This is a genomic window from Bifidobacterium samirii (assembly GCF_003952945.1).
GTDB classification, from domain to species: domain Bacteria; phylum Actinomycetota; class Actinomycetes; order Actinomycetales; family Bifidobacteriaceae; genus Bifidobacterium; species Bifidobacterium samirii.
On record NZ_QXGK01000002.1, the window covers coordinates 173,015 to 230,685 of the forward strand.

General features: G+C 68.8%; 34 protein-coding genes (2 of these 34 running past the window's edge). 8 read left to right on the top strand and 26 right to left on the bottom strand.

Features of this window, described 5'->3' with window-relative positions; translation table 11 throughout:
* A protein-coding gene (locus D2E24_RS01945; RefSeq protein WP_125967627.1) for a Fic family protein crosses the window boundary here: on the top strand, positions 1-1,072 show its 3' portion. 14 nt of this gene lie to the left of the window's left edge; the window shows 1,072 of its 1,086 coding nt (coding positions 15-1,086); its start codon lies beyond the left edge, outside the window; its stop codon occupies positions 1,070-1,072.
* Positions 1,073-1,372: 300 nt separating this feature from the next.
* Here D2E24_RS01945 and D2E24_RS01950 read toward each other — a convergent pair whose 3' ends face one another.
* Both D2E24_RS01950 and D2E24_RS01955 read right to left on the bottom strand, forming a co-directional pair.
* Positions 1,373-2,518: a glycerate kinase gene (locus tag D2E24_RS01950; RefSeq protein WP_125967686.1), complete on the bottom strand. Its 1,146-nt coding sequence runs from the start codon at positions 2,516-2,518 to the stop codon at positions 1,373-1,375.
* Positions 2,519-2,565: 47 nt separating this feature from the next.
* Positions 2,566-3,861, bottom strand: coding sequence for a GntP family permease (locus D2E24_RS01955; RefSeq protein ID WP_125967628.1), 1,296 nt, complete (start codon positions 3,859-3,861; stop codon positions 2,566-2,568).
* 388 nt (positions 3,862-4,249) lie between these two features.
* Between D2E24_RS01955 and D2E24_RS01960 the strand changes: the two genes are divergently transcribed.
* Together D2E24_RS01960 and D2E24_RS01965 are read left to right on the top strand one after the other, a co-directional pair.
* Positions 4,250-5,443 carry a CdaR family transcriptional regulator gene (locus tag D2E24_RS01960; protein ID WP_164520955.1) on the top strand — a complete coding sequence of 398 codons (1,194 nt, stop codon included), beginning with the start codon at positions 4,250-4,252 and terminating at the stop codon, positions 5,441-5,443.
* A gap of 280 nt (positions 5,444-5,723) precedes the next feature.
* Positions 5,724-6,938 carry an ATP-binding protein gene (locus D2E24_RS01965; RefSeq protein ID WP_125967630.1) on the top strand — a complete coding sequence of 405 codons (1,215 nt, stop codon included), beginning with the start codon at positions 5,724-5,726 and terminating at the stop codon, positions 6,936-6,938.
* 543 nt (positions 6,939-7,481) lie between these two features.
* Here the strand turns inward: D2E24_RS01965 and D2E24_RS01970 are convergent.
* From D2E24_RS01970 to D2E24_RS01980, 3 genes are all read right to left on the bottom strand, one after another.
* Positions 7,482-8,507, bottom strand: a complete 1,026-nt coding sequence (locus D2E24_RS01970) for a hypothetical protein (protein ID WP_125967631.1) — start codon at positions 8,505-8,507, stop codon at positions 7,482-7,484.
* Positions 8,508-8,973: 466 nt separating this feature from the next.
* Positions 8,974-10,029: a ketol-acid reductoisomerase gene (gene ilvC, locus D2E24_RS01975; protein WP_125967632.1), complete on the bottom strand. Its 1,056-nt coding sequence runs from the start codon at positions 10,027-10,029 to the stop codon at positions 8,974-8,976.
* Between the two features lie 377 nt (positions 10,030-10,406).
* Complete coding sequence (locus D2E24_RS01980; protein ID WP_125967634.1) at positions 10,407-11,840, bottom strand: LCP family protein; 1,434 nt, start codon at positions 11,838-11,840, stop codon at positions 10,407-10,409.
* Between the two features lie 433 nt (positions 11,841-12,273).
* Here D2E24_RS01980 and D2E24_RS01985 point away from each other — a divergent pair, with 433 nt between their 5' ends.
* The gene (locus D2E24_RS01985) at positions 12,274-13,716 is read left to right on the top strand and encodes an ABC transporter permease (RefSeq protein WP_125967636.1); all 1,443 of its coding nucleotides are present in this window, start codon (positions 12,274-12,276) and stop codon (positions 13,714-13,716) included.
* On the top strand, positions 13,713-15,035 hold the full coding sequence (locus tag D2E24_RS01990) for an ATP-binding cassette domain-containing protein (protein ID WP_241222802.1): 1,323 nt from the start codon (positions 13,713-13,715) through the stop codon (positions 15,033-15,035). The genes D2E24_RS01985 and D2E24_RS01990 overlap by 4 nt, the downstream gene beginning before the upstream one ends.
* A 788-nt stretch (positions 15,036-15,823) precedes the next feature.
* Here the strand turns inward: D2E24_RS01990 and D2E24_RS01995 are convergent.
* From D2E24_RS01995 to D2E24_RS02020, 6 genes are all read right to left on the bottom strand, one after another.
* Positions 15,824-16,537, bottom strand: a complete 714-nt coding sequence (locus tag D2E24_RS01995; RefSeq protein WP_125967637.1) for an HD domain-containing protein — start codon at positions 16,535-16,537, stop codon at positions 15,824-15,826.
* A gap of 53 nt (positions 16,538-16,590) precedes the next feature.
* Positions 16,591-18,867 carry a KUP/HAK/KT family potassium transporter gene (locus D2E24_RS02000; RefSeq protein ID WP_125967639.1) on the bottom strand — a complete coding sequence of 759 codons (2,277 nt, stop codon included), beginning with the start codon at positions 18,865-18,867 and terminating at the stop codon, positions 16,591-16,593.
* A gap of 208 nt (positions 18,868-19,075) precedes the next feature.
* Positions 19,076-20,032, bottom strand: a complete 957-nt coding sequence (locus D2E24_RS02005; RefSeq protein WP_125967640.1) for a TatD family hydrolase — start codon at positions 20,030-20,032, stop codon at positions 19,076-19,078.
* Between the two features lie 47 nt (positions 20,033-20,079).
* Entirely contained in the window at positions 20,080-21,759 is a 1,680-nt protein-coding gene (locus D2E24_RS02010) for an MFS transporter (protein ID WP_164520956.1), read from the bottom strand.
* A 70-nt stretch (positions 21,760-21,829) separates the two neighbouring features.
* Positions 21,830-24,247 (bottom strand): alpha-L-arabinofuranosidase C-terminal domain-containing protein, encoded by a 2,418-nt coding sequence (locus D2E24_RS02015; RefSeq protein WP_125967641.1) that lies wholly within the window; start codon positions 24,245-24,247, stop codon positions 21,830-21,832.
* 69 nt (positions 24,248-24,316) lie between these two features.
* Positions 24,317-25,681 carry an alpha-amylase family protein gene (locus tag D2E24_RS02020; protein WP_125967688.1) on the bottom strand — a complete coding sequence of 455 codons (1,365 nt, stop codon included), beginning with the start codon at positions 25,679-25,681 and terminating at the stop codon, positions 24,317-24,319.
* Between the two features lie 270 nt (positions 25,682-25,951).
* Here D2E24_RS02020 and D2E24_RS02025 point away from each other — a divergent pair, with 270 nt between their 5' ends.
* The 3 genes from D2E24_RS02025 to D2E24_RS02035 all read left to right on the top strand — a co-directional run bounded on the left by D2E24_RS02025 (position 25,952) and on the right by D2E24_RS02035 (position 30,022).
* Complete coding sequence (locus tag D2E24_RS02025) at positions 25,952-27,022, top strand: LacI family DNA-binding transcriptional regulator (RefSeq protein ID WP_125967643.1); 1,071 nt, start codon at positions 25,952-25,954, stop codon at positions 27,020-27,022.
* Between the two features lie 200 nt (positions 27,023-27,222).
* Entirely contained in the window at positions 27,223-28,266 is a 1,044-nt protein-coding gene (locus D2E24_RS02030) for an alpha-arabinofuranosidase (protein WP_125967644.1), read from the top strand.
* 151 nt (positions 28,267-28,417) lie between these two features.
* Complete coding sequence (locus D2E24_RS02035) at positions 28,418-30,022, top strand: alpha-N-arabinofuranosidase (RefSeq protein ID WP_125967645.1); 1,605 nt, start codon at positions 28,418-28,420, stop codon at positions 30,020-30,022.
* A gap of 508 nt (positions 30,023-30,530) precedes the next feature.
* Here the strand turns inward: D2E24_RS02035 and D2E24_RS02040 are convergent.
* The 15 genes from D2E24_RS02040 to D2E24_RS02110 form a co-directional block, all read right to left on the bottom strand.
* A complete protein-coding gene (locus D2E24_RS02040; protein ID WP_125967646.1) occupies positions 30,531-33,074 on the bottom strand; it encodes a beta-L-arabinopyranosidase in 2,544 nt (847 codons plus the stop codon).
* A gap of 125 nt (positions 33,075-33,199) precedes the next feature.
* Positions 33,200-35,440: a right-handed parallel beta-helix repeat-containing protein gene (locus tag D2E24_RS02045; protein WP_241222804.1), complete on the bottom strand. Its 2,241-nt coding sequence runs from the start codon at positions 35,438-35,440 to the stop codon at positions 33,200-33,202.
* A gap of 139 nt (positions 35,441-35,579) precedes the next feature.
* Complete coding sequence (locus D2E24_RS02050; RefSeq protein ID WP_164520957.1) at positions 35,580-36,275, bottom strand: YesL family protein; 696 nt, start codon at positions 36,273-36,275, stop codon at positions 35,580-35,582.
* A gap of 92 nt (positions 36,276-36,367) precedes the next feature.
* On the bottom strand, positions 36,368-37,423 hold the full coding sequence (locus D2E24_RS02055) for a LacI family DNA-binding transcriptional regulator (RefSeq protein WP_125967649.1): 1,056 nt from the start codon (positions 37,421-37,423) through the stop codon (positions 36,368-36,370).
* Positions 37,424-37,576: 153 nt separating this feature from the next.
* Positions 37,577-39,661 carry a glycoside hydrolase family 31 protein gene (locus D2E24_RS02060; protein ID WP_125967651.1) on the bottom strand — a complete coding sequence of 695 codons (2,085 nt, stop codon included), beginning with the start codon at positions 39,659-39,661 and terminating at the stop codon, positions 37,577-37,579.
* A 331-nt stretch (positions 39,662-39,992) separates the two neighbouring features.
* A complete protein-coding gene (locus tag D2E24_RS02065; RefSeq protein WP_125967652.1) occupies positions 39,993-41,153 on the bottom strand; it encodes a LacI family DNA-binding transcriptional regulator in 1,161 nt (386 codons plus the stop codon).
* Positions 41,154-41,253: 100 nt separating this feature from the next.
* Positions 41,254-45,513, bottom strand: coding sequence for a fibronectin type III domain-containing protein (locus D2E24_RS02070; RefSeq protein ID WP_164520958.1), 4,260 nt, complete (start codon positions 45,511-45,513; stop codon positions 41,254-41,256).
* Positions 45,514-45,878: 365 nt separating this feature from the next.
* Positions 45,879-46,532, bottom strand: coding sequence for a YesL family protein (locus D2E24_RS02075; protein ID WP_125967655.1), 654 nt, complete (start codon positions 46,530-46,532; stop codon positions 45,879-45,881).
* A 50-nt stretch (positions 46,533-46,582) separates the two neighbouring features.
* Complete coding sequence (locus tag D2E24_RS02080) at positions 46,583-47,356, bottom strand: hypothetical protein (RefSeq protein ID WP_125967657.1); 774 nt, start codon at positions 47,354-47,356, stop codon at positions 46,583-46,585.
* Between the two features lie 64 nt (positions 47,357-47,420).
* Complete coding sequence (locus D2E24_RS02085; RefSeq protein ID WP_125967659.1) at positions 47,421-50,132, bottom strand: sugar-binding protein; 2,712 nt, start codon at positions 50,130-50,132, stop codon at positions 47,421-47,423.
* Between the two features lie 189 nt (positions 50,133-50,321).
* The gene (locus D2E24_RS02090) at positions 50,322-51,863 is read right to left on the bottom strand and encodes a glycoside hydrolase family 30 protein (RefSeq protein WP_125967660.1); all 1,542 of its coding nucleotides are present in this window, start codon (positions 51,861-51,863) and stop codon (positions 50,322-50,324) included.
* A gap of 675 nt (positions 51,864-52,538) precedes the next feature.
* A complete protein-coding gene (locus D2E24_RS02095; protein WP_125967662.1) occupies positions 52,539-54,845 on the bottom strand; it encodes a beta-galactosidase in 2,307 nt (768 codons plus the stop codon).
* A gap of 70 nt (positions 54,846-54,915) precedes the next feature.
* Positions 54,916-55,749, bottom strand: a complete 834-nt coding sequence (locus D2E24_RS02100; RefSeq protein WP_125967689.1) for a carbohydrate ABC transporter permease — start codon at positions 55,747-55,749, stop codon at positions 54,916-54,918.
* A gap of 68 nt (positions 55,750-55,817) precedes the next feature.
* Entirely contained in the window at positions 55,818-56,834 is a 1,017-nt protein-coding gene (locus tag D2E24_RS02105) for a carbohydrate ABC transporter permease (RefSeq protein WP_206430905.1), read from the bottom strand.
* Between the two features lie 13 nt (positions 56,835-56,847).
* Positions 56,848-57,671: the 3' portion of an ABC transporter substrate-binding protein gene (locus tag D2E24_RS02110; RefSeq protein WP_125967664.1), read on the bottom strand. 436 nt of this gene lie beyond the right edge of the window; only the last 824 of its 1,260 coding nucleotides appear in the window; the start codon falls outside the window, past its right edge; it ends in the stop codon at positions 56,848-56,850.

Below are 57,671 nucleotides of genomic sequence, written 5' to 3' on the forward strand. Positions count from 1 at the left end.
CTACAGAACCGCAGCCGACACCCTGATCACGCCGCAGACCACCCGGCTCCTCACTGCGATCCACGAGGCGAAGGGACGACAATCCACCCGGATCGCGCTCCAACCCGACATCGTGAAGACGCTGGTTTCGGTGGCGCGCATCCAGAGCACCGACGCATCCAACCGCATCGAGGGCATCGCCACCAGCGACCGTCGACTCGGCGAACTGGTCATGGAGAAGACCACGCCGCGCAACCGCGACGAGGAGGAGATCGCCGGCTATCGTGACGTGCTGGCGCTCATCCACGAGAGCCACGACTACATCCCGCTCACGCCGAACGTGATCCTGCAGCTGCACCGCGACCTGTTCAGGCACACGCCGCTGGTGTTCGGAGGACGGTTCAAGGACACCGACAACGTCATCGTGGAGCGGATGGGTGACGGCACGCAATCGGTTCGGTTCACGCCGCCGTCCGCACTGGCCACGCCGGAGCTCGTGGAACAGGCATGCACCGCCTACCGTGACGCGACCACCGGCGGCGATCCGACCGACCCGCTGCTGGCGACCGCCATGTTCGTCTTCGACTTCACCTGCATCCACCCATTCAACGACGGCAACGGGCGCATGAGCCGATTGCTCACGCTGCTGCTCATGTACCGGTCCGGCTTCGACGTCGGCAAATACGTGAGCATCGAGCACATCATCGAGCACACGAAGGACACGTATTACGACGCGCTCGCGGCGAGTACGCGCGGCTGGAACGAGGACGCCAACGACTACGGGCCGTTCGTGCGGTATCTGCTCGGCACGGTGCTGTCGGCGTACCGTGATTTCGACGAACGGGTGGGCGCGATCACCTCGTCCGCCGGTCCCGCCGGAAACGCCCCGTCCGCCGGCGCGGCGACCAAGGAGGGGCGCATCATCGCGCTGTTCGACCGCACGCTGGCACCGATCGCAAAAAGCGACATCCTGCGCGAACTGCCCGACATCAGCGAGACGACCGTCGAACGCACGCTCAGGAAGCTGTTGGCGGTCGACGACATCATCAAGGTCGGTGCCGGCCGGTCCACACGCTACATCCGGAGGCGGTGAGATGCGCCTGGCCGGTCACGACTCGGAAACCGTCGCAACGCCGGAAGGGGACACGCCCGGAGTGGTTGTACGGAACCGCGGGTACATCCGGATTCATGGTCTTTGAGACCCGTATCCGTCGTTCCGTATGACCACTCCGGGCGTGTCGCCAACTGGTGTGTGGGTATGGGCGGGACGGGACGAATAACAATGGGGCGGAATCTCCTCCTGGGAAGCCCCGCCCCGTCCGGATCCGGCCGTCAGCACTGGCCGCCAGGGCGACCTACGGTGACGGCCTCTGTCCCCGTCCTGATCCGGCCGTCAGCCGCGATGCGACAGGCGGATCAGGCGGGCCGTGTTCTCGGCGGCGCGCTCGAGGTTCGCCTCGCCGTCGGCCAGCGCGCGCTCCAGCGTCGTCGCGCCCGGCACGATGCCGAACACCGCGTCGATGCCCAGATCGTATAGCTGGTCGATGCCCTCGCCCACGTAGCCGGCGAACGCCACGACGACCGCATCCGGCGCGCCTTCGCGCACGGCGCGCGCCACGCCCATCGGCGTCTTGCCGTACTGCGTCTGGAAGTCGATGCCGCCCTCGCCGGTGAAGCAGTAGTCGGTGCCGGCGGAGCGTTCGGCCAGCCGCACCGTGTCGGCGACGATCGTCACGCCCGAACGCATCGTGGAATGGGTGAACGCGAGCAGGCCCGCGCCCAGTCCGCCCGCGCCGCCGGCTCCCGGCGTGTGCGCGACGGCGATGCCCAGCTGCGCTTCGATCACGTCCGCATAGTGCGCGAGGTTGCGGTCGAGGACCTCCACCATCTCGGGGGTGGCGCCCTTCTGCGGGCCGAACACGGCGGACGCGCCGGTGGGGCCGACGAGCGGGTTCGTCACGTCGCAGGCGATGAGGATGCGCGTTTCGGCGATGCGCGGGTCGATGCCGCCCATGTCGATCGTGGCGAGCCGGTCGAGCGCGCCGCCGCCGCGGGCGATCGGCTCGCCGTCGGCGTCGAGGAAGCGTACGCCGAGCGCTTCGGCCATGCCGGCGCCGCCGTCGTTGGTCGCCGATCCGCCGACGCCGAGGATGATGGTGCGGGCACCGTCGTCGAGCGCGCGCACGATCAGCTGGCCGGTGCCGTACGTCGTGGTGACGAGCGGATTGCGGGTCGTCTCGTCGACGAAATGGATGCCGCTGGCCGCCGCCATCTCGATGACCGCGGTCGCGCCGTCGCCCAGCATGCCGTATTCGGCGACGGCGGGCCGGCCCAGCGGGTCGATGACGTCGGCGGCGCGCAGCTCGCCGCCGGTCGCGTCGACCAGCGAGCGCACGGTGCCTTCGCCGCCGTCGGCCATCGGCACCATCACGAATTCGGCGTCGGGGAACACGCGTTCCACGCCGCGGCGGATCGCGCCGGCGGCCTGCGCGGCGGTCATGCAGTTCTTGAAGGAATCGGGGGCGATCACGAACTTCATCATTGTCTCCTGTCCATTGCCTCGTTGTGTGGTCGGTTGCGGCGCCGTCAGAACACCATCGTCATCAGCGTGGCCGCGACCGTCATGGTCAGGCCGACGAGCGTCTCGAACGGCACGCTGCGCATGCGCTCGCCCACGGTCATCTTCATCGACTGGGCGGTGACGTGGAAGTAGTTGCCGTGCGGCAGGTGGTCGATCACGGTGGCGCCGGCCTGCATGGTCACGGCGGCCGCGACCGGCGAGACGCCGAAGTCGAGGATGGACGCGCCGAACGAGCTGGAGCCGAGGATCACGCCGGTGGACGTGGACGCGGTGGCGGCCGCCATCAGAATGCCGGCGATCGGCGCGAGCAGCGAGCCGGACACGCCCCACGCCTTGATCAGGTCGACGATCTGCGACGACAGGTCGGAGTTGGTGATCAGGCCGCCGAGCGCGCCGGCGCCGATGAGGATGAGCACCACGTCGGTCATGCGGCCGATGCCGGCCTTGGTGAAGGCGAGCAGGTTGCGGCCCTGGCCCATCGCGAACAGGCCGATGACCGCGGCGAGCGGCAGGATGTACATCGCGTCGACCTGGAAGCAGGTCAGCAGTTCGATGTTCAGCACGCTGCCGACCGGGTTGACGAGCAGCAGCACCACGGCGATGACCGGGGCGACCAGCGCGCGGCCGATGCTCGGCAGGGACGCCTCGTCGCCGCCGTCCGCGTCGACCTCGTCGATCGTCGGGGCCGGGCCGCGGCCGCGCAGCAGCGTCGCCAGCAGGACGGCCATCGCCAGACCGCACAGGGCGGGCACGAAGCTGCCGACCATCACGGCGGACGGCTGCACGTCGAAGCCGGACGCCACGGCGATCGTGTTCGGGTTCGGGGACATGATGTTACCGGCCTTGCCGCCGCCGGACAGCGCGACGATGAGCGCCAGCTTCGAGATGTGCAGTCGGTTGCCGACCTCGATCGCGATCGGCGCGACGATGAGCACGGCGACGGGGATGAACACGCCGACCGCGCAGATGATCATCGTGGCGAACGCGAGCGAGAAGATCGCGAGGCTTTCGCCGAACTTCGTCACGATCGTCTTCGCGATGCGGTTCGCCGCGCCGGATTCCATCATCACGCCGGCGAGCACGCCGGCCGCGAGCACGCGCACGATCGTGCCCATCACGCTCTGGCCGCCGGCGACGACGACGTTCACCGTCTGCGACAGCGATGCGCCGCCCACCAGACAGCCGACGATCGCACCGAGCATCAGCGCGTACGTCGCGTTCAGCTTCCTCAGAATCAGCACGATGGCCAGCGCCAGACCGAGCAGCGCCGCCCACCAGGCGATGGAAACGCCTTCTACCATGTCATCTCCTTCGATTGTCCTATGGACGCGATTGCCGGAGTAGGACGGACGGGACGGGATATTGCGGGACGGGATGCCGAGCGCGGACTGCGACGTCCGCACGCGCACGCCGGTCAGAAGCGGCCGGCCGATGGTATAGGTACCATCACCCTCCACACGGTCCGTTCCGTCCACTCCGGCGATGCGACCGTTGATATGGGCCATTATGCCGGTGCCGCATGGTCCGGCTCAATATTCCGCAGCACCGTGTCAAGGCGACGGATTCCGGCATGACATGGTACACAGACCATCGTCACCGGTATACTGCGATCATCGCGGGGCGAACCGGACCGGCATCGCCGGATCCGACGCCCCCGACGGAACCGACGAACCGGCGCAGGGAGGCACCGTGCACATCGACCAACGCATCGCCCAGACCATCGTGGAGAGCATCAAGGGCATCATCAGCCACGACATCAACTTCTTCGACACGGACGGCGTGATGACCGCCAGCACCGACCTCACCCGCATCGGATCGTTCCACGACGCGGCGCGGCTGGCGGCACGCACCAAACGCACCGTCGCCGTCGACCACAACGCGCAGTTCGCCGGCGCGCGCAGCGGCGTCAACGCGCCGGTCATGCTGGGCGACCAGGTCGTCGCCGTCATCGGCATCACCGGGGAACGGCACGACGTGGAGCCGTTCGGCAACGTCATCCGCAGGATGACCGAGATCCTCGTCCGCGAGAACCTCGACCAGATGACCCGCTTCGACCAGCGGATGATGCAGACCAACCTCGTCAACCTGCTGACCGCCGAACAGCACGACCCGAGCCTGGTCGAATACCTCGCCTCGTCGCTGCACGTCGACCTGCACCGGCCGCGGCGGGTCGCCGTCGGGAGGTGCACGTCCAAGGACGCGTCGTCGTCCGGCCGCGACGGACTGTACACCGTGCTGGGCGAGGCGCTGGAACCGTCGGAGCACACGCTGCACTCCGTCTCGACGCAGGGATTCTGCATCCTGCTGGACGCCGCCCCGGACGAGCCGGAACCGGAGCCGCTGCTGGAATCGCTGCGCGGACTGCTGGAACGCGAGCTGGGCCGCGGCATCAGCATCGGCATCGGCGGTGTCCGGCATGATGCGGACCGCTACTGGACCAGCCATCGGCAGGCGACCACCGCCGTCGACTGGCTGCGCTTCACCGAACGCTCCGGCGTGCTCGACTACGACGATCTGGGCTACGGGCTGCTCGTCTCCTCGATGCCCGCCGACGAGGCCGACCGGTTCATCGCATCCGTGTTCGCCGGCGTCGCCGACGCCGACATCGACGCATACCGCGCCGTCTTCGACGCGTACACGCGCAACAACGGCGCCATCGGACGCGCGGCCGACGAACTGTTCCTGCACAAGAACACGCTGCAGAACCGGCTCAACACGATCGCGCGGCGCACCGGATACAATCCGCGCGACCTCGAGGACCATGCCGTGCTCGCGGCCGCGTTCCTGCTGCGCGACTACCTGCGGTTCCAGCGTGCCTCCCGCGGCGGCACCCGCAGCTATGCCGACGACACGCCCGGGGTGGATGTACAGAGCGCACGATAGGCACCGAAACCGGCCTGATTCGGGACACAACCGGTGTTATGTATGACCAATTCGGGCGTGTCGCCCGATGGGCGGCCCACATGAAGCCGTCCCGAACCCATCACATCCGCATATGGCGAAGCCGTCATTGCGGTCATTGACGAACACATGCCGACCGTTCACACCTGCATACGGCTGCATTATTGTGCATTTATCTGCATTATCGTGCATTCGACTGTAGTATGTTGCATACGCATACGATTCATGGCGATGACCTCGCTTTCACGATAAGGAGGCGCCGATGGGCGACGATCAGCCGAAGCTGACCCAGGCGCACATGCATGCGTTCAACCCGTTCGTCCCCGGCGCGGGACGACAGCCCCGAGAACTGGTGGGACGCGAAGCCGAGCTGGTGGCTATGGACCGCATCATCGCCCGCACCAAGGCCGGGTATTCGAACCGCGGCCTTGTGTACAGTGGGCTGCGGGGCATGGGCAAGACCGTGCTGCTGCTGAAGATGCAGGATATGGCCGCATCCCAAGGACTGCTGACAGTCCGCATGGAAGCCACCTCCGACATCCGTCATGACTACGCGAAACTGTTCGACGGCATGACCAAGGCAATCACCCGGGTCAGACGGGATGGACTGCGGACGCGTCTTATCGAAGCACTGAACCGGGTCAACGAGGTGTCGGTCGGCGTCGGCGTACTCAAGGCATCCTTCTCGACGTCCGACGATGATGCATCGGCCATGTCCGACGCCCTGCGTCTGGAAACGATGGTCGAGGAGCTGTGCGTCGAACTCAAGCAGGAACGATCGGGACTGTTTCTCTTCATCGACGAATTCCAAGAAATGCCCAAGGAACTCATGGGCACCATCATCGGACTGCAGCACGCCATGGGCCAGGATGACCTGCCGTTCTATGTGATCGCGGCCGGACTGCCGAATCTGCCGGGCGTACTGACCAAGGCCCGTTCCTATGCGGAGCGCCTGTTCGAATACCGGACGATCAGCGAACTGCCCGAGGCAGAGGCGAGGGACTGCTTCACCCGGACCGTGGGAACCGTGAGCAGTTTCGAGGACGACGCGCTGAACCGTCTGACGGAGCTGGCCCAAGGATACCCGTACTTCATTCAGGCATACGGTTCGGCGGCATTCGATGCTTCGGAATCGTCGCCTATTCCACTGTCGGCGGTGAATCGAGGAGAGCCCGTCGCAAGGGCGAATCTCGACCGTGGTCTCTACGAGGCGCGATGGCAGCGCGGCCGCGCCTCGGAACGCGAATACATGCGCGCAATGGCTTCGCTCGGCAAGGAGGCGTGCTCCTCCTCTGAAATCGCACACGCGCTCGGACGGCCCATCGGCAGCGTTGCCAGGCAACGCAAGGGCATCATCGAGGCGGGACTGGCGTATGTCCCCGAACGCGGACTGCTCGCCTTCACCGTTCCGGGCATGGCCGATTTCATCCGACGGGTTGCACCGGCCGAGGAGCAGACATACGATTCGGAAGAGTGACGGCCCCCGTGCCGCACGACCACCATGCGACGGGAACCGATGATCATCACCATTGTTCGCACGGAACGTGAAACCGCAGGATTTGAGCGTTCCGTGCCACGTTCCGGTGCCACGGAACACGGATGAGGGCGGTTTGCGGATTGCGTGACAAGCGAATTCCGGCAGACTAAAAGGCCGATACCCGACAATCCTTGTGATTGCAACGATTTTCGCAAGCGCGGACTTGTCACGGAACTGCAGAACCCGCCTCTTACGATGCTCAGTGACAAGAATCCTGTCAGGGAATACGCCACGGGGCGATTTCGCCGTTCCGTGGCGGAAAATCGTCTCACGGAACGCTTGGCAGGCCGAATCGGAGATTCCGTGACGGAACAGGCCGCATATCGCGTGGCCGGGGCGACGCATCCGACCTCGGTGACGTCATGACCATCGCACCGACGCACCTGCCAACGGCCGTCTTCGAAGGTTTTGATTATGCATTCGCATCATTTCCACGATGGCGGGCATGAGACCGACGCCGGAACGGATGCGGACATGCCCCGGTCAGGGGAAACTGAGGATAAGCAGCAGCCCCAGGATCAGGGCGGACCATAGCACGACGAGCACCGTCGCCGCGCAGGTGACGATGACGACGGCCGCACGGTCGAACGTCATCGGATGACGCGCCCGGTAGGCTCGCCAGACGCCATCATCCACGTCATCATCCGCACCGAACCACATCGCCACCCGTATGCACGCCACGGCGAGCCAGCATACGAAACCGCAGCCCAGAACCAGCGCGAGACGCCGGGCGGCAGCGGTCGTGCCATCGGCGCCGACGGGCAACGGCACCGCCGCCGCGAATGCGAACGTCGCATCCTCATCAACCGGCCCCCACAACCATGCCGGGGACAGCAGCAGCAGCATCCCGCCCCACCACAACGCGCGGCGAATGCGACGCAGGCGTTCCAATCGCGACGACAGGTACGGAGCTCCGTTTCCGCCATGCCGCATATCGGATACGTCCCGTCGATGATCCATACGAAGCCGCGAATGCAACGCGACGCCGATTACCCTGACACCCAACCCGATTGCGAACAACGCAACGGAAACCAACGACGGGACCGTCAACGCCGTCACCGTACCGGCCAGATAATCCCACACTTCGCCCCATCCGGATTCGCCCCACATCCGCAGGTAACACCCTACGTCGAACCGCACCGACCGCAGCACGCGGAACAGCACGACAGCCACATACGTCACCGACACCGTCGCCGACCACCACGCCACGCTCCGAAACACCCGCACCCAGCATCCGAACGCCAACGCCACGAACGGAACGGCAAGGAACGCCGTCGCCGCCGTCAGGAAATCGTTCGTTCCGTCTCCGCTGCAACGGACCGCGACCGTCGCCGCACCACCACACACGAAGTCGGCCAACAGCATGCTGCAGACATGCGCCAGCGAACATCGCATGCGACCGGCGGACAGCCACGCACGAACCTTGTGGAACGCCGATCGCATCGCGTGCCAGCATGACTTCGGTTCGCCGACCATCCGGCCGCCCCCTTCCCGGATCGATGGATCCATGAGCCCTCCGCCAATCACATCGTAGAGGCCGTGCGACGGACGGACACGACGGAGCAGAGCATCATCACGGGAACCGCTTACTCGACGATGGGCGACGGAATCAGACCGGCGACACCCGCGATCAGGGATGGGACACACCCGGAATGGGCGTACAGAACGCGCGATAGACGCCAAAACCGGCCCGATTCGGGACATAACCGGCGTTATGTATGACCAATCCGGGAGTGTCGCCCGGGAGACGTCGAGTGGAAGCAGGCCGAGCGGGTCGTCTCGGAACACACCGGGCAAGGCGCTGTGCCCCTTGCCGGCGCTTTTGTCGGTCGTCTCGGAACGCAACCGGGCAAGGCCGATCCCGATGGGACGCCGGAACACGACGGAGGCCGCCGTCCCCGGGGATGGGAACGGCGGCCTCATGTCTCAGCCAGTTAGATGGTCACCCGGCCGATCGGTCACGACCGGGGAGGAATCACTCCTGGACCTGGGCGCGGGCGATCTTGCCGGTGAAGGAGTTGGCCTCGTCGGCGTCCTTCGCGGCCTCGTTGTTCCAAGAGAACATGGCGCGCAGCTTCGGGCCGACGGTCTCGATGCGGACGTTGGAGTACTCCTCCTGCAGGGCCTTGAACTTCGGGGCGCCGGCGTCCTGGTCGTCGATGAACTCCTTGGCGAAGGAGCCGTCCTGAATGCGCTTGAGGTGGTACTCCATGCGCTCGCGGCAGTCCTCGGAGATGACGGTGTTGACGTAGTCGCCGTACTGGGCGGTGTCGGAGCAGGACCAGCGGTCCTTGTTCAGGCCGCCCTCGTTCATGAGGTCGACGATCATCTTCAGCTCGTGGCACACCTCGAAGTAGGCGATCTCCGGCTGGTAGCCGGCGTCGGTGAGGACCTCGAAGCCCATCTCGACGAGCTTGTTGACGCCGCCGAGCAGCACGTTCTGCTCGCCAAACAGATCGGTCTCGGTCTCCTCCTTGAAGGTGGTCTTGATGGCGCCGGCGCGCAGGGCGCCGATGGCCTTCGCGTAGGCCAGGGTCAGCGCCCAGCCGTCGCCGCGCGGATCCTGCTCGACGGCGACCACGACCGGCACGCCACGGCCGGCGGCGTACTCGCGGCGCACGATGTGGCCCGGGCCCTTCGGGGCGACCATGAAGACCGGGTGGTCCTCGGACGGCTTGATGTAGCCGTAGTGGATGTTGAAGCCGTGGGCGAACGCGACGGCCGCGCCCGGCTTGATGTTCGGCTCGATGTCGTTCTTCCAGATGTTGCGCTGGTGCTGGTCGGGGGCCAGGATCATGACGATGTCGGCGTCGGCCGCGGCCTCGGCGACGGACTTGACCTCGAGGCCCTGCTCCTGGGCGAAGGCGACGGACTTGGAGGTCGGGCGCAGGCCGACGACTACGTCGACGCCGGAGTCGCGCAGGTTCAGCGCGTGGGCGTGGCCCTGGGAGCCGTAGCCGATGATCGCGACCTTCTTGCCCGCGAGCACCGAAAGATCGCCGTCGTTCTCGTACCAGATCTGTGCAGCCATGTAAGCACTCCTTTAACTTGCGCGCCCTTGCACGAACGGGCGCACGGTGTCGTTGTGGTTGCGCGTTCCGCCTCCCCGGCCGGTCCCCCGGTCGATGGCCTCCTGCGCGTTTGGGGTCCGGGCAGCCAAGCCCGGGTGGTCTCAAGCGTGAGGATTTTGTCCTCAAAACTGATGCCCATCCTATGCGCCGGTCCGTTTGGCGCGCGCCCGCCGTCCACAACTCGGACGGGCGTCCACGACCGCCGCGGATCGGCCGACGGCTGCACCCATTCCGTCATCGGCGCACGGTCGGCCGCGCCCGCCCGGCCAGCCGCATATACGACGGCGGGCCGCGGACTCACGGTCCGCGGCCCGCCGGGGCGCATGGGGATGCGACGTCACGCCATGCCGCACACGTCGATCTCGAGGTAGCGGTTGGCGAGGCCGATGAACTGGCCGGTCACCGCGTCGCGGATCGCGCCGGTCTCCGGATCGATCGTGCCGCCGGTCTCGGCGTCGATCAGCGTGCCGTCGGCCATCGTGATCACGCCGGTGCGCTCGTTGTAGGTCGACCCGTCGCCGGTAGCGCCGCCGTCCGTAGACCCGCCGTCGGCGGTCGTGCCGTCGGTCGCGCCGCCATCCGTCGTCGCGCCGTCGCCGGTCGTCGTACCGTCCGTCGCGCCGCCGTCGGTCGTCGTGTCGGTCGACTGCTCCTCGACCAGCGGCTGATGGTTGCGCAGCTTCTCCCACACGGCCTCCGCGCCGTCGGCGAGCATGCTGCGGTTCGCGTCGTACGTCCACGGCACGATCGGGATGGTCTGCGAGTACAGGTGCGAGACGTTGAAGTCCTTCATGCTCATCGCCAGGCCCGCGAGCGTCATCACGTCGGCCAGGCCGGAGCTCATCTGCACGGATTCGAGCGCGGACTTCGCCAGCTGGTAGAGCTGCGCGGTCTGCGTGATCAGGTTCTTCTGCAACGCGGTCGTGATGAGGCGTTTGATCAGGTACTGCTGGCGCGTGGTGCGCATCGTGTCGGAGCCGTCGGTGCCGGTGCCGTGGCGCATGCGCGCGTACTGGGTGGCGGTCAGGCCGTCGAGGTGCTGCACGCCCTTGGCGAGGTTGAGGCCGGTGTACGAGTCGACCGTGTCGACCGGGATGCAGATGTCGACGCCGCCGATCGCGTTGATCATGTTCACCAGGCCGCCGAAGTCGACGACCATGAAGTTCTGGATGTTCATGCCGCTGAGCGAGTTGACCATGCTCATCGTGCAGCTGGCCGCCGACGCGAGGTCGCCGCCCTGCGCGTACGCGTTCGGGAAGATCGTGTTGAGCATGACGCTGTACTGGGCGGGGATCGTGCCGGTCGTCGTCTGGCAGGCGGGCACGTCGACGATCAGGTCGCGCGGCAGCGACACCAGATTCGCGCTCTTGCGGTCGGCCGCGAGCTGCAGGATCATCACCGTGTCGGAGTTGTGCAGGCCGCCTTCAGTCTCGCCGCCGCCGATCGCCGCGTTCGTGTCGCCGTCGCGCGTGTCCTGTCCGATCAGCAGGATGTCGATCGGCTCGTTCGCGTACGGGTCGACCAGCTGGTTCTCGTCGTCGTCCTTGTCGTCCTGCGCGATGACCTGGATCTTGTTGTCGTCGACGACGCGGCTGATGTCGGCGAGCGTGGCCGCCGCGAACGTGCCGGAGAACGCGAGCGCCGCGATGACGGCCATGACGATGCCGGAGAGCAGTCGGTGCGAGATCCGGTAGCCGAGTGCGTGCTGCGGTCCGGTGCGGCGCCATCCGAGATTGGGCTGTTTGCCGCCCTGCGCGTGCCGACTTGCCATGAATACGCCTCCTGTCCGTCCTGGTCGCGGACTTCGCCGTCCGGAAAGACGGCATGCTCCGCCGTTCGTCAGTGTAACAGAGGGCGTTGAGCCGCCCCAAGGTCCGCCCGGAACGCCGGCGTCCTCGTCGCAACCGCGGGAGTTTCCCCGTTCTCAGGGTTCTTTCAGCGAAAGTACAGGGCTAGAGTAGATTCCGGCAAGAAAACATACACGGGACGCGGCCATAGTGGTGCGCCGGGATGCCTCCGCCGTCCGACGGGCCGCCCGCGTGCACCGGCCGCCGTCGGACGCCGTGCGGGCCGGATCGGACGGCGACGTCCCGGCCAACGTATACCACCGAACGCGTAGCACCAACGCATAGCATGAGGGCAGCGCCGCCGCACGGCACGCACCGTACGGCCCGAGCCGCCTTGCAGAGAACTGGAGAAGCCGTATGTTCGTTCTCAGGAACGCCTGGATTCAGTTGACGCGCCACCACTGGCGCACGCTGTCGAGCGCACTGATCGCACTGATCGTCGCGTTCGGCATGCTGTTCGGCCTGGCCGTCGGTCAGGCCCGAGACACCGCCGTCTCCAACCGCAGCCTGCTGGGGCCCGATTCGGTCGTGCGCATGAGCGCCGACAAGCTCGCCGAACGCGACGGCGCCGACCCGGATTGGACGAAGAACTATCTCACGCTCGACGACTACAACGACTTCTACCGCGTCGTCCTGTCCGACAGCATCACGTTGGGCGGCCTGAGCGCCTCGGCCTCCGTGCCGGTGCGCCAGACCGACGGCTCCGCCAAGGCCATCGCCGGCAGCGATGACCAGAATGCGGACAAGACCGGCGGCGAATTCACGCTCAAGGCGTTCACGTCCGTCGACACGGCGCGCAAGAACGAGCTGGGCCGCTACAAGGTCGTCAAGGGCAAGCATCTGAGCTACTCCGGCTCCGCCCCCAAGGGCGCGCTCATCTCGCAGGCGCTCGCCGACGAGAACGGTCTCAAGGTCGGCGACGAGATCACCGTCGCCGCCCCGTCCGACAAGTCCAAGACCGTCACGTTCGTCGTGCGCGGCATCTACGAGTACGTCGACGACGACGCGCCGGCCGGCTACGGCTCCGACGCCAAGCTCGCCAAGGACAACCGCGACAACGCGATCTACGTCGCCTATGCCACGTTCGACGAATCCGGCATGTCCGACTCGTCCGGCAGCGGCTGGTCCATCCCCGACCTGAGCTACGAGTTCGACTTCTCCTCGATGGACGACTACAAGACCTACAAGAAGGACGTCGCCGAGAAAATCCCCGACGGCTATGAGATGACCTCCCCCGCGATCGAGGACTACGAGCAGGGCATCGTGCCGATCAAGGCGCTCGCCTCCCGCACCGACGTCGCCACGCCGATCCTGCTCGCGGTCGGCGCGGTCGCGCTGCTCGCGCTCGCCCTGGCCGGCGTGGCCCGCCGCCGCGGCGAGATCGGCTTCGCGCTCGCCTCGGGCGTCACCCGCGGCCGCATCGGCTGGCAGTTCGCGCTCGAGGGCATGATCCCCGTCGCCGCCGGCGGCGTGGTCGGCCTGCTCGCCGCCATCGTCGGCGTCAAGCCGCTGGCCGCCGCGTTCGCCCCCGAATACGCGGCCGTGCCCGCCGCGTCGATGATCTGGCGTCTCGTGTGGATCCTCGTCGGCACGCTCGTCGTGCTCGCACTCGCCACCGGCCTGCGTCCCGCGTTCGTCTCCCCCGCGTCGCTGTTCGCCGCACGCGACGGCTGGAACGCCGACGATGACGCGGCCTCCGATGCGGACGCCTCCGCCGAGACCGACGCCGCCGCCGCGGCAGATGACGCCGACGGCGAGTCCGCCGCTGACCCGACCGACGATGGGGAGGCGCGCGCATGACCCGCGACGACGCCGTCATCGACGGCACGACGACCGACCAGACCGACCCGAGCGCAAAGGACCAGACCATGAGCGAACCGACCATCGACGACGAGACGACCGACGCGCGCGACGCCGCCACGGACGAGACGACCGACGCTGCCGAGCGCACGACGACGGACGCGGACGCGACCACCGAAGCCGAAACCGCGGATGAAACCGCCGACGGCGTCGAAGCCGGCGTCGAAGCCGACGAGGCGTTCGACGCGATCAGCATCGTCTTCGACGACATCGCCGACGCGGGCATCGACTACGACATCGCCGCGGACGACGAGGCCGACGACGGCGCAGCCGTCACGGACGGCGTCGCCGACGACGAGACGCCGGCAGCCGTTCCGGCGACCGACGACGTCGTCGAAGCCAATGCGGCGCGCGTCAACGAGACGCTCGCCCTCGCGACCGCCACGACGGACGACGACGCCGAGACGTCCGACGGAGCCGAAGCCGAACACGACGCGGAACCGGCCGAACCGGCCGAGCAGACAACCGGAACCGACGCCCACTCCCCCGAAGCGGCCACATCGACCGCCACGCCCGCCGCCCCCGGCGTCGAACCGACGCTGCGCCTGTCGGCGCGACTCGACGCCGAACTGCGCCAGCGCGGCAACGTCAACGACATGCTGCGCGACTATCCGGCGCTGGCGCTCGCGAAGGTCACCGTCGCCGACCACAAGACCGGCCGCAACATCATCGACCGGGTCAGCGCCGAATTCCGCGCCGGCCACATCCACGCGATCCGCGTGCGCGGCAACGACGAGCGCATCGCGCTGATGAGCGTCGTCACCGGCATGATGCGCCCCACCGACGGCGCGGTCATGAACAAGAGCCTCAACGTGCTCGAGATCGAGCCGGGCGAGCTGCTCGCGCATCGCATCGGCGTGATCCCGCAGCGCTACGCGGTGCGCGACGACCTCAACGCCGAGCAGAACCTGCTGTACGCGATGGACGCGTCCGGACGCACGTTCCTCAAGCCGAAGCCGGTGTACGCGCGCGAGCTGCTGCAGCGCGTCGGCTTCGACTCGCAGACGCCCAACGCGCCGCTCGCCAAGCTGCCGGCCGTCGAACGCCGGCTCGTGGCCGTGGCGCGCGCCATCAGCTGCGACGCCGAGGTGATCGTCGCCGACGAGCCGACCGGCGGACTCGACGCCGACGACGCGGTCGTCGTGCTGCGCGCGCTGATGGCGCTCACCCACGGCGATCCGAAGCGCTGCGTCGTCATCGTCACCGCCGACGACGAGGTCGCCGAGATCGCCGAGACGGTCACATATCTGAGCGAGTGACGGCATCGGCGCGGCCGCAGGCCACGGCCGCGCCGGTCCTCCGCACCGGTTCCGGATATGCATAGAGCCCGCCTTCATGGCGGGCTCTTCGCGTATCGGGTAACCGCCGCGGCTCAGGCATCCGATACCGCAGGCGCGAAGTGGTATATGGCACACTGAGGGCAGATTCCGGCATCTGCGAGATGCTATACGGCAAACTGAGGGCAGGTGCGCTCTCCCTACACCTGCCATGCCCCTTAGACCTTGGCCAAATGTTGCGCCGCATGTGACGGTTGCGGAGAGTACGAGTGCCCTCAGTTTGCCGTATAGCACCGTGCGAAGTCGAGAATCTGCCCTCAGTATGCGGAATACCGCCGGCACCTGCCGTGCGGAGCCTCGGCCAAGTGCTTATACGGCCGGGAAGGCGCCCGTCACCGGCCGAATCAGCATGAATTTCCGATCCGAGGGGAAAAATCAGGACCTTGCACGCTTCTTTTCGCGAACTGAGGGGAAGGATTCCTCCGATCCGAAGACCGGATTCCAAGGGTTTCCGGCTCAAAAGGGGCCAACGGGACCCGAATCTCCGACCGTCCCGTCCCCTCAGATCGCCGAAAGAAGCGTGCAAGGCCCCGTTTTCTCCCCTCACACGGGAAAACACCCGGCAACCGGCCCTCGGAGAATCCATGCCGCCGCCATGAAGCCCGTTGCGAATCCGGTGTCCATTCGGTTTCCGTCACGCGCGGAATGGATCCGCGCAATCTTGCACCTCGGACACGGAAGAACCGCCTTTCCCGTGTTGCGGCCGCGGGTCAGTCGACCAGGCGCATGTGGTACTGCTCGGCGAGCGCCGGGATGTCGGGGCGGCCGTAGCGTTCGACCATCTCCAGCCACAGGCGGCGGTTGGATTCGCCGAAGCGGGCGGCCTTGCGCATGTACGCGTCGACGGTGAGGAACTTGGGCGGCGTGGACTTGCTGTGGTACTTGTCGGCGACCATGACGGTCTCCTGTTCGAGGTTGACCGGCACGTAGTCGTCGGGCGGCAGCGGCAGGCCCTGTTCGACGACGGCCTCGCGGGTGAGGCCGACGCCGGTGTGGTTGCGCGCGAACTGGGCGATCGACTCGTCCACGCCGTTCTCGAGCAGGTATTCGTAGCCGAGCAGACCGTGCTGGATGTAGCGGTCGCCGTCGAATTTGAGCGGCTCGCCGTCCTCGCCGCCGTGCTTGAGCACGCGGTAGGTGCCGATGTCGTGCAGCAGGCCGCCGATGAGCACGAGATGCTCGTCGAGCAGTCGCGGCGGCACCTGACCGCCTTCGACGCCGCCGCTGGCGGGCACGGCGGCCGCGCCTTCCGCGGGCAGCGTGCAGCGGCGCATGAACAGGGCGTTCTGGCGTCGGGCCAGCTGGCAGGCGATGGTCGCGACGATCACGCAGTGCGTGTGGATGAGGTCGTAGGCCGCCTCGGAGGGGGCGATGGCGCGATGCAGCTCGTCGATCCGGTCGAGCGTGGGGATGGTTCCGGTCATGCCGTCCATTCTAGGAGGCGGACGGGCACGACCGGCCGGCGGCGACCGGCCGCTCAGTCGACGGGGTCGACGCGGCGCAGGCGCGGCGGACGCCGGGTCGCGATGAACAGCGGCTGCACTTCGACGAGCGGATTGAACGCGGCCAGTCCGAACCACTGGACCGGCGAGCCGGCCAGCCGGCGGATCGCGTACTTGGTGCGCAGGGCCAGCTCGCCGCCCGGCGACACCTTCGATTCGGGCATCAGGTCCTTGTGGATGAGCACGTAGCGGATCGTGCCGATGTGCGGGTCGGCGTCGATCTTCGGATACACGGACCGTTGGGCGGGCAGTTCGCCCGACGCACCCAGATCGTGCATGATCTGATGCAGGTAGGCGGGAATCGACTGGGACACCTTGAACCCGAGCCGGATATCGACGCGGAACAGATGGTCGGTGCCGAAGCGTTCGACCGCGTATTCGCGGGTGAACGGCTCGTCGGTCGTGTGCACCGACACGGCCCACCAGGCGCGGGCGCGCTTGGGATGGTCGGCGAAGATCGAGAAGAACATGTCGGTGCCCAGCCGCGTCATATCCGCATCGGGGCTCAGATACACGATGTTGTCGGCGAAATACGGGATGCTCCCGTCGGCGTGCAGCCGCTCCAGCGCGGGCAGGAAGTCGGCGCGCGCCATATGGCGGCGCTGCGCATGCTCGATCCGCGTGCCCACATGCCACGTGTACATGACGAACAGGATCGCCGCGGTCAGCAGCATCGTGAACCAGCCGCCGTGCAGGAACTTCGCCATCGACGCGACGAAGAACATCAGCTGGATCGTCAGGAACACGACGCAGAACACGACCGCACCCGCGCGACGGCCCGCATGCCACAGGTGGACGGCCAGCAGCACGGTCGTCGTGATCATCGTCACCGTCAACGCGAGCCCGTACGCGGCCGACATGCGCTCCGAATCGCGGAACAGCGCGAGCACGATCAGCGTCGACGCGCACAGCACGCCGTTGACGACCGGAATGTACAGCTGGCCGCGTGTGCTCGCCGGATAGCGCACCTGCAGGTGCGGCATCCAGTCGAGCCGCGTCGCCTCCGACACCATCGTGAACGCGCCGGTGATCAGCGCCTGCGACGCGATCACGCCCGCCGCGACCGACAGCGCGACGGCCGCGTAGCGCACGTCGGGAGCCATCATGCGGAAGAACGGGTTGAGCCCGCGCACGCCGACGAGCGCCGGATCGTCATGATGCCGCAGCATCCACGCGCCTTGGCCGAAGTAGCACAGGACGAGCGCGACCTTGATGAACGGCCATGTGGCGTGGATGTTGCCACGGCCGACGTGGCCCATGTCGGAGTAGAGCGCTTCGGCGCCCGTCGTGGACAGGAACACGGTGCCCATGATCGCGATGCCGGCGCGGTTATGGTCGGAGCACAGGAAGCGGATGCCGTACGCGGGGTCGAGCGCGGCGAGCACGCTCCAGTCGCGCGACAGGTTCGCGGCGCCCACGACCGCGAGGAACGTGAACCAGACGAGCACGGTCGCGCCGAACACGCGGCCGATGCGCTCCGTGCCGCGCGACTGGACCGCGAACAGGAGCACGATGATCGCGACCGTGACCATGAGCGTGACCTGCGGGTCGGCGGCCAGCAGCGGTTCGAGCGGCGGCAGCGTGCGCAGGCCCTCCACGGCGGAGCTGATCGACACGGCGGGTGTGAGCACCGAGTCGGCGAGGAACGCGGCGCCGCCGAGCATCGCGGGCGCGGCGAGCCACGCGCCATGCCGGCGGATCAGCGAGTAGAGCGCGAAGATGCCGCCCTCGCCGTTGTTGTCGATGCGCATCGCGACCAGCACGTATTTGACGGTCGTGATGAGCGTGATCGACCAGAACACGAGCGACAGCAGGCCGAGCACCGCGGCACGGTCCGTGTTCGCCAGACCGCCCTGGCCGGCGAGGAACGTCTGCGCGGTGTACAGGGGCGACGTGCCGATGTCGCCGTAGACGACGCCGAGCGCGACGAGCATCATCGCCGGCGTGACCCGGTCGGGGCCGGATTGGCGGCGCGTCCACCAGCGGCCGAGCGGGCCGCGGGCGGCGGCGCGGGCCAGTCGGCGCTCGCGCGCTTCGCCGGCCCTGCGCCGACGGTCGAGTTCGCGGCGTTCCGCCTTGGTGAGCGTGTGCCGGGAGACGGCCACCTTGGGCGCGTTGGTGAACGCCGAGGCCTTGAGCAGCGTGGGTTCCGGGACGTTTTCGGGTTGGGTTTCGGGTTGGGTTCCGGTCTGGGTTTCGAGGTCGGCTTCGGTTTCGTTTTCGGATCGGTTTTCGGCTTGGCGTTCGGTCATGGCACCCCCTTGGCGGGGACTCTCCCCGCGGTCGCACACCTCCTGCGGGGGCCGGCCGACGGCCCTTCCGTTGGGTCTGCCCTCGACATAGCGGGCCAGTATAGGACCGTCGCCTGAATCGGACCACCGGTATCGGCATCCGGTCGCGATCGGGTCGATACGTGACCGGATGCCTACGACGGGGAACGTCGCGCAGCCGTCGCCGCCGTCAGATGCCGTACACCTCGCGCGTGGTGCGGCGGGTGCCGCGCGCCACGTCGGCGACCGGCATGTCGAACACGTCGGCGAGCGCCGCGAGCGTGTACGGGATCATGTAGGGCGCGTTGGTGCGGCCGCGGTACGGCATGGGCGTCAGGTAGGGGGCGTCGGTTTCGACCATGACGTGGTCGAGGCCGACGATGCGCGCGGATTCGCGGATGCCGTCGTTGCCCTTGTAGCTGCACGTGCCGGACATGCTCAGATACCAGCCGTGTTCACGCGCGACTTCGGCGATGGCGGCGTCGCCGGAGTAGCTGTGGAAGACGGTGCGTTCGGGCGCGCCGTCGGCGAGGAGGGTGTCGATGACCTCCGTGTGCGCGTCGCGGTCGTGGATCTGCATGGGCAGGTCGAGCTCCTTGGCGAGGACGATGTGGGCGCGGAACGCCTCGCGCTGGAGTTCCTTGGCGTCCTCGCCGGTGCGGAACAGGTCCATGCCGGTCTCGCCGATGGCGACGACCTGCTGCGGGTGGGCGCGGGCGAGGCGGGCGACCTCGGCCATCGCCTCGTCGAAGGGGACGTCGTGGTGCGGTTTGTAGCGGACGGGCAGTCCGTCGGGGCCGGGTGCGGCGCGGTGGCCGTGTTTGACGGATTCGTTGGGGTGGATGGCGATGGCGGCATGGACGCGGCCGGGATGGTCGACCGCCATGTCGATGGCGGTCATGAGGTCGGGCAGTTCGCAGCCGGAGTCGATGATGCCGCTCACGCCGACGGCGGCGGCCTGGTCGAGCAGTTCGTCGACGCTGTAGACGGGCACGTCGGGCTGGCCTTTCTCGGCGGCCTCGTGCGCCATGGCGCGGGCGAACGGCACGACGGAGGCGACGTGCGTGTGGTTGTCGATGACGTGCGCGTCTTCGGGGAGCGCGTCGGGGGCCGGGGCCCAGCTGCGGTCGCGGTGATGCTTGCTCATGCGCCCCAGTCTAGGCGACGGGCCGGGCGTACCGTCGGATGGTCCGTCTACCAGCAGCGGTCGTAGGGGATGCCGGTGAGGCGTTCGACGATGCGGCGGGTGTCGTCGGCGGCGTCGGCCTTGGAGCCGCCGGCACGCAGGCGGTCGATCTCGGCGAGGACGACGCCGTCGGTGCGGCGGTCGATCGTCAGGCGGGAGGAGACGAACCAGCAGACCGCCATCGCGCAGGCGAACCAGCCGAGCATCACCGCACCCAGGCCGATGCGCGCCGTTGCCGGCTGCGCGTCGGCGGACAGCGTCGAGTCGAAGCCGACCGCGGACAGCACGAAGCCGACCGCGATCGTCGCGATGCCCGATCCGAGCTGGCGGAACGACGCCTGGATGCCGGAGAACGTGGCCGAACGGTAGCGGCGGGTCACGATCTGGTCGATGTCGGCGATGTAGGGGAACACGGCCCACGGCAGGTAGCCGCACAGCGCCTTGAACGCGAAGAACCACAGCGCGCCGGCGACGGCGGACACCGTCCATGCGGCGTCGGGCAGCAGGCCGCGCATCGCGCCGGTGGGCGAGAGCATCCACGCGGCGAACAGCCACAGCGCGCCGACGAGGCATCCGGCGAAGTTAATCGCGTACATGCGCTTGGGGCCGAGGCGGGTCATGCCCACGCCGAACAGGGGCATCAGCGGCAGGGAGACGGCCGTGCAGCCCAGCAGCAGCGAGGCGAACGCGGCGGTGCGGTTCCAGTCGTAGACGACGAAGAACACGAACGTCTGGCCGAACACGTCCATCGACACCTGCACGAGCAGGTAGATCGACAGGTGGCGGCGGAATTCGGCGACGCGCAGCGTGCTCGCGTACTCGCGCAGCACCTTGACCGCGCGACGGCACCATCCGGCCACGCCGATATGCCCCTCGCGGATCTCGCCGCGCGCGTACGCGCCGAATCCGGCCTCCTCCGGCGTCATCTCCCACGTGAAGCGCCACGTGCACAGCACGGCGAGCGCGAACAGGACGGTCACGCCGATCGTGAACGCCATGTAGCCGCCGGGCCGCTCCTCGCCGGTCAGGCCGAGCACGGCCGCGCCGACGAGCGGGATGAGCGTGCCGGCGCCGGTGGAGATGAACAGGCGCACGGTGGACAGCGTGGTGCGGCTGGTGAAGTCGGGCGTCATCTCGCCGGGCAGTGGGTTGTAGGCGGTGGCGAACAGCTGCGCGAGCACCACCCACGTCACGTAGGCGAGCGCGTACACGGCCAGCGGCAGGCCGGGGATCCACAGGAACACGCCGGTGAGCAGCAACGGCGAGACGATGAGCAGCAGCAGTCGGCGCCGACCGTACCGACGGCCCAGATTGTAGCGGTACAGATTGTCGTCGAGCACGCCGAACAGGAGCGCGGCGAGGGCGCTGACGAGCGCGCTCAGGCCGATCACCGACTGCGATGTGGCGATGTCCATGCCGCAGAAGCGCGTCCAGAACAGCGCCAGGTACGTGGAGATGATGGTCAGCTGGCCGCCGCCGTAGAAGTCGCCGACGCCGTAGCCGACGGCCTGCGGCAGGGTGATGCGCCTGCGGTCGGAGCGGGTGACCGCCGCGTCGAGCGCGCGGCTCGCCTTGCTGGTGCCGGTCGGGGATGCTTCAGTCGGGGATGCTCCGGCCGCGCGGGTTCCGGAAGCGTCCGTTCCGTTCTGGTTCGTCTGGTCGATGATGCCGCCGTCCTGCGCCGACATGCTTGCTCCTTGCGTCATGCCGGAACGCACGGTGCGCTCCGGCGAGGATGATGATTGCCGCCCCGTCGCGTCAGCGCCGCACCGCGAGCGTGGTGAACGACCACGCGGGCGCCGTGTACGTCCCAGAGGCGAGCGTCACGTCGTGTGCGACGGGCCGCACCGGCGCTTCGACGCCGCGTTCGCCCGCGTACGGGTCGTCGCCGGCGAGGACGTGCGCGGTGACGACGGCGCGTGCCGCGGCGGGCACGTCGAGCGCGTCGAGGATCCGCGTGAGGTCCACGTCGACGGGGTCGGCGAGCGCGTTGACGATGCGGATGTAGTCGATGCCGGCCGCGCTGTCGCGGGCGACGGTGACGGTGCGGCGCGGCTCGTCGGCGGTCTCGCGGCCGGAGGCGACCGGCCTGCCGTCGATGGTCAGCGCCATCGTCTCGCCGCGGTCGGCGACGTCGATGCGCACGTGCCAGACGGTGCCGGGGCGGACCATGTCCATCGACACTTCGGTGCCGGCCAGCTGGTAGCCGCAGCCGTCGCGGATGAGGTCGAGGCCGAAGCCGCGGCCGAGGGAGGTGCGGCTGTGGTCGGGGCCGTCCACGTCGCCGGATTCGATCTGCACGCCCCACATGCCTTCGTGGTAGGTGACGGTCGCTTCGATCGTGTACGCGTCGGCGGTCAGGCCGTCGGGCAGCGGCAGGTCGACGGGGCCGTTGCCGCGGTAGGCGACGGGCGGCAGGTCGAAGCGCCGGCCGTCGGCGCAGGTGAGCGCGAGGTCGGCGAAGTCGGCGTGGGCGCCGCCGTTGAGGCGCAGCCGCAGCGTGTCGGGCAGGGTGCGGCGGAACGTGGTCGGGCCGTCGAGGGCGACGGGCCATGCGGTGTCGGCGGCGGTGGAGGCGATCATCTGCTGCACCCAGTAGCTGACGGTGTGGTGGACGCGCTCGTTGTCGAAGTAGATGAGGTCGGGGTCCCAGCTGTTGTGGCCGTTCTTGGCGAACAGCGGCGCGTAGGAGGCCATGGCGACGACGTCGCCGTTGAGCTCCATGCGTCCCATGAACGCGGCTTCGGCGAGGCCGTTGATGAGCTGCGTGCCCCAGGAGCCGTATTCGCCGAGGTACACCTTGGGGCCGTTGCGGTCGGTGCGGTCGTAATGGTCGAGGTTGTGGAACCACCAGCTGGGCGCCTGGTAGGAGTGTTCGTCGACGATCGGCAGGTGACGTTCGCGCGCGTACGCCCAGCCGGCCTCGTAGTCGGCGCCGGAGGGGGACGGCCCGACGGTGCCGACGATCGTGATCTCGGGGTGGGCCGCGGCGACGGCGTCGTGGATGCGGGCGAAGCGGTCCTTGAACACGTCGTCGATGAGGTCCTCGTTGCCGATGCCGAGGTATTCGAGCCCGAACGGCTCCGGGTGGCCCATCTCGGCGCGTTTGGCGGCCCATTCGTTGTCGGCGGGGTCGGCGTTGCAGAAGTCGATGAGGGCGAGCACCTCGTCGATGTAGGCGGGCATGTCCTCGAGGGCGATCGGGACGGGCCCCTGGCTGGTGTTCTGGCAGCTCACGCCGGCGGGGAGCACGGGCAGCGGCTTGGCGCCGATCGTCTCGCACAGGCGGAAGTACTCGTAGAAGCCGATGCGGAACGACTGGTGGTAGCCCCACGTGTTGAAGTCGTGCGGACGGTGTTCGACGGGGCCGATCGTGCGCGGCCAGCGGTACATGTTGTCGAGTCCGAGGCCGTGCGTGATGCATCCGCCGGGGAAGCGCATGAACCGCGGGTGCAGGTCGGCGAGCGCCTCGACGAGGTCGGGGCGGAAGTGTTCGAGTCCGCGGTAGGTGGTGCGCGGCTCGCAGCTGACGAAGTCGATGTCGATGACGCCGACGGTCGGGAAGGCGACGCGCAGCATGCCCTGCCGTGCGATGACGGGCATGGCCGCGCCGTCGGCGGATCCGTCCGCGTCGCCGGTATCGCCGGCCCCGGCGGGGATGGTCAGGACGGCGTGCAGCTGCGTCCAGTCGCCGTCGGCGGCGGATGCGGGGGCGGTCAGCGTGGCGGCGGCGAGCATGGCGCCGTCGTCGCCGGTCAGGGCGACGTCGATGGGCGCGGGGCCGCCGTGGGCGCGCGCCCACAGCGTGCAGTCGTACGTTTCGCCGGCGCGCAGCGTCATGCCGTCGAATCCGATGTTCTCCAGCGCGGGCGCGCCGCCGTCGACGCGGACGGTCTCGACGATCGCGTAGTGCGGGTTCTCGACGGCGAGCGGCGACGCGTCGCCGATGCCGAACGCGGCGAGGGAGCCGGCGGGCACGGTCTTGCGCCATGCGGTGTAGTTCGACCAGTCGCGGTTGTCCCTGCGGTCGTATTCGAAGGCGCCGTTCTGGACGAGTTCGCTGTTGAGGCCGCCGTCGGCCGAGTGGCTGATGTCCTCGAAGAACAGGCCCCACAGGTCGGTGCTGATGGCGCGTTCGCCCGTCTTGTCGAGCGTGGCGGTGATGCGGTCGGTCATATGGTGCGTTCCTTTGCTGCGTGTCCGGGGTCGCGGTCCGGGTGCGGTCTGCGTGCGGTCGGGTTGCGGCTACTTGCGGTCGAGGGCGACCCACAGCGCGCCGTGGGCGGGGATCGTGCCGGTGATGATGCGGTCGGCGCCCTCGCCTTCGATGCGCACGTCGGCGTCGCCGCCGGGCATGCCGGCGAACAGGTCGGTGAGCGTCCAGTCGTCGTCGCGCGCGTCGAGTCCGACGATGGACTGCAGCTGGATGTTGCCGCCGATGTCGAAGTCGTCGTCGCCGGTCCAGAACAGGGCCGCGTAGTGGCCGCCCGGATGCGCGGACGGGGTGCCGTCGGCCCAGTCGGCGGCGTCGGCGGCCCATACGATGAATTCGCCGCGGTAGGAGTCGTCCTCCCACCAGCGTGCGAAGATGCGCTCGCGCACGGTCTCGTGGTTGTTCGTCGAGCCGGCGAGGACCTCGCGCAGCGCGGGGTTGGCGAGCAGGGCGATCGTGTCGGGTTCGCTGGTGGGCAGGTCGCCGCCGACCATGAGCGGCGAGCGGCCCATGCACCAGAGGGCGAGGAGCGTGCGCTGCTCGTCCGGGGTGAGGCGCGACTGGCGGTCGTCGCCGCGTTCGGCGCGCAGGCCGATGTGGCCGAAGGGCACCATGTCGGCGTCGGCCCAGTGGCCGGTGGTCTGGAACGGGGCCCAGCGGGCGAGGCGGGCGAACTGCTGGTAGATGTCCTCCCAGCGGTCCCACAGGTCGTCGGAGATGCGCCACATCTGCGCGTTGCCGCGCAGGAAGTCGACGTAGCCGGTGGACACCCATCCGCCGGGCGACAGGGACAGGTCGATCGGGCGGCCGTACTTGGCTTCGGCCTTGGCGATGGCGCGATGGTGGGCGGCGATCTCGTCGGCGTGGAACGGGGTCTGCATGTCGTCGACCTTGAGGAAGTCGAGTCCCCAGGAGGCGAACAGGTCGAGCTGGGCGTCGTACCAGGCCTGCGCGCCGGGGTGCTTCTGGTTCAGGCCGTAGTTGTCGGGGTTCCACTTGCACACGTGGTCGAGGTCGGCGATGTCGCGCGCGGTATAGTCGGTGCCGTATACGGGCAGGTCGCGGTCGACGGCCAAGCGTGGGATGCCGCGCATCATGTGCACGCCGAGCTTGAGGCCGAGCTCGTGGACGGCGGCGGCGAGCGGGGCGAAGCCGCGGCCGTCGGCGGCGGACGGGAAGCGGGCGGGGTCGGGCAGCTGGCGGCCGTACCCGTCGAGGATGAGCGGCGCGTCCGCGTTGTAGCCGTGGGCGCGCGCGGTCGGGTCGTACCAGTCGATGTCGATGACGAGCGTGTCCCATCCGGCGGCGAGCAGATGCTCCGCCATGAAGCGCGCGTTGGCGAGCACCTCGTCCTCGGTGACGGTGGTGCCGTACGAGTCCCAGCTGTTCCAGCCCATCGGCGGGCGCCATGCCTGCGGGAGTGCGTTGCCTGATGCCGTCGTCGTCATCGTGACCTGCTTTCGTCCGTGTCTGCGATACTGCTATGTAACGGTACATATTATGATGCGTATGACGCACTGACTCAAGTGGATGTCCGGCACGGTGAGTCGGTTGATTTTGCAATGATTTACGCCGATTTTCCCGTAGGAAACTCCGATTTTACAAACCCGATTTTTTTACGTACCGTTACATATCATCAGCCCGCAATCAGGTCGGAAGGAGACGACATGACGAACGCCAGACCCACGCTGCGCGACGTCGCGGCCGCGGCGGGCGTATCCCCGATGACCGCGTCCAACGCACTGCACGGCAAGCCGGGCGTGCGCGAATCGACGCGTGCCAAGGTCGTCGCCGCCGCCGAGAAGCTCGACTACCGCATCAACCTGACCGCCAGCATGCTCAAATCGGGCCGCAGCAACATCATCCACCTCATCGTCAACGAATTCGACTCGCCGTTCTACTCCAAGCTCGTGCAGGCGCTCACCACCGAAACCAGCGCACGCGGCCTCACCCCGTTCGTCGAACAGACCCACTACTCGCCCGACGCGGCCCGGCAGGCCATGACGCACACGCCCTTCTCCGGCCAGCTGTTCGACGGCGAGATCATCCACGCGTCCGGACTGGGCACCAACCTGCCGCTCGCGCGCATGAACGACGGCCGCCCGCTCGTCCTCATCGACGGCTGCGAGGAGACGCCCAGCGTCGACACCGTCAACTTCCCCAACGAGGAGGGCGCGCGCACCGCCGTCCAGCATCTCATCGAACGCGGCTGCCGGCGCATCGCGATCGTCGGCGGCGGCTACGTGCCGCGCGGCGAACTCGCGCACGTCGAACACTCGTACGGACTGCGGCTGCGCGGCGCCGGCGGCGCGCTCCTCGACGCAGGCCTGCCGTACGACCCGACCGTCACGTTCCACGGCTACGACGTGACGATGGGCATCGAAGCCGGCCATGCGATCGCCGACGCGATCCTCGACGCCCGCCGCGACGGCGGCGACGCGTTCGACGGCGCGTTCTGCGCGAACGACTACGCGGCGTTCGGCGTCATCCGCGGACTGGCCGACCGCGGTCTGCGCGTCCCCGACGACATCCGTGTCATCGGATTCGACGGCGTCAGCGCCGGCGCCTACGCGACGCCCACGCTCAGCACCGTCCGCGTCGACCTCGACCAGCTCGCCCGCTTCGCGCTCGACATGATCACGCGGCGCATCGGCCAGCTCGCCGACGGCGGCTACGACACGCCCCCGTCGCGCGCCACCATCGGCTACACGCTCGTCGCACGCGAATCCACCGCCTGAGCGGGGGGGCCGGCGGATCGGAACGTGGATATGTACGCGCCGGAACGGCAAAACAGCATACCAATCCACGAAACGACCGGCCAAAACGTGGATTCGTACGCGGCGGCATCGTCGCGACGCATACCAATCCACGATTCCCGCCGGACCGCCGACGCAACGAACGGACCACATCAGACCACCCACCAACCAAAGGAGACCACATGACCGACGCACGCACCGAAGCGTACCTGTTCGTGCACTTCATCGGCGACGAGAGGAAGCCCACCGACGAACAGCTGTACTTCGCGCTCAGCCGCGACGGCATCCACTGGCACGACCTGCGCCCCGACGGCGACCCCGCCCTCACCTGGTCCGGCGGCGAACGCGGCACCCGCGACCCGCACATCGTGCGCGACCCGCGCGGCGGCTTCCACATCGTCGCCACCGACCTGTCCATCCACTACCGCGGCGGATGGGGCCCCCACGACGGCGCCACCGTCAACGGATCCACCGGCCTCGTCATCTGGGACTCCCCCGACCTCGTCCACTGGAGCGAACCGCGCCTCGTCGACGTCGCCTCCGCCATCCCCGGCGCCGGCATGGCCTGGGCGCCCGAAGCCTGCTGGGACCCCGACCGCGAACAGTGGATCGTGTTCTGGGCCACCAAGACCAACGCCGGCGAACCCGGCGACCCGCTCGCCAACGAACTCGGCGACCCCACCAACATGTACTACGCGACCACCGTCGACTTCCGCGAATTCTCCGCCCCCGTCAAATGGATCGACCGCCGCCACACCATCATCGACACCACGATGCTGCGCGACGACGACGGCTGGTGGTACCGCGCCTCCAAGGACTCCGAGATCACCATCGAACGCACCCGCAACCCGTACGCGAGCGCCTACGAGGTGACGCGCACCGACGACGAGAACGTCTGGTCGTTCGTCGGCACCCTCACCGACATCCTCGGCAACGGCCGCTACTCCGAAATGTATCTGGAAGGCCCCGAACTGTTCCGCTACAACGACGCCGACGTCAAGACCACCGCCGACGGACGCGCCCTGCGCTACGGCCTCATGTGCGACCAGTACGCGGAGGCCAAGGGCTACCTGCCGTTCCGCTGCGCCGACCTCGCCAGCCGCGACGCCGCCGACTGGGCCGTCGCCGACGACATCGACTTCGGCGGGCTCAAGAAGCGCCACGGCGCGATCCTGCCCATCACCGCCGCCGAATACGACGCCGTCGAAGCCGCGTTCGCGGTCTGACGCACGCCGGCGGTCCGACAGACGGCCCAGGTCCGGTCCGACGCCATCGGACCGGACCTCACCGACCTCAGCAACATCACCGACATCACCGACATCACCGACATCACCGACATCGCAACGAAGCAACCAACCACCCAGCAAAGGAGCAACCATGAGCGACGACGCCATCGTCAGCATCGACCCCACCGCACGCGTCGCCGACGTGCCGGCCCGCCTGTTCGGCTCGTTCGTCGAACACCTCGGCCGCTGCGTCTACGGCGGCATCTACGAACCCGGCCACCCGCAGGCCGACGAGGACGGATTCCGCCAGGACGTCCTCGACCTCGTCAAGGAGCTCGGCGTCACCTGCGTGCGCTACCCGGGCGGCAACTTCGTCTCCAACTACAACTGGGAGGACGGCACCGGGCCGCGTGAGCAGCGCCCCGTGCGCCGCGACCTCGCCTGGCACTGCACCGAAACCAACGAGATGGGCATCGACGACTTCTACAAGTGGAGCCGCAAGGCCGGCACCGAGATCATGCTCGCCGTCAACATGGGATCGCGCGGACTGCACGCCGCGCTCGAGGAACTCGAATACGTCAACGGCGCGCCCGGCACGGCGCTCGCCGACCGCCGCGTCGCCAACGGCATCGAGGAGCCGATGGACGTGAAGATGTGGTGCATCGGCAACGAGATGGACGGCCCGTGGCAGGTCGGCCATATGAGCCCCGACGAGTACGCGGCGGCCGTCGACCGCGTCGCGCATGCGATGAAGCTCGCCGAATCCGGCCTCGAACTCGTCGCCTGCGGCTCGTCCAGCGCGCACATGCCCACGTTCGGCGAATGGGAGCGCAAGGTGCTCACCAAGGCGTACCAGAACCTCGACTTCGTGTCCGCGCACGCCTACTACCACGACCACGGCCATCGCACGCACGACGCCGCGCTCATGCAGGACTTCCTCGCCTCCAGCGAGGACATGGCCTACTTCATCGACACCGTCGCCGCCCAAGCCGACACGGCCAAGGAGGCCAACCACGGCGACAAGGACATCGCGATCTCCTTCGACGAGTGGGGCGTGTGGTATCAGGACGCGTGGAACGAGCAGGAGGAGGCGTGGAAGGAGGACTCCGACAACGGCCTCCACCACGAGCCGTGGCCGGTCGCCCCGCACCTGCTCGAGGACATCTACACGGCCGCCGACGCGGTGGTCGAGGGGTCGCTGATGATCACGCTGCTCAAGCACTGCGACCGCGTGCGCTCCGCGTCGCGCGCCCAGCTCGTCAACGTGATCGCGCCGATCATGGCCGAGGAGAACGGTCCGGCATGGAAGCAGACGATCTTCTACCCGTTCGCCGTCGCGGCTCGCGCCGCCCGCGGCGACGCGTACGTGCCGGCCGTGTCGTCGCCGAAGATCGCGACCGCCAGCTACGGCGAGGTCGACGCGATCGAGGCCGTCGTCACCTGGGACGAGACGACGCGCACCGGCCTGCTGCTCGCCGTCAACCGCGACCTGAACGCGGCGCACGATGTGGCCGTGTCGCTGGCCGGACTGCCGGGGGCCGGGGCCGGGGCTGACGCGGCTGCGGCCGGCGTGCAGGTGACCGCCGCGCGCATGCTGCACAGCGACGACCCGTATCTGACCAACACCGCCGAGAATCCGGACACGGTCGTGCCGGTCGACCTCGACCCGGCCGCCGACCTGGCCGCCGACGCGGACGGCACGCTGCATCTGACGATGCCCGCCGTCTCCTGGGTCGCCGTCGAATTCACCGCCTGATTTCCACGGCTGGAAGCCGGGAAAATCCGAGACTGACTCATACCGAAGCCCCGCTGAATCCTTCTCAGCGGGGCAAATCCGTGGCCGGCACCAACCGATGCCCCGTTGACGGAGCTCAAGCGAGAAGAACTCCCGACCTAACCGAAGAAGATGCTCGCTGACTCTCTCTCAGCGAGAAGAATCCAAGGCCAGCCCATACCGATTCCTCGCTTACCGGCCGTCAGCGAGAACATCACACGACCCAGCCGGTGATTCTTCTCATTGACGGATTCCCAGTGAGAAGAATCACCGGCATTCCCTTGCAGGTATCTCGCTGAATCGTTCCCAGCGAGAAGAACTCCCGACTCAACCGCGGAAGATACTCACTGGCTCCCTCTCAGCGAGAAGAATCCAAGACCAGCCCATACCGATTCCTCGCTTACCGGCCGTCAGCGAGAAGAATCATCCAGCTGACCGTGTGGTTGCCTCGCTTAGAGAGACGTGACAACCACACGGGCACGGAACGGCGTCAGCGCACCGCGAAGATGCGGGCGGACGGCTTCGACGCGTCGGCGACCGTGAGGCGCACGGTCGCATCGTCGACACGGTCGACGGACCAGACGCCGGCGTCCGGCGCATGGTCCGGGACGGACGGATCCGGGAAGATCTGCGTCATCGACCGGCCCTCCGGCAGCGGCAGGTCGATCGTGTCGGCGCCGGCGCGACGCCAGACCGTCACGTAGGAGACGGCATCAGCCGAACCAGCCGAATCAACGGAATCAACCAATCCTGCCGAGCGGTCGCGGCCGACGGCATCCACGGGAGAGGAGCCGCAACCGCAGCCATCATCCCCGGCATCTCCGCGACCGCAGCCGGCGCAGCCAGCGACCGTGTGCGGGCGCAGGCCGGCGACGAGCCAGTCGCCGTTGAAGTCGGGCAGTCCGGCGGGCCACCACGGGACGAGCGTCTCCTGTTCGGCGAGGACGCGGCGGTGCAGCGCGATCGCGTCGCGCACCAGGGCGAGGCGCGCATCGTCCATGCGGTCGATGAATCCGGACAGGTAGAGGCGGCCGAGCACGCCGGACGCGAGCGTGAGCACGGCGGTCTCGTCGTCCATCTCCTGCTGCGCATACCCCCAGTTGCCCTGCTGTTCGGGCAGGATCGTCAGACCCGCGCCGGCGGCGATGGCCGCGTAGATCAGCGGATCGCACTGGTCGGACGTGGACTGCAGGTCGAGGCGCGACAGCTGCGCGTAGTCGGCGCGCATCGCGCCGGAACCGCAGTTCTCGATCATCACGCCGGGGTGACGGCGGCGCAGGTCGTCGAGCCAGTCGAGGTAGGCGCGGCAGTGGTCGAGCAGACCACCGCCGACCGATTCGGCGTCGCGGTCGGTGCCGACGCCGGTGATCGTGTTGTAGTCGAATTTGAAGAACACGACGTCGAAGTCGGCGATGAGCCGGTCGACGGTGCGCGTGACGTGCTCGCGCGCGGCGGGCGAGCGGAAGTCGAGCAGGTAGCGTCCGGAGTCGCATACGCGCACGCCATGGCGGGTGATGAACGCGTCGTCGGGCAGGGCGGCGGCGAGCGGCGACTTGACGCCGATGACCTCCGGTTCGAGCCACAGGCCCAGTCCCATGCCGGCGTCGCGGACCGCGCGCGCGACGCCCGCCAGGCCGGCGTCGCCGAAGCGGTTCGTGGACGGCGCCCATTCGCCGACCATGTCCCACCAGCCGCCGTCGGTGCTGTCGTACCAGCCGGCGTCGATGCAGAACACGTCGGCGCCCGCCTTGGCCGCGCCGCCGATGAGCGGCAGCTCCTTGTCGAGACGCGGGTCGCCGAACAGCGTGTTCATGTAGTCGTTGTAGACGACGAGCCCCTGCGTGCGTTCGAATTGGGCGGTGCGGCCGAGTTCGCGTGCCTTGGCGCGACGCAGGGCGCGGCGGTGCAGCGTCATGTCGGCGACGGCCTGCTGCCAGTCGCCGGCGGTGATCGCGAACGAGACGGGCACGCTCGTGAAGTCGCGGCCGCCACCCAGCGCCGTATACCAGTGGTGGTCGCGGTATTCGGGGCCGAACGCGGTGACGTGCAGGCCCGGATCGTTCTCGCCGACCTCCCAATGCCACGGACCGTTGTGCTCGATCTGCCACATGATGGAGAAGCGCGGGGCGGGTGCGGCGGCGTGCGACGTGGCCGGATCGCCCGGTTCGCCCGGATCGCCGTCCGCCGGCGCGCACGCTTCGACGATGCCGGCGGGCTCGTGCACGCCGGTCGACCACGTCGACGTGGACGTGAGCGCGAAGCTGGAGCTCGATTCGCCCGGGTTGATGACCTGGTTGCGGTCGCGTACGGCCGTGTCGCGCAGCGCGGCGCGATGCCAGTCGTTCTCGACGGCCCACGCCGCGTCGCCCCACAGGATCGCCGACGAGTCGACGTCGGCGCCGTGCACGTCCATCGGCAGGGTCAGGCTCAGCGACGACACCGCCTCGACGGGGAACGGGCGCGGCGAACGCAGCCGCGTGTAGGCGCGCACCGCGGAGACGCCCGGGTACGCCTCGAACACGCTCTCGACCGTCAGCCCGTCGGCGGGGTCGGCCGGATTGGCGAACCTGACCGGGTTGCCGGAAGCCGTGGAAACGGGCGCCGCCGCATCGCGCGCGGATGCGGGATCGACGCTCTCCATCGGGCGACCGCCCGGCCGGAGCGCGTCGTAGTCGGCGTATTGCACGATCCGCAGCCGATGGACGCCGCCGGTGGAACCCGGTCCGTCGGCGGTCGCGCTTACGAACCGCAGTTTGGTTCCGACGACGGTGTCGATGATCGTCAGACGGTTGTCGTTCGCTCCGGTCGCGGTCGCGCACACCTCGACGATCGGGCGCGGGTCGCGCTGCCCGACGGCATCGGATGCATCGCCGGACGCGATGCCGGCGGATGCAGCGTCCGGTCCGGTCATACCACGGCCGCGCAGGTCGACCATGCGCACCGGCGAATCGGCGGACGCGGCGAACGTCATCGTCACCACGCCGTTGCCCCAGCTGAAACGTCCCCGCTCGTCGGGGGTGAGGATTGCGGTCATATCGCGGAACTCCTTTGATCGGCGACATATCGTCGGTATATCGTCGGTATGTCGGCGGCATCGGCGAGCGCCGTCGGCGAGACGCCGGCGACGCGTCTCCCACAGAATTTTAGCGCTACATATTGTCAGCGGGACCAGACGAGCGCGGGGCGTCCCGGCTCGAGCGCGGTGAGCGGGCCGCGCGACGACAGCGGGCCGCGCACGGTGCCGACGATGTCCGTGTCGAACACGAACGGGGAGCCGTCCGCCTGCTCGAACCGCTCCTCGACGATGCGCGGCTCGCCCAAGTCCGCGGTGCGCACGACCACGCCGTCGCCCAGCGTCATCGGAAGGGCCGCCCCCGCCGCCGCATCAGCGCCAGCGTCCGCAGACGCATCACCGGAACCAGAACCGGAACCGGAACCAGAACCGGAACCGGCATCGACACCGGCGACATCCAGCGTCATCGTCACGCCGCCGCGGCCGTCGTCGGCGAACGTGAGCGTCGCGGCGCCGCCGATCATGAGCGCACCGGTCTCGCCGGAGTCATCGGCTCCCGCATCGGAAGCATCACCGGCACCGGCCATCGGCCGCGCGCCGCCCACGTACGTGTTGTCGCGCGCCCACACCGGCTGCGGCACGTCGCGGATCGCCTCCTCGTCGCCGTCGACCTCGCCCAGCACCGCCGCGCGGAAGCCGTCGAGCGTGGACGGGCGTTCGCCATGCTCCCCCACGCCGTGCGAGAATTCGCGGAGCGCCTGGATCGAATAGACGCGCGTGCCGTGGCCTTCGATCGCCCACCCGTCCTGCTCGTCCGGATCGGCGGGCGTGCCGGCGGGCTTGACGAACACGTTGTTGACGAACCGGTCGTCGCCGCCGTAGACGAACGCCGATCCGGCGACCTCGGTCGTGTGCGGGAAATGGTACGGGGTGGAACGGTCCATGATCCGCCCGAGCCGCAGCCGTCCGGCGATCAGGTTGCCGACATACGCGCCGCCGTCGGAGAACACGTCGAGCGCGACCGGCGAGGCGAACACGTTGTTGCTGACCGTGTACGGGCCGTGGCTCACCTCGATCATCACGTCGCGCTGGTTGGCGCGGAACACGTTGGCGTCGATGTGCGTGCCCTGGGTCTGCCAGTCGAGCCACATGCCCAGCGTGCAGTCGTGCACGTGGTTGCCGCGGATGACCGTGTCGAGGGCGGCGTGGAATTTGATGCCGCCGATCTCGTGCCCCCAGAACTCGTGCTTGACGGCGATCCGATGGATCTCGTTGCGTTCGATGAGGCTGAACGCGCAGCCCATGTGGCCGACGATGCCGTTCTGCCCGCAGTCGTGGATCGTGTTGCCGCGCACCACATGCCCGCCGACCACGCCCTTGCGCCAGCCGTACCGCAGCGCCTTGAACACGGCCTCCATCTGGTACTGGTAGCCGGATTTGCGGCCGGTGCGCGTGCATTCGCTGTCGCCGGTGGACTCCTCCTTGCCGAGCGACACGGCCGAGCATTTCGCGTCGTGGATGTCGTTGTCTTCGATGATCCATCCGCGCGACCAGTGCGCGCCGATCAGGCCGATCTGGTCGCCGGTGGGCGGCGCCCACGGGGTCGCCGCATGCGCCATCTCGAAGCCGCGCACGGTGATGTAGTTGACCTGCGGGCGCGACGGGTAGAAGCAGGTGCGGCGCACGTTGATCTCGACGAGCGCCTCGTTCGGGTCGGCGCCCTGGAAGTTCGCCCAGATCGTCGTCGTGCCGTCCGCCGCGCCGCCGTCGACGCGCGCGTACCATACGTACGTCGTGAAGTCCGCGTCGAGGATCGGCCCGTTGGCCCACAGGCCGTGGTCGAAGCCGACCGTGCGCGGCCGCGGCGCGAACACCTCCTCGAGGCTGCACGCCTCGAACATGCTGCGCCCGTCCAGGTACACGTCGCCTAGATGGCAGGCGGGATGCTCCGGCCACGTGCCCTCCACGGACGGGTCGACCGCGTCGTCGCCGCGCGCCACGGCGCGCGCGTGCGAGCTCGCGTCGACCACCCAGTCGCCGTACACGGTGCGCGCGTACGGGTTGAAGTCGCCGAATATCGCGTTGGGCAGCACCGCCCGCCACACGTCGCCGTCGACGCGCTCCCACGAGTCGACGCGTTCCGAGCCGCGGATGACCGGATGCTCGCCGTCGGCCGCGCGGTAGACGATGCGCGCGTCGTCGGATTCGCCGCCGTGGCGCGGGTCGACGGATTCGCGGTAGACGCCGTCGTGCACGACGATCTCGTCGCCGGCGCGCGCGATCGACGCCGCGTCGTTGATCGCGGCGAACGGGTGCGCCTCGCTGCCGTCGGCGACGGCGCGCGACGACGGGATGGCGGCGGCCGCCGAGACGTGGTAGATGGTCATGATGCTCCTTTGCTTCGTTGACTGATGATGGATGAGGATGGGTGAGGATGGATGACGGGCCGCGCCGGTACGCGACGTCGCGTCGGCGCGTCGGACCGACGGTCCGACGGCCCGATGGCCCGATGGCGCGGCGACGCCGTCAGCGCATCGCCGGAGCCGCGTCGGCGTCACGCCGTGCCGCGGCGGCGCGCTCGCGGATCTCGCGCGCGTCCATGCCGGGCAGGCGGCCGGCGTAGAACACCGACAGCATCGTCAGGAACGCCGGCATGACGAATCCGAACAGGATGCCCAGTCCGGGCAGCACGTCGTAGACGCACGCCGTGCCGACGAGCACGACGAACACGAGCAGCGAGCACAGCGGGCGCGTCATGATCAGCTGCATCGACCCGCGGATGATCCACGGCGCGCGCTCGTCGAAGTTCGCCCGCAGCGCCCACGAGACGAGCACGAACATGCCGTACACGACGTTGAGCAGCAGCATCACGGCCGTGATGACCAGGCCCATCATGCCCAGGTCGCCCCAGCGCACGATGAACCCGTCCCAGAACAGCAGCGCCCACAGCACGAACTGCGGCCAGCCGAACAGGTTCGCCGACTTGAGCTCGCTGCGCCAGATGCCGTGGAACACGTCCCAGATGTGGCGGATCGTCCATTCGCGGCTGCTCTCCTCGATGAGCCACGAGCGCAGCGTGCCGTACAGCGCCGCCAGGGCGGGGAACAGGCCGGCGACCACCACGCCCATCACCGTGTGCACGAGAAACGCCACCTGACAGGTGACCAGCAGGATGGCTCCCCTGCCGATCGTCTCGCTGATGTCCGCAATACGCTGCCGCATAACCACTCCTTCGTCGCGACTCCGTTGTTCCCAGCCCATCGTAGCCGCGCGATCCCGCAACACGGCGCGGGCGGCGTCGCGGCGTGGCGTGGCTAGCGTTCCGCGCTGCCGCGCTCCAGCATGCGGTGGGCGACCGTGACCGACCGGGGTGCGATCGGCGTCGTGCCGGTCGCGCCGGCGGCGATGCGTTCGAGCAGCAGGTCGAGGCAGGAGACGGCCATGTCGGCGGCGGGCGTCTCCACGCTCGTCAGGCCGGGCGTGGTCAGCGCGCCCGATTCCACGCCGTCGAAGCCGACGACCATCACGTCGGCGGGCACGCGCACGCCGGCGTCGGTCAGCGCCTTGAGCGCGCCGACCGCGACCGGATCGCACGCGCAGAACAGCGCGTCGAATCCGAGCGTCGCCAGCGCGTCCATGCCGGGCCGCCATCCGCGTTCGTCGAACAGTGCGCGCATCGCGGCGTACCCGCATTCCTGGTTCCAGCCGGAGCCGACCGTCGTCACCTCGTCCTCGTGTACCCCGTAGCCGGCCAGCGCGTCGAGCACGCCGCGCAGACGCAGGCCGGCCGAACCGGGTTCACCGCCCATCTGCGCACGGTCGGCGCCGAGCACGGCGATCCGACGCGCGCCGTGGCCCATCAGATGATGCACGGCCTGGGCGGCACCGTCGTGGCAGGGCGTGGTCACGCAGTCGACGCGCCCTTCCATGCCGAACGCGTCGAGCATGACGAGCGGGCAGCGTTCGGCGAACTCCTCGAAGCGCGCGTCGGCGCTTTTCGGCCAGCAGACGATCGCGCCGTCGCAGATCTGCATCGACGCGCTCGACAGCATCGCCATCTCGTAGTCGGCGGAGAAGCGCGTCTGCTGCACCACCACCTGATAGCCGTGCGTCTTCGCCCGGTCGGACAGTTCCGCCATGAGCTTGGCCGGCAGCGTCAGGTCGAAGTCGGACACGGACACGCTGATCACATGCGTACGTCCGGAGCTGAGCTGCTGGGCGGCGACGTTGGGCCGGTACCCGAGCTTGGCGGCGGCGCGGCGCACGCGGGCCGCCGTCTCGGGGCGTACGACGGCCTTGCCGCGCAGCGCGTTCGATACCGTCATGCGCGATACGCCCGCGAGTTCCGCGACGTCGTCCAACGTGACCATGTGCACCTCGTTTCGCCGATATCGGCCGGTCGGCGACTGCGTTCCGCCGTCGCCGGCCGGCCGTTCCTCCGTCGATTATCGCAGGTCGCCGACGACCATCGTCGACGTCCGCGCGGACGCAGCCGCCGACGGCCGGCGACGGCTGCGTCCCGGTCAGATCATGCCGGCGAGTCCGTGGTCGGCGCCGTTGCGGGCGAAGACGGGGACGACGTCGAGCGGCGCGTCGACGGCGACGGTCTGTCCGCCGGCGTATACGGCGCCGTCGTGCAGGCTGGTCCAGACGGTGTCGGGGCCGCCGGGCAGGTAGACGTCGCGCGTGCGGGCGCCGGCCTCGGTGACGGGCGCGACGAGCAGGTCGGGGCCGAACATGTATTCGTCGGCGATGTTCGCCGCCGCCTCCTCGCCGGGGAATTCGTGGAAGAGGCCGCGCACGAGCGGCTGGCCGTCATCGTGCGCCTGGCGGAACAGGTCGCGCGTGTACGGGCGCATCGCCTCGCGCAGGCGGATGTACTTGACCATGATGCGTTCGACGTCCTCGCCGTACGTCCACGGCTCGTTGTCGGCGCCGGTGGTGATGTGGTCGATGGGGTTGCCGACGCGGTCGAATGTGGGCTTGCCGGGCACGCGCTCGGCGGGCATGCGGTCGCCGTGGTTGCGCATGACGGCGCTGAAGCAGGAGAACTGGCACCAGCGCACGTACAGTTCGCGGAACGCCTCGCTGGACGGGTCGCCGCCGGCGAAGCCGCCCATGTCGGTGGTGAACCAGGGGATGCCGGCCGCGCCCATGTGGATCGCGCAGGTGATCTGCGCCTTGAGGTCGTCGAACGTGGAGTGGACGTCGCCGCTCCACACGAGCGATCCGTAGCGCTGGGAGCCGGCCCATGCGGCGCGGGTGAGGTTGACGATGTCGTCCTCGCGTCCGATGGCGATCTGGCCGTCGTAGAAGGTCTGGTTGTACTTCTGCGGGTAGATGTTGCCGACCTTGCCGACGGGGCCGATGTGGTACAGGTAGTGCGCGTAGTCGTAGTCGGCGCCCCATTCGGGTTCGGCCTCGTCGAGCCAGAACGCGTCGACGCCCAGGTCGGCGTAGTTGCGCTTGGCGAGATCCCAGACGAAGGCGCGCGTCTCGGGGTTGGTGGGGTCGAGGAACTGGTTGTCACGCGGCCACCACATGCCCACGTCCTTGCCCTGGCGGGTCTTGGCGAGCAGGTTGCGCCGGCGCATCTCGTCGTAGTTCTCGGACTGCAGGTCGATCTGCGGCCAGACGGACACCATGAGCTTGATGCCCATGTCGTGCAGTTCGCGGCTCATGGCGGCCGGGTCGGGCCAGAACTCCTCGTCGAAGCGGAAGTCGCCCATGAGCGGCCAGTGGAAGAAGTCGATGACGATCAGGTCGATGGGGATGTTCCGGCGCTTGAATTCGCGGGCGACGTCGAGCAGCTGCTCCTGGTTCCAGTAGCGCAGCTTGCACTGCCAGAAGCCGAGGCCCCATTCGGGCATGACGGGCGCGTGGCCGGTGGCGTCGGCGTACTGGGATTCGATCCGGGCGGGGGTGTCGCCGGCGGTGATCCAGTAGTCGATCTGATCGGCGACGCCGGAGCGCCATTCGGTGCGGTTGGCGCCGAATGTGACGGAGCCGACGGCGGGGTTGTGCCACAGGAAGCCGTAGCCTCGGCTGGACAGGAGGAACGGCACGCTGACCTGGGAGTTGCGGTGGGCCAGTTCGAGCGTGGAGCCCTTGAGGTCGAGGACGGGCTGCTGGTATTCGCCCATGCCGTACAGGTGTTCGCCCTCGTACGCCTCGAAGGTCATGACGGGCGCTTCGGCGCCGGTCTCGTGCGGATGGTGGGCGCGGGCGCGCAGTCGCAGCGCGCCGCCGTCGTCGGCTTCGCGCAGCAGGATCTCGCCGGTGCGGGTGTTGGTGAACGTCAGGCGCATCTGCTCCTGCTGCCAGCCGAGCACGTCGAGGCGCGCGGCGATGAGTCCGTTGGCGATGGTCGCACCGGTGCCGTCGATGCTGACGGTCGGTTTGGGCGCGTCGGCGGGCGGCGGCAGCAGCGCCCAGTCGGCGTCGGCGACGGGCTGCATGAGGCGGGAGCGTACGCGCAGGCTGTTGGCGCCCCAGGCTTCGACGCGCACGTATTCGCCGTCGCCGGTCCATTCGAGCGCGGTGCCGTCGTCGCTGATGCGGATGACCTGCGCGATGATCGCGGCGAGGTCGGTGTTGTGGTCGGTCATGATGCTTCCTTGCACGAGAGGTGGGTCGATTGTCCGTCGGGGCCGTTCGCCGCTGACGACACCAGAAATTTTAGCGCTACAAAAATGCAACACGCCCGGTGGTGAGACGGGAGCCCAGCCCTCATCACCCCTTCTTCAGCCTCATCGCCCCTTCCCCCGGCGCGACACGCCCGGAGTGGTCATACACAACGAGGGGTATCCCCTACGACACGCCATCACATCGGCCGCATCGGCCGTTCTGTACGACCACTCCGGGCGCGTCGCTCTCCGCAACCAGCCCCACTTCCCCACAGTCCCCGCGTCCGCCCCACCCCGACCCCGACATCACACGTCACAGGCCGTCGCGGCACGGGCCGACGCTCCGGCGCACGATCAGCGACGTGGGCACCGCGGTCACGGATCCGTCGTACCGCTCGCGCACGCCGGCTTCGTCGAGCCGGCGCAGCAGCTGCGCGTCCTGATCCGGAAGCCGGCGTCCCACGGGCTTGCCCAGCAGCGACCGTACTGCGCATTCGCCGATCAGCTCGCGTTGCAGACGGATCGTCGTGACCGCGGGCACGACGGCCGACGCGACCATCGTGTTGTCGAACGCGACGACCGACACGCGCCCCGGCACGTCGACGCCGTCAGCCGCGAACCGGGTGATCAGACCGGCCGCGATCGCATCGTTGTACGTGATCACGGCCGTCGGCGGCGCGCCCTCCAACGCGAGCGCCGCCTGGTGGCCGCCGTCCGCGTCGGGGCGTACCGGGCCGATCCGGCGCGTCCGGACGCCGAGCAGCAGACCGGCGCGCTGCACGCATTCCCAACGCGACTGGTCGGCCCATGAGGACGGCCCGGCCACGTAGGTGACGCTCGTGTGGCCGAGTCGGCGCAGCATCGTGAGCGCCTTGGCGACGCCGAGCGCCGGGTCGGGGATGACGCTCGCGACGCCCTCCACCGGCCGGTTGACGACGGTCAGCGGCAGGCGGGCGGCCAGCGCGCGGATGTCGCGGACGGTGAACTCGTCGCTGGCGAGGATCAGGCCGTCGATGCGCCCGGGCAGGCGGGCGAGCAGGTCCAGAGTCCAGCGCGGGTCGGCGCCCGCTTCGACGACGCCGACGATGCGGTGCGCCGCCGTCGCGGCCAATTGCGCGCCTTTGAGGATCTGCGCGCAGACGCCGTCGGCGCTGTCCTTGACGACGAGCGCGATCATGCCGCCGTCGGCCGCGGCCGGCTTTCCGGGGGCGTCGCCGCGACGGGGCCGCGGACGGTAGCCGAGCCGGTCGGCCACGGTCTTCACGTGTTCGACGGTCTGGAAGTTGACGCGGTCCGGGTCGGAGAACACGCGCGACACCGTCGAGACGGCCACGCCGGCCGCGGCGGCCACGTCGGCGAGCCGCACCCGGTCGGTCGCCCGTCGGACGGGCGCGGCCGCCGGCGGCTCCCCTGCCGCATCGGCGGTCGGCGCGCACCCGGCTCCCCCGTCGTTCCCGTCAGTAAGCAACGTCATGTCATCCCCTCTTCGACCGTCGGACGTCAGCCGCCAGCCGCGGCGGCGTCACGCCACTCTACCGCACGATTCGATGTCCGGGCGGCGAGGGGCCGCCCGCCTACTTGATGAGGCAGGGCAGGGACGGGCTGGATTCGCCGGACATGCCGATCGCGTTGACCGCGATGACGGACGCCGTGTAATTGCCCGGCTCCATGCGCTCGATCGTCGCCGCCGTGGCGTCGCCGTCGGCGCGCACCACCTGCACCGTGTCGTCGGTGAGGCGCGTGATGGTGAGCACGTACGACGTGATCGGCGTGCCGCCGTCGGCGGGCGCGGACCAGGTCACGCTCATCCGGTCGCCCACGGAGGTGACACCCGGCTTGTTGGGCCGTGACGGCGCGTGCGCGACGATCACCGGCGCCGACGGCGCGGATGCGACGGAGCGCGTCGTGGCGTAGCCGTCGCCGGCGGCGGGGCGTTCGACGCACGCGTCGACGCTCGCCGTGTACGTGCCCGTCGCGACCGACGGCAGGATCGCCGTCGTCGCACCGGCCGGCGCCCACGTGACGCGGGACGGCGGCAGGGCGGCGTCGCCGCGTCCGCCGACGCCGGCGGTCGGCGTCAGGTGCACGACGTAGCCGTCGGCGCCGGCGCATGCCGTCCAGGAGACGGCGACCGCGCCGGTTTCGCTGTCGAGCTGCGCGTCCGCCTGCGCCGGCGCCGATACCGTCGGCATGGCGTCGGACGCGGCTGCACCCGCGTCCGCACCGTCGGCACCAGCCGCGTCGGCCGCGTCATCGCCGCGGCCGACGGCGAACACGAACGGTTCGCTCGGCTCGCCGTCGCCGACCGCGTTGCGGTCCTGCACGACGAGCGTCCAGCGGCCGTCCGGCACGTCGGCGACGTGCGCGTCGGACGCCTCGCCGGCGACGGTCACGGGGATCGTCTCGCCGGCCTCGTTCGTCAGCGTGAGCGTGCTGCCGAGGATCGGCGAGCGCCCGTCGGAGGCGAACCGCCAGGAGGCGTGCACGTCGTGGCGCGCGTCGTCGGCGACCGCGGCCGTCACGTCGCAGGGCCGCGACGGGATGGCGGGCATGTGCGCGTCCCCGTAGGCGGCGATTTCGACGAGCTGGAGCGCGTAGCGGCCGCCTTCGTGCGGGTTGGGGCGCAGCCGGGTCGCGTCGAGGCGGATCCAGCGCACATCGTCGACGGGGTCGAAGTCGTAGGCGCGGGGCGTGCCGTTGGCGGGCAGCGGCTGGTCGCGGCGTTCGACGACGGTGCGCCAGTCGCGGCCGTCGGCGGACACGGACAGCGTGAAGTCGACGGGGAATCCCTGACCGCGGTTGGGGTCGGCGGCCTTGTGGCCGGCGGCGAATTCGAGGACGCCGCCGACGCCTTCGCCGTCGCCGTGGAACGCTTCGGCGACGGTGCCGCCGGGGTTCTCGCCGCGCGGGGCGAGCACGATCTGCGCGATGCGGGCGGGGCGGGCGAGCCGCAGGGTCACCTGTTCGGCGTGGTCCCGGTCCTGCGGTTCGCTCGACCAGCCGAAGTGGTTGTAGGCGGCGTCGAAGCGGCCGTCGACGAGCGCGGCGGGCGACCATCCGGGGATGGCGGCGCTGCTGGAGACGCTGACGGCGGCGCCGGCGGCCCGGTTGGCCGCGTCGTCGCCTTCCGGCGGGTCGCCGGCGGTGAAGCGCACGCGGATCTCGACGCGGTCGTCGTTGTCGCCCGCGTATTCGATCAGGCCTTCGTAGGCGCGGCCGGGGATGAGTCCGGCGGTGTTGACGGTGTAGAACGTCTCCTGTTCGTGGCGCAGGTTGCCGCGGTCGCGTTCGAGTCCGATGGCGCCGTCGGCGTCGTCGAGGATGCGCGCGGTCCAGTGTTCGCTCATCGCGCCGCCCTGCTGGGTCAGGTGGATGCAGTGGCGCACTTCGCGCGACGCCCAGTCGACCGTGCCCAGGTCGATGAGGGTGCGCGAGGCGCCGATGATGACGGGCGCGGGCCGGCCGATCCAGCCGAGGAAGTTGTCCTCGCTGAATTTCCCGACGCCCTGCTTGGCGACGCGCAGCGTGAGGATGAGCCTGCGTCCGTCGTACGCGCCGTCGCCGGGCGCATCCGCCGAATCGCCGGGCACGTGGATGACGATGCCGTGTTCGACGTGCTCGCCGTAGGGGACGGCCAGCCGCGCCTCGCCGGTGTCGACGGCGTCGGCGGCGCCGGTGGCCGGGTCGAGGGCGCTGACGGTCCAGCTCAGGTCGAGCGCGGTGCCGTCGATCTCCTCGTCGTTGTGCACGATGATCGTGCGCGCCGACGTCTCGTCGGGCCGGTACGTGCGGTGGGGCGTGCCGAGCCGCGGTTCGCGGTCGTACTCCTTGTCGTAGGCGGCGACGTCGGCGTAGGAGGCGGCGAAGTAGCCCAGACCGTCGCCTTCGATCCAGCGCGCGTCCCCGTCGGCGGTCGGGTCGAACTGGGGGCGCAGCATCGTCTTCGGGTTGAGGCCGTGGGGCGTGTGCTCCTGGTCGAGGCGCACGACCTTCTCGATGTTGTCGTAGAGGAACATCGACATGCAGAACGGACGCCAGTCGGACATGCGCGTGGTGCGGATGCCGCGGGTGACGCGGCCGACCTCGCGGATGAAGTCGGCGCGCGAGATCGTGTCGGGGTTGCCGTCGAGGCGGCCGTGGTAGATGTCGCGGATGGTGCCGTCGTCCGCGTACTGGGGGATGCCGGCGGTGGATACGGAGAACTCCTCGCCGGCGCCCAGCGGCAGGTCGGAGTCGATGTGGTAAAGCGCGTAGATGTCGGGCGCGTTGGTCATGCCGGACGGGTAGCCGCCGAAGTAGTGGCGCGAGTCCTCGTTGCCGCGCGGACGGTTGAAGCCGTCGTTGTAGACCATGCGGGTCGGGTCGGCGCGGTTGGCGGCCTCCTCCAGCGGCGGGATGAGCACGTCCGCGTCGTTCGGGTTCCACGCCTCGTTGGTGGTGGACCACATGATGATCGACGGATGGTTGCGGAACGCCTTCACCCAGCGGTCGACCCATTCCGCGTAGTAGCCGATCGCCTCGTCGGAGTAGTTGAGGTAGTAGGGCGGGTCGAGCGACACGTTCGAGACGGATCCGGGGTTCCAGAACGCCGTCTCCTCCTCGATGAGCATGCCGGTCTCGTCGGCGTGGTCGAACAGGACCGGGGAGACGACGGAGCGGATGTGGTTGCGGATCACGTTCGCGTTGGCGTGGCGGTACGCGTCGACCCACGCGCGCACCATCGCGTCCGACGCATGGTTGTCGTCGAGGATGACGCCGTTCGCGTCGCCGATCTCGTTGATGAGGTCGCGGTTGCCCTGATTGAGCAGGCACAGCGAGTCGCCGCGCAGGCGGATCGGCACGCCGTTGAAGTAGAAGCGGTCGCCTTCGCGCCAGAACTGGCGGAATCCGAAGCGTTCGCGCTTCGTGTGCAGCGGCGTCGGCGCGGCGGCTTCGGCGGACGGGCCGTCGGCCGCGTCGGACGCATCGCCGGACGCCGGGGCGATCGACGCGTCGACCGTGTACAGGAACGGGTCGGTGCGCGACCAGTAGTGCGCGTCCGGCCACGCCGACGCCGTCGCCACGACGGCCGTATCGCCGGCGGCGACGTGCACGCGGCGGCCCGGCAGCGTCAGCGCCGGCTCGACGGCCGCGCCGGACGCGCCGTCGGCGGACCACGGGCGCACGACGGCGCGCACGTCGAGGTCGGCGTCGTCGGCGGTGTGGTTGACGATCGTGACGTTGAGCGCGAGCCGGTCGTCGGACGGGTCGGCGTTGCGGTTGAGGTCGGGCATGACCTGCACGTCGTCGACGCGCAGCCGCGGCCGCGACTCGACCCACACGTCACCGCCGATGCCGACGCGGCCCACGATGTTCTCCGTGCCGAACGGGAACAGCAGACGGTCGGGTCCGCCCTCCGCGGCGAGCGCGTCGGCGGGCAGCGCCTTGACGCTCCACACCTCGATCGCGATCTCGTTGACGCCGGCATGGGCGGCCTTGGTGATGTCCAGATCGTACGGCAGCAGCGTCATCAGATAGCCCTTGGTGCTCTCCGGACCGACCGAGACGCCGTTGACGTAGGCCTTGGCGAGCGAGGCGACGGCGCCGACGTGCAGGAACAGGTCGTCGGCCAGCGCCGCCTCGTCGAGCGTCACGCTGCGGCGGTAGACCGCATGATGCAGGCCGCGCTCCCACCACGCCGGGTAGCCGGTGGTCTGCTGCAGCGAATCCCACCACGTGGGCACGGTGATCGTGCAGGCGGCGTCGCGCGCGCCGTCGTCGGCGTCGGCTCCCGCGCCGTGGCCGACGCCGCTGTCGGGGAGGAACTCCCATGTTCCGTTGAGGCTGGTCCTCATCGTGTTCCCTTTCGTCCGCTGGACGCCGCCCGCGGGCGACGCCGGGGCCTTGCGCCCCGCAACTGCGCACGAATCTAGCCTCGAATCGCGTTTGCCGGTTTTTGCCATCCCGTGTTTGCCAGAATTTGCCGCGTCGGGCGGGTGGCCCGGGACGGACGGGACGGGCCGCCCGGCCCCGGCGGGACGGACGGGACGGACGGGAACCACGGGAACTTCCCCTCTTATGGCGACACGCCCGGAATGGTCATACAGAACGCGGGATGCATCCCCGACACGCCATCGCATCGGACACATCCCCCGTTCCGCACCACCACTCCGGGCGTGTCGTCACGGGGCGGGACACCGGTCTGACGACCGGCCCCCGCCTACTTCTCCAACGGTTCGATCACATGCACGTCCATGCCGGGCAGCCGGCCGAACGAGTACACCGCCATCACCGTCGCGAACGCGGGCACGGTCAGGCCCAGCGCCACCGCGAGGCCCGGCCACGTGACGTACGCCCACACGGTGATCAGGAACAGCACCAGCACCATCAGCGAGCACAGCGGCCGCGCCACGACCATCTGCACCGACGTGCGGGCCACCCACACCGGGCCCTCGTCGAAGTTGGTGCGCACCACCCACGACATGAACGCGAACAGGCCGTACAGCACGTTGATGAGCAGCAGCAGGCCCGACACCGCGTAGCCGAGACGGCCCATGTCGTTCCAGTTGGCCAGATAGTAGTCCCACGCCAGCAGCGCCCAGATCGCCGCCTGCAGCCAGCCGAACAGGTTCGCCGACTTCAGCTCGGCCTTCCACGCCCGGTGGAACGTGGTCCACGAGCGCGCCATCGTCCACGACCGGTCGTCGATATCGATCGCCCACGTGCGGAACACGGTGTTGAGCGCCGCGACCGACGGGAAGAACCCGGCGACCACCAGTCCCATCACCGTGTGCACGACGAACGCGACCTGGCACACCATCAGCATCAGGATGATGCGGCAGACGTACTCGTATCCGACTGCGAAACGTTGCATTCAGGAATCCTCTCTCTCCAATCCCATGCCCCGGGCCGGGCGACGCGGCGTCACTCGAACTTCAGGAAGTCCACGAACTCGCGTGCACGGTCGGCGCGCGTGGCGTCGGTGACGTTGCAGAATCCGAGCATCATCCCGTCGGGCAGGTCGTCGGAGCCGGACCACACGTCGGAATGCGACAGGTCGAAGCCCTTCGCCCCGGCCACGGCGTCCGCGTCGGCGGCGTCGACCGTCCCGCCCTGCGCGTCGACGAGCACGCCGGCGTCGGCCCACCGCTGCGCCGCGTCCTCGCCTTCGGTCTCGGCGACCGTGCCCACGTAGCCGCGCCTGTCGAGTTCGGCGAACGTGTCCTTGTCGGCGATGACCATGTTGATGTCGCCGGCGGTGATCATCGCGGTCAGCTTCATCGAATCGTCCGTGTACGTGTCGCCGCCGAGGTCGATCAGGTACGTGCCGTTGATGTCGACCAGCCGCTCGTCGTCCATGCCGGCGTCGGCGACGAACCGGTCACGCAGGCCGTCGAGCTGCTCGGTGTAGGCGCCCATGCCGAAGCCGGCGACCGACAGTTCGGTGTCGGGGCCCTTGGTCAGGTAGGCGAAGCCGATCGAGACGATCAGGATCAGCGCCACCGCGATGAGCGACGTCTCCAGCAGGAAATGCTGGCGGAAGTACGTCCACCGGTCGGCCGGCGGGAGGCTTCTGAAGGTCGTCCACTTCGACTGCTTCGCGTATTCGTTGTGGCTGGCGAGCGTGGCGATAGCGTCGCGCTGCGCGTCGGTCAGCACCGGGTCCTGCCGGCCGCCGTTGGTTCGGTCATCGTTCATCTGTGTGCTCACTGTGGTCAGTCTAGTCGGATGCCTGCGAATTGGCTGGAAGCCGCCGCCCCGCTCAGGCGCGCACGCCGAGCGCGTCGAGCGCGAATCCGGCGTCGTTCGCGGTGCGGAACGTGACCGTGTGCCGTCCGCGCTCCAGCTCTTCCAGCCGGAACTGGCATCGCAGCGACCCGTTCGTCGCGTGCACGGGCGCCGCCGTCATCACGGTCCGCCCGTCCACGGTCACATCGAGCGCGGCCGAGCCGTCGGACGGGCCGAACAGGTCCACGCCGGTGCCGTCGAAGTCGAGCGACACCGACGCGCCCGCCCCGACGGCCCGCGAGATCGTGCGCAGGTACGTGAACATGCCCTGTCCGTGCTCGTGCGTCCACGCGCCCTCGTAGCGCAGCACCGGCGACCCGTCGTCCCACGAGGTCATGTGCATGTCGTCGATGAGCCGCGTGTGGTACGGCGAGCGCCCGTCCACGCGTTCGATGCGCAGGTTCGCGAAGTCGACCCGGTCGAAGCCGGTGCCGAGGTTGACGTGGCCGGCCGTGTGCAGTCCCGGGTCGGCCCATGCGGCGATGGGCGCGCCGTTGACGGACGCGCGGACCGTGTCGCCGGCGACTTCCAGTGTGAGCGTGTTCCATGCGCCCGGGGTCGTGTCGAACGGGCGCGTGCCGTGTTCGGCGGCGCGCCGGCGCAGGTCCTCGAGATGGCCGCGGCGCACTTCGTCGCCGTAGCTGCGCAGCAGCCATACGCCGTCGGCGCGGATCTTGAGATCGGCGGCGCACGCCGATTCGGTGACGCGGCAGCCGCCCATCTCGCGCGCGCCGAGCAGCGCGTAGGGTGCGCGCCCGTCGTAGTCGGCGAAGCGCACGTCGACCGACACGCGGTAGTCGCACCAGCGCATGTCGCCGATGGCGGTGCGCGGGTCGCCTTCGATCCACGCGTTGCCGGCGTGCGTCCAGTCGATCTGCTGGCGCAGCACATGCCCGCGCTCGGGGTCGGCGACGATTTCGAACGCGCCGTTCGTGTCGGTCGTGTAGCGGGCGGTCGCGCCCGTCGCGCCGCCGCGCGCCTCGACGTACGGCTCGCGTGTGTCCCCGTCGGCGCCGTAGCCGCTGACGGACGGCATCGCGGCGCAGGTGAAGTCGTCGGCGTACAGGATGCCGCCGGCCGGATCGACGTCGAGGACGGGCCGCGCGTCCTCGGGGGTGTGCGGGATCGTGTACGCGTACGCCGGCCTAGCGCGCAGCGTGCCGTCGGGCAGCCGTTCGGCCGAGTCGAGCGTCGTGGCGGTGACCATCGTCCACGGGTCGAGCGTCACCGTGTAGGCGACGGCGTCGGTCAGGCCCGCATCGACGGCGGCCGCATCGTCGGCGCGCGTCGCCTCGACGACGGCGACGGGCCGACGCCACGCGGCGTCGTACGGCTGGCCGGCGTCGGCGGCGGCCGTGCGCCAGACGGTCAGTGGGTCGCCGGCGGCCGGCAGCGCCGCGTCCACGACGATCCGGTACTCGCGTCGCAGCGGACTGTCGTTGACGATGACGCTGCTGAACGCCGATCCGTCGGGCGCGGCGAGCGTCAGGCACGACGGTTCGCCGTGGCGTGCGCCGCTCACCGGATTGCTGCCGCCGACCTCGCATACGGACGCCTGCGGGATCGCCCGCCAGATGCGGTCGGCACTGCCGCCGTCCGCCCCCTCCGGCGCCCAGCCGAGTTCGGCGAAGCGCGAGAAATGCTCCAATACGGCGCATCCGGCGTCGAAGTACATCCAGCCGCTCCACGGGTCGCGCGCCGAGACGAGCTCCTTGGCCGCGTACTCCATGTGCTCGTAGCAGGCGCCGATCGCCGGCTGGTAGATCGCGTGCGTGCGGCGCGAGCGCACGAATCCCTTGATGAGCGTGTTCGCCATCTCCAGCGGGCCTCCGATGCCGCCCACCCCGGTGCCGGCGTTCGGCCGGTCGGCGGAGTTCGAGAACACCGCCTGCGCCTCCGAATTCCACACCTCCTTGTCGAATTCGTCGGCCAGCCGCGTGAAGCTGCCGTCCGCGTCGTCCTCGGTCGAGTAATGGTAGGCGGCCACGTCCATCGCGGCCAGATACCGCGGGTCGGCGATGACCTCGCCGCCGAACGTGCCGACCGACTCCTCGTCGGACGTGATCACCTTGATCCGGTGGAACAGGTCGCGTTCGGTCGCGTCGCGGAAGCCGGCGACCGGCCCGTCGCACTCGAACCCGGTCTCGTCGGTGCGGATCCGATGCGCGAAGTCCGCCACCCACTCCAGGTCGGCGGTGCGCTCGTTGACGTCCGGGTTGACCGAATCGACCATCACCCCGTAGCGCCGGTACACCGCCAGGATCGTGTTCTTGTACCAGCGGTACACGTCGTCGTTGCCGCGCACCCACGTGGGCGCATGCCAGCGCAGGATGCTCAGCCGCACGCCCGGCTGCACGCGCCGCGCGTCCGCCGCCAGCTGGAAGCCGGGCTCCCTCGCCACCGCCGGATACTCGTCGCGCGAGCGCATGACCGCCGCGTTCGGCCCGGTCGAATTGTTGCGGTCGTTGCCCATCTCCACCTTGACGGTGGTCATCATCGGGCGCTCGCCGCCGAACAGCGTGTCGATGAGCCGGCGGTACGCGTCGGGATGCTCGGCCTTGTAGCCCATGAGCAGCGAGGAGGTGGCGTTGCCGCTGAGCACGCCGAATCCCTTGTAGGTCAGTCCGTTGCGGCTGCGCGCGGCGGCGGCCACGTCGGCGGCGCGCAGCGTGATGTCGATCGTCATGTCGTGTCCTTTGGTGTGATGGGTGAAATGCGTCGGTCGTGTCGCGGTTGCGCCGACGCAACCGCGACACACCCGGGTTGGTCGTACGGAACGGCGGTTGCCTGCCGATACGGCCGGTTTTCATGACCTATCCGCCGTTGCGTATGACCGATCCGGGCGCGTCGCTCCGGCGACGTGCCGCCACGACGGTCAGAACAGCGTCTCGTCGTGGTCGTCGGCGGGGTGGGGCGTGTAGGTGATGGCGAAATCGTCGTCGGCGGGCGCCTGCGTCGTGTTGATGGGGCCGTCGGTGCGGCGCATCGTCACCGTGCCGTACGCGGGCACGGTGACGCGCCGCCATCGTGCGCCTTCGCCGTTGACGGTCACGGCCGCCTCGATCGGCGCGCCGGTCGGGTTGTACAGGATCGCAGACAGTCCGCCGCGGTCGTCGACGAACGCGACCGACCCGAGTCCGCCGCGGCGGCCGTCGGGCGTGCGGTTGGTGGATGCAATGCGGCGCGCGCCGACCGGCACGTCCTGGCCGTAGTTGCGCAGCATGAAGTATTCGAGGTTGCGCTTGACCTTGCCGGTGGACGAGTCGATGGTGATGACGCCGCGGCGGCCGGCCGTGCCCGCGTAGCTGGGGAAGCCGCCTTCGTCGAGCGCGAGGTTCCACAGGTTGATGAGGCCCATCCCGTTGCGTACGAGCCAGGTGCCGATCTCGCCGAGCATGACGTGGCTGGCCTCGTCGACGGTCTCGTCGAGCATGCAGCGGCGTTCGGTCATCGCGACCTTCCATCCGGGGAACTGACGGGTGGCGTTGTGGACCCATTCGGGCAGTCCCGAGTAGGTGTGCAGTGCGACGCCGGCGAACGCGCGCGCGTCGGCGGGCGTCATGTATTCGGATACGGGGCGTTGGAAGAAGCGCAGCGAGTCGTCGCCGAAGTAGATCTCGACGTCGGGGAACGTGCGGTCGAGCGCGGGGCGCAGATAGTCGGCGCCCCAGCGGGTCAGCTCCTCGGGCGTCCAGATCGTCATCGGCCAGGGCGCGCCGTTGCTGGGTTCGTTCTGCATCGTCACGGAGGTGATGCGGATGCCGTAGCGCGCGTACGCGGCGATGAACTTGATGAAGTACTGCGCGTACACGTAGTCGATCGTGTCCTGGTAGCGGTAGCCGTTGCCCACGTAGTCGCCCAGCCGCAGCCGTCCGGCGCCGGTGAGGCGGCCGGACGTCTTCATCCACGCGGGCGCGCTCCACGGCGACGCCATGATCTTGACGCCTGGGTTGATGGCGACGATCTCCTGCAGCACGGGGATGATGTACTTGAGGTCGCGGGTCGCGTCGGGCGCGCCCGGTTCGCCTTCGCCGATGGAGAAGTGCGCGAGCGACGCGTCGGCGGCGACGCCGTCGGGCAGGTCGTCGTAGGAGTAGAACTTCTGGCTGACGAAGTCGCAGCTGCCGATGGAGATGCGCACGGAGCCGAAGCCGCCCTGTTCCGGGTCGAACATCTCGCGCAGGATCGCATGGCGCCGGTCGGCGTCCATCGCGGTCATGAGCAGCGAGGCGGACGAGTCGGTGACGGCCGCGCCGACGCCCTCCCAGTACTGGTAGCGGCGGCTCGGGTCGATGACGACGCTCTGGGCGTCGCCGGGCGTGCTCTCGACCGGCGGCGCGGCGATGGGGGTGCGTCGGTCGGTCAGGTCGCCGCTGGTGCGGGTCCAGTATTCATGAGGTGCTGTGGTTTCGGTCATGTCATCACTTCCTTGGGACACGGTTGCGAACCCCAGTATACGCGCCGATGTTTGCGTTACCATACAGCGACGCGGCCACGTCGTCGCCATCCGGCGGGAGCGCAGGTCATCGCCGATCGGAGCCTCATAAGTCGCTACCGGCTGAGGTGGCCCGCAGGTCGTCAACGTCCCCAGCAGGAAACCACTGGCGCCCGCCCCGACACCCCAAGGGACCGGAATCCACCCAATGCCCCTCACCCAGTCCAACCGCACCATCCCAATCCGGCGACACGCCCGGATTGGTCATACAGAACGGCACATACACCCAAAAAAAGACCATGTTTCAGCCCCTATCCCCCGTTCTGTAGGACGAGTCCGGGCGCGTCTCCTCCCAAGCATGACGTACCACCCAATCCTCCATCGAACTCTCCAGACCAGTCGGTCTGATCCACAACCGCAAAGGCGGACTCCTCCACCGCCCCTCACACCCCGCACTCATCCCCGGCGACACGCCCGGATTGGTCATACAGAAAGGCACATACACCCAAAAAGACCACATTTCAGACCCTATCCCCTGTTCCGTGTGACCAGTCCGGGAGTGTCGACCCACGCCGGGAAGCAAGCCCATCCCCTCAACGCCGCAAGGCGGCGGAGCCACATGGGCTTCGCCGCCTTGCCAAGCGGAAGAATGGGACGTCAGGACCGGGCGAGCACGCTGCGGTAGACCGGCGTCAGCTCCACGGAGATCAGCTCGGCCGTCTGGCTGGCCACGTCCTCCTTGCGTGCGGCCATCGCGGATTCGACGTTGACGTTGGCGCCCTCCTTGAGCGGCGTGATCGTCAGCACCAGCTGGCCGCGGTTGTCCGTGATCGCCTGCGCGTACTCCCTGAGTCCGACCTCCCACACGTCGCCGTTGGCGAAGTTGTCGTCCACCAGCAGACGGTCGCACCACAGCCATCCGATGTCGCCCGCGTAGCGGATGCGCAGGCGCACGTCGTCCACGCCGTCGCCGGCGAACAGGGACTGCGGCAGTCCGATCACGTAGCGGGTGTCGGACAGCCGGCGCACGTCGGCCTGCAGCGGCACCGGCTGGTACGTCACGCGGGCGCGGTCGAGGTAATCCGCCGGGTAGGACGAGACCTCGATGTCCGGATCGGTCGTCTCCACGACGATGCGGCCGCCGGTCTCGTACACGCAGGCGCCGTCGTTGACGATGCTCGGCGCGGCGTCGTCCTGGACGACCGGCGCGCCGGCGAAGACGAGCGCGGCGCCGCCGTCCACCAGCGTCATCGAGTCGGCCTTCGCGCGGGAGACGACGAGGATGTCCACGCCGGTTCCGTCACCGCCGTCCGGACCGTCGACGCCGAACAGTTCGAAGTCCACGTCCGCCGGCACATGATGCTCGGTGCCGTCGGCGAAGCGGAACCAGCAGTCCTCCATGCCTTCGGGGCGGAGGAAGACGAAGGTGCGGCGCGCGGCGCCCTGCGGCCTGAGGACAGTCACCGGCTGCGCGGTGGCGGCGGTCAGGGTCACGCCGTCGAGGTCCATGTTGAACGGCAGCATGCAGTTCTCGCCGCCCGCCAGCGCAATGCCGTCGAAGGTGACGGTGCCGCCGTCGCTGAGCGTCACGTCGATGCGCTCGCTCTGCAGCGCCGGCATCGCGGCGTGGTCCTGGAAGTTGTTCACGAACACGAAGCCGCGTTCGCCGTCGGTGCGCACGCACCAGCGCAGCGAGTCGAGGTCGGTGGGCGCGATGGTCTCCTGGCCGTCGGGGACCGCCACGCCGAGCGGGCAGAGACGGTCGGAGAACGCCTGCGAGAAGTAGTGCAGCGCCTTGCATCGGCGGTACGATTCGCGGGCCTGTCCGAACTCGCCGAGCGCGGCCTGGAAGTCGTAGGAGATCTTCGGCACCTGGCTTTCGTTGAGGTAGACGCCGTCGCCGATCGGGTTGGAGCCTCCCTGGAACATGTAGTAGCCCAGGAAGTTGCAGCCGGATGCCATCTTGATGTTGGCCATCGCGTCCACCGACTTCATCGGCAGCACGAAGCGGTAGTTGTACGAGCTGAACATGCCGCCGCCCATCTCGCAGCATGCGTACGGCTTGCTTTCCGGCGCGTACGAGGGGTCGAACTCCTCGCCGCGCGGGCAGTCGTCGTCGTGGAAGTCGCGGTAGAGGTACTCGTCGGTCACGGGATGCTCGCCGGCGTCGGCGTAGAACAGCCACGGACGGTAGGCGTAGCCGCCCCATAGCGGCAGCACGTCGTCGGGGACGGGAGAGCCGCCCCAGCCGGTGTTCGTGTAGAACGGCACCGAGATGCCCTCCTCCTCGGCGATGCGTCGCAGCGCGTGCACGTAGTCGAAGCCCTCATGGCCGCCGGGGATCCACTCGCCGCTGATGCCGGTGGTCATCTCCCACTGGGCCGACGAGTGCATGTACTCGTTGTCGAGCTGCGCGGCGATGATCGGGCCGCCGTCGCGATGGTACAGGCCGTCGATCTGCTCGGCGATGTGGCGGTACAGGTCGTGGACCTCGGCCAGGAATCCGGGGTCGGTGGAGCGCACCTCGTACGGCTTGCCGTACATCCAGTCGGGGATGCCGCCGTTGCGCACCTCGCCGTGGTCGAACGGGCCGAGCCGTACGATGACCTTGAGCCCGTGCTCGCCGCACAGTTCCACGAACCGGCGCAGGTTGCGCCGTCCGGTGAAGTCCCAGCGGCCTTCATGCTCCTCGTGGTGGTTCCAGAACACGTAGGTGGCGATGACGTTCACGCCGCCGGCGGCCATCTTCGCCAGTTCGGCGTCCCAGCGGGACGGGTCCATGCGCGAGTAGTGGAATTCGCCGCACACGCCGTAGAACGGTTCGCCGGCGACCGTCATGTAGTAGTTGGTGAAGTCGATGGCGGTGCCGTCCGGGGCCACGCCCCAGTCGTTGCGGGTGATGGGGAACGGTCGGATGTCCTTGGGGCTGAATCCGGTCAGGTCGATGGCATGGGTGCGGGTCATGATGCTGCCTTTCGGTCGTTCGTAGGAAATCGTTCGTATGAAGGTGGGATGGGGGTCGGGGGCCGTGCCGTCAGCCCTTGACCGAGCCGGCGACGAGTCCGGCGACGATCCACTTCTGGCACAGGATGAAGAAGACGAACACGGGGATGAGCGCGATGGTGGTGATGGTCATGAACAGCGGCCAGTTGGTGCTGAACTGTCCCATCGCGTTGAACACCTGCAGCACGAGCGTCTGCTTTTCGGTGGAGGAGATGTAGATGTTCGGCGTCATGAAGTCGTTCCATGTCCACATCGTCTCGAACACGACCACGGTGGTCAGGATCGGGCGGATCAGCGGCAGCACGATCGTGCGGAAGATGCGCAGCGGTCCGGCGCCGTCCAGTCGGGCGGCCTCGAACAGCTCCCGGGGAAGCCCACGCATGTACTGCACGATCAGGAAGTAGCAGAACGTGGCGCCACCCAGGTACAGCACGATCAGGCCGAGCAGCGAGTCGACCAGTCCGAGCCGGGCCTCCATCTTGTACTGCGGGATCAGCAGCGTCTGGCCGGGGATCACGAACGACAGCATGAGGAACGCCCCGATCCCGGCCGTCAGCCGGCTGCGGCGGGTCACCATGCCGTAGGCGGCCAGCGCGCCGATGACGACCATGAACGCCACGCCGACGACGGTGACGATGACCGTGTTCACGGTCGCCTGCACCACCGGCAGGTTCTCCAGCGTGTACAGGTAGTTCTCCAGCGTGGGGTGCATCGGCAGGCCGAACGGGTCGGCCGCCATGTCGCCGCTGTTCTTGAACGTGTTGATCACGACGACGTACAGCGGCACGGCGCAGATCAGCGCGGCGGCGATCACCAGCACGGAGCGTATGGCCGAACGGATCCGCTCGCGTCGGGTCATCGACATGCCGTGCGCCTTGGGCGCCGGCGACGACGGACGCGACGTCGTCTGCGCGGGAGTGGAGGTCGGCGTCGTCATGACAGCCTCCTTTCGATCTGGGTGGTGACGATCTGCTGGGCGACCACCAGGATGACGCAGCACAGGAAGAACACCACGCCGAGCGCGGAGCCCACGCCGTAGCGTCCCGATCCGATGCCGGTGACGATGATGGACTGGGTGACGGTGGTGGTGGCCGCGCCCGGTCCGCCGTTGGTGAGGGTGTACGGCAGGTCGTAGACCTTGAGGCCGCCGGTCAGGAGCATGAAGATCGACACGCCCATCGCCGGCACCATCTGCGGCAGAGTGATGTGCACGAACTGCTGTCCCCGACCCGCGCCGTCGACGGCGGCCTGCTCGTACAGGTCGGCGGGGATGGCCTGCAGATACGCCAGGTAGAGCGTGGCGTGCCAGCCGACCTGCGCCCATACGGCGATGACGATCACGCACAGCCGGGCGAGGTTCGGGTCGGACAGCCACGGCACCGGTTCGATGCCGAAGCGCGACAGCAGCGTGTTGACGGCGCCGGTCTGCAGCGGGGAGAAGATGTACTGCCACACCAGGCCGAGCACCGCCATCGACGGCACCGAGAAGAAGAAGAACAGGGAGCGGGCGAAGTTGCGTCCGAAGAATTTGCGGTTGAGGGTCACGGCCAGCGGCAGGGCGATCACGGTGACGAGCGCCGTGGTGGCCACGGTGTACAGCAGCGTGAATCCGAGGCCGGCCAGCAGCGTGGGATCGGAGAAGATCGTGCGGTAGTTGGCCAGTCCGACGAATCCCGCGTTGGCGAAGTCGTAGCCGTCGTAGTCGGTGAGGCTGAACACCACGCTCTGCAGGAACGGGATGAGCACGATCACGATGTACACGGCGAGCAGCGGCAGCATGAACTGCACGGCGGTCAGGTCGTCCAGCAGGCTGCGGCGGCGCCGGGCCTTGGCGTGGGCCGCTTCGACGTCCTCGCCCGGAACCGGGCGGGAGGCCGCCGAAGCGACGGAGAGGAGCGGGGCAGGCCGGGAGGCCGTGCCCTCGGCTGCGGTGGAGGGGGAACCGGTCATGTCACGCCTCGCCTCAGGACAGGGTCTTGAGCTTCGTGTCGAGGTTCGCGGCGGCCTGCTGCGGGCTGATCGACCCGAGGGCGACCTGCTGGAGCTGGGAGAACGTCTCGGCGCGCAGCGCGCTTCGGCCGCTGGCCGGCCAGCCGAGGGTGTTCAGGTACACGTTGCCGGTGGCCAGATACAGGTCGTACGGCTCGGTGAACGACTCGTCGATCTCGGGCGTGTAGTTCTTGGTGGCGGGGATGAGGCCCAGGCTGCTCTGAATCAGGCCGAGTCCCTCCTCAGAGGACAGGAAGTCGAGGAACGCTTCGGCGGCCTTGAGCTCGTCACCGTCGATCTTCGCGTTGATCGCGTATCCGGAGTCGGCGGAGCCGGGGGCGAACGGGGTGTCACCCTCGTGCAGCATCGGCATGCGTCCGAACGCGTAGTTGATGCCGGCGTCGTTGAAGGTGTTCACGTCCCAGTAGCCGGACGGCATGACCGCCAGTCGTCCCGCGGCGAATTCGGAGCGCACCTGATCGTCGGCCAGTCCGGTGACTTCGGATCCCATCACGCCCTCGTCGAACAGCCGCGCCCACTCCTCGTAGTACGGCGTGTACAGGTCGGCGAAGGTGGCGTCGCCGTCGCCGATCATCTGGTCGACCGACGTGTCCTGCTGGGACGAATCGTATCCGATCCAGCCTTCGACCAGCGCGCCCAGGCCGGCCTTCGGCTCCAGGTACGGCTTGTCGACGCCGGCGTCCTTGAGGTCCTTGAGCATGTCGATGAACTCGTCCCAGGTCTCGGGGATCGCATCGTATCCGGCCTTGGCGAGCAGGTCCTTGTTGTAGGCGTAGG

Coding starts and splice junctions, on each gene's coding strand:
- D2E24_RS01950 (WP_125967686.1), bottom strand. CDS start 2,518: ATGAAGTTCGTGATCGCCCCCGATTCCTTCAAGAACTGCATGACCGCC.
- D2E24_RS01955 (WP_125967628.1), bottom strand. CDS start 3,861: ATGGTAGAAGGCGTTTCCATCGCCTGGTGGGCGGCGCTGCTCGGTCTG.
- D2E24_RS01965 (WP_125967630.1), top strand. CDS start 5,724: ATGGGCGACGATCAGCCGAAGCTGACCCAGGCGCACATGCATGCGTTC.
- D2E24_RS01970 (WP_125967631.1), bottom strand. CDS start 8,507: ATGGATCCATCGATCCGGGAAGGGGGCGGCCGGATGGTCGGCGAACCG.
- ilvC (WP_125967632.1), bottom strand. CDS start 10,029: ATGGCTGCACAGATCTGGTACGAGAACGACGGCGATCTTTCGGTGCTC.
- D2E24_RS01980 (WP_125967634.1), bottom strand. CDS start 11,840: ATGGCAAGTCGGCACGCGCAGGGCGGCAAACAGCCCAATCTCGGATGG.
- D2E24_RS01985 (WP_125967636.1), top strand. CDS start 12,274: ATGTTCGTTCTCAGGAACGCCTGGATTCAGTTGACGCGCCACCACTGG.
- D2E24_RS01990 (WP_241222802.1), top strand. CDS start 13,713: ATGACCCGCGACGACGCCGTCATCGACGGCACGACGACCGACCAGACC.
- D2E24_RS01995 (WP_125967637.1), bottom strand. CDS start 16,537: ATGACCGGAACCATCCCCACGCTCGACCGGATCGACGAGCTGCATCGC.
- D2E24_RS02000 (WP_125967639.1), bottom strand. CDS start 18,867: ATGACCGAACGCCAAGCCGAAAACCGATCCGAAAACGAAACCGAAGCC.
- D2E24_RS02005 (WP_125967640.1), bottom strand. CDS start 20,032: ATGAGCAAGCATCACCGCGACCGCAGCTGGGCCCCGGCCCCCGACGCG.
- D2E24_RS02010 (WP_164520956.1), bottom strand. CDS start 21,759: ATGTCGGCGCAGGACGGCGGCATCATCGACCAGACGAACCAGAACGGA.
- D2E24_RS02015 (WP_125967641.1), bottom strand. CDS start 24,247: ATGACCGACCGCATCACCGCCACGCTCGACAAGACGGGCGAACGCGCC.
- D2E24_RS02020 (WP_125967688.1), bottom strand. CDS start 25,681: ATGGGCTGGAACAGCTGGGACTCGTACGGCACCACCGTCACCGAGGAC.
- D2E24_RS02025 (WP_125967643.1), top strand. CDS start 25,952: ATGACGAACGCCAGACCCACGCTGCGCGACGTCGCGGCCGCGGCGGGC.
- D2E24_RS02030 (WP_125967644.1), top strand. CDS start 27,223: ATGACCGACGCACGCACCGAAGCGTACCTGTTCGTGCACTTCATCGGC.
- D2E24_RS02035 (WP_125967645.1), top strand. CDS start 28,418: ATGAGCGACGACGCCATCGTCAGCATCGACCCCACCGCACGCGTCGCC.
- D2E24_RS02040 (WP_125967646.1), bottom strand. CDS start 33,074: ATGACCGCAATCCTCACCCCCGACGAGCGGGGACGTTTCAGCTGGGGC.
- D2E24_RS02045 (WP_241222804.1), bottom strand. CDS start 35,440: ATGACCATCTACCACGTCTCGGCGGCCGCCGCCATCCCGTCGTCGCGC.
- D2E24_RS02050 (WP_164520957.1), bottom strand. CDS start 36,275: ATGCGGCAGCGTATTGCGGACATCAGCGAGACGATCGGCAGGGGAGCC.
- D2E24_RS02055 (WP_125967649.1), bottom strand. CDS start 37,423: ATGGTCACGTTGGACGACGTCGCGGAACTCGCGGGCGTATCGCGCATG.
- D2E24_RS02060 (WP_125967651.1), bottom strand. CDS start 39,661: ATGACCGACCACAACACCGACCTCGCCGCGATCATCGCGCAGGTCATC.
- D2E24_RS02065 (WP_125967652.1), bottom strand. CDS start 41,153: ATGACGTTGCTTACTGACGGGAACGACGGGGGAGCCGGGTGCGCGCCG.
- D2E24_RS02070 (WP_164520958.1), bottom strand. CDS start 45,513: ATGAGGACCAGCCTCAACGGAACATGGGAGTTCCTCCCCGACAGCGGC.
- D2E24_RS02075 (WP_125967655.1), bottom strand. CDS start 46,532: ATGCAACGTTTCGCAGTCGGATACGAGTACGTCTGCCGCATCATCCTG.
- D2E24_RS02080 (WP_125967657.1), bottom strand. CDS start 47,356: ATGAACGATGACCGAACCAACGGCGGCCGGCAGGACCCGGTGCTGACC.
- D2E24_RS02085 (WP_125967659.1), bottom strand. CDS start 50,132: ATGACGATCGACATCACGCTGCGCGCCGCCGACGTGGCCGCCGCCGCG.
- D2E24_RS02090 (WP_125967660.1), bottom strand. CDS start 51,863: ATGACCGAAACCACAGCACCTCATGAATACTGGACCCGCACCAGCGGC.
- D2E24_RS02095 (WP_125967662.1), bottom strand. CDS start 54,845: ATGACCCGCACCCATGCCATCGACCTGACCGGATTCAGCCCCAAGGAC.
- D2E24_RS02100 (WP_125967689.1), bottom strand. CDS start 55,749: ATGTCGATGACCCGACGCGAGCGGATCCGTTCGGCCATACGCTCCGTG.
- D2E24_RS02105 (WP_206430905.1), bottom strand. CDS start 56,834: ATGACCGGTTCCCCCTCCACCGCAGCCGAGGGCACGGCCTCCCGGCCT.